Source organism: Bradyrhizobium cosmicum (assembly GCF_007290395.2).
GTDB lineage: Bacteria > Pseudomonadota > Alphaproteobacteria > Rhizobiales > Xanthobacteraceae > Bradyrhizobium > Bradyrhizobium cosmicum.
This window is the reverse complement of record NZ_CP041656.2, coordinates 4,620,442-4,676,048: the sequence shown is the minus strand read 5'-3', so window position 1 is coordinate 4,676,048 and position 55,607 is coordinate 4,620,442. Positions and strand designations below refer to the sequence as shown.

Sequence of the window (55,607 nt, the reverse complement as noted above, 5' to 3'; positions counted from 1 at the left end):
GCCCTGTCCGAGATCGATCGACGACAGCGCCACTGTGAACTTGCCGCTCGGATTGGAATGTACCAGCGCCTGGCTGGGGTCACCGCCGAGATTCATGCCGATGGGATAGTTGATCGACGCGATGCCGCGTCCGCGGTGCCGGGCCATCTAGCGCCTCCTGGTGCCAAAGACGGAGGAGAAACGGGTCGCGCCATGCGAGGGCGCGGCCGGCCGCGGCGAGGGCGGCGGAGCCGGTGGTGGCGGCTCGCGCGGCGGTTCGCGGGTGACGGCGGGCGGAAGCCGGTCGTAGCTGGTGCGCTGCTGCGCCGGAGTGGTGGACCTTGCGCGCGACGAATCCGTCGGCGTCGACGGAATGATGGCCCGGGTGCCGCCGCCATCCTTGCGTGAAGAGGCGCGTTTGAACTCCTCGCGGAGTGGCCACTTTGCCTTCTCCGCGGCCACCTGAACGCACTCGATCAGGGCCGTGTTCTTGGCCTCGCGTCGATGCGCCTTCATGTCGCCATCGCGATAGGCGTTGAGGATCCTGAACTCCATCGGATCCATGCCCACGAGATGCGCCAGCTTGTCCATCTGGCACTCGATCGCAAAATCCATCGCGGTGACGCCAAAACCGCGCATGGCGGTAGCCGGAGTGCGGTTGGTGAATACGCAATAGACGTCGCCATAGACGTTGGGGATGGTGTAGGGGCCCGGCAAATGCGCGGCGCATTTCACGGCAGCATAGCTGGACAGCCGCGTATAGGCGCCGCTGTCGAAATAGCAGCGGATCTTGCGCGCGACGACGCGGCCGTCGCGCATCACGCCGTCCTTGATGAAGATGCGCTCGGCGCCGCGCGGCGGCCCATACTGCATCTCCTCCTCGCGGCCGAACACGTAGCGCACGGGCCGCCCGGTCAGCATCGCGCCGAGGATCGCGAGCGGCTCGGTCAGCGTATCGACCTTGCCGCCAAAGCCGCCCCCGACCGTGCCGCCGATGAAGTGGAAGGTGTTGGACGGCATGTCCAGAATCTTGGCGCAGGTGTCGACCGAGAAGAACAGCGCCTGCGTCGAAGTGTAGACCACATAGCGGCCATTGGTGTCAGGGGCTGCGATCGCGCCGTTGGTTTCGGTCGGCGCATGCTCGATCGGCGACATTTGGTAGCGCTGTTCGAGCACATGGTCGGCAGTCGCGAGCGCCGCGTCGACATCGCCGAAGCGAAGCCTCTGGTGGTCGTAGGTCTCGTGATAAGTGAACGTGTTCTTGGGATACGTCTCGTTGACCACGGGCGCGCCCGGCTTGAGCGCATCCTCGACATCGAACACGGCTGGCAGCGGTTCATAATCGACCTTGACCTTCGCGATCGCCTCAAAGGCCTCGCGCTCGCTGTCGGCGACGATGGCGACGATGGGCTCGCCCTTGTAGCGGACTTTGTCGACCGCCAACGACGGCTCGTCGTCCTTGCCGAAATTGATCAAGCTCAGCAGCGTGTTGAGATTCACAGGCACGTCGGCGCCGCGGATGATCCGGCGTACGCCTGCCGATCGCTCCGCCTCTGTGGTGTCGATGCCGCGAATCCTGGCGTGCGCCTGCGTCGAGCGCACGACCTTCAGGTGCAGCATGCCCTGCAGCTTGTGGTCGTTGAAATAACTCGACGTGCCCGTGACATGCCCGAGCATGTCCTGGCGCTGGGTGCCCTTGCCGATTTCCTTTAAGTTGTCGTCGCGCTCGTCGGCGAAAATGTCCTTGCGCAATTCCAGCATGGTCGCTTTTCCTAGGCGCTGACTCGGCCGCCGGCGGCGGCGAGGATGGCATTGATGATCGGCTCGTAACCGGTGCAGCGGCAGATGTTGCCGGAGATCGCCTCGATCACCTCGTCGCGGCTCGGCGAAGGATTGCGGTCGAGCAGGGCTTTTGCGGCCATCAGCATGCCCGGCGTGCAGTAGCCGCACTGCGCGGCAAAATTGTCGGCAAAGGCGCGCTGGAGCGGATGCAGGTTCGGACCCAGCTTCATGCCGTCGAGCGTCTCGATGGAACGACCAGCTACACTTTCCGCCAGTGTCAGGCAGGAGAGGTGGAGTTCGCCGTCGATCAGCACACTGCAGGTGCCGCAGCCGCCCTGACCGCAGCCGAATTTCGGCGTCATGTCGCCGATCAGCTCGCGCAGCGCGACCAGCAGATTGGTGCCGCCATCCACGAAGATCGCGACGTCGCGGCCATTGTGACGAAATTGCAGGGGGATCTTGGACATGGGCCTCTATTCCTGGCCGGACAGCAGACGTCGCAGATGCACACCAACGATTTCGCGGCGATACCAGGCGCTGCCGAGCGCATTGTCGGATGGCGATGTTCCCTCAGTCGCGGCGGACGCAGCGGCTGCGATGGCCGCCGCATCCAGCGGCTGCCCCTCCAGTGCACGTTCCGCAGCGCGGGCACGGATTTGCGTCGGTGCCATCGATCCCAGCGCAATCCGGGCGCCGGCGATCCGGCCGCCGCTGATCGGCAGATGCGCAGCGAGCGTGATGACCGAGCCACCCTTTGGCTTGATGCGCGCGATCTTGCGATAACGGAAGGCCCCGGTGCTCGCCGGGCGGGTGCACGAGATCGACAGCACCAAGGTCCCTGACTGCCGGTCGCGCGCCTGCAGAAACTCCTCGATTCCGACGTCACGCGAGCCGAAGCCGCCTTGGACGGCGACGGTGGCATCGAGCGCGAGCAGCGCGACGGTGAAATCACCATAGGGGTTCGGAGCGAAGAGGTTTCCGCCGACCGTTCCCATGTTGCGTACGGCGGGCCCGCCGATCGAACGGGCAGGGGCGTGGAGGAAGCCGAGGTCGCGTTCGGCGAGAACGCGCGCGAAGGTGACACCGGCGCCGAGCGTGATACGCGGGCCGGATGCATCGAACCGGGTCAGCGCCTGGTCTTGGGCGCGCACAACGGTCGAGATCGACACGTCGCCCTCATTCAGCGCCCGCATCACCAGCGTGCCGCCACCGAGATAGCGGGCAGTGCGGTCGGAGGACAGGGCGCCGGCCGCCTCGCTGACGCTCGTAAAGGTCTTCACGGTCACGGCCATCTATGCGGCCTCCTTCAGATGTCGGCGGATCGCCTCGAACCCGGCCTGGTAAATGTCTTCGGCGACCATGTGGGTGATGCGGTCACGGTCTTCGGGCTTGGTCATGAAACGCGATTCCCAATGCCAGAAGGTGCGGTCGCCGTCGGTGACTGGCAGCAGGCGAACATGGGCGACGTAATTGAACATCGGGATCGGGGTATCGAGCAGGCAGTAGCTGAAGCTTTGTTCGAGGTCGGACAGCGCCAGCAATTGCTCGCGCAGCTCGGCGCCGTCCTTCAGCTTGAAGCGCCTGACGCAGCCGATCTTGTCCGAGGCATATGCGCGCTCGATCGAGGAGGTCGCGACGGCCGGGTGCCAACGGTCATGCCCGTTGAAATCGCGCAGCATCGCCCACGCCGCATCGGTCGGCGCGTCTAGGATCGTGCTTTTGACAATGTGCGGCACGGGTGTCAGCCTCCGAACACGCGCTTGAGGGCATCGAAGCCGCCCTGGAACACGCCGCCGCCGATGTTGCCGACGAGTTCGGTCTCCCGCTCCGGCGCGCAATCGAACTCGGCGGTCCATTCCACAAAGGTCTGGTCGCCATCGGTGACGGGCGTCAGCCGCAGTGTTGCGACGTAGTTCTCGACGCCCATCGGGGATTCCAGGATCGAATAGGTGCAAAACATGTCGTAATCGGAGAGGCCCAAAAGCTTCTCGCGGATGCGGTCGCCGTTGCGCAGGCGAAAGTCGCGCACACATCCGATTTTGTCCGAGGGCTCGCCGCCCTCGATGCGGCTTTCGGCGATCGCGGGATGCCAGTTCGGCAGGCCGTTGAAGTCACGCACGCGCGCCCAGACGCGATCGTTGCGCGCATTGACGACGGTGGAGACGTAGACGCGGGGCATGGGTCGGACCTCAGCTCTTCTTCCGCGAACTGCGGTCGGCCGGTGGTTCGCCGCCGCCCTCAGCCATAGGCGGGGAGGCGGCCGGCTTGTCGCCACCTCCACCGCCCTTGCGGGCGGACTCTTTGATTCCCTGCATGTCGCGGGCTTCGCGGATCAGGCCCGGCATTTTGGCGAGGCTGCCGCCCTCGACGCCTATGTCGGCCAGGAGTGAATCGATCAACGGCGCCTGCACGCGATAGCGCAGCGCCGAGTCGATCACCTCGTCGGTGGCGCTGCGGCCCCCATTGCCGCCATGGCCGTTGCCGTTGAGGCCGTCGACCTGGAGAATGCGGATGCCCTCGATCTTCTCCATCGGCTTGACGCTCTCGCGCACGATGCCCTCGATGCGGTCGAGCAATTTGCGGCGGAACAGCGAGTAGCGCGCCTGGTCGGTCAGCACGTTCTCGGCTTCGTTGAGCATCCGCTGCGCCTCCGCCTCGACGGCCGCGCGCACACGCTCGGCTTCTGCAGCGATCCGGGTCTCCTCGGCCTGCTTTTCGGCGATCATGACTTCGACCGTCTTCCGGCGCTTTGCGATCTCGCTTTCGCGCGCGGTGATGACGCGCTCGGTCGCTTCGGTGGCGCGCATCCGCGCTTCCTCCGCCATCGCCTTGGCGGCGGACTCCTCCAGCGACTTCTGATGAATCGCAATGGCCTTCTCCATCAGGACCGTCTCGACCTCCTTCTCGCGATTGACCTCAAGCTTACGCAGTTCGCGCTCGCGGCCGACACGGGCCTCGTCGAGGCCGCGGTCGGAGGCGATGCGGGCGCGTTCGACTTCCTCGTGGGAGGCGATTTCGGCCTCCTGGAGGGACTGGACGCGGGCGACCTCGAGCTGCTCGATCGCACGGCGGCGTTCCAGCCGGGCGGCTTCCAGCGCCTGCTCGCGGGAGACGTCCGTGGTCTCGACCTCCTTGCGGGCAACGATCTCGGCCTGCCGGACCTGGCGGTCGGCATCGATCCGCTCGGACTTCTTGGCGGACAGCGCGATGACGCGGTCTTCGTCCGCGATCTCGATCGCCTTTTTCTGCTCGATGTTGAGCACCTCGCGCTTCTTGGAGGAGTTGATCCGTTCGGCTTCCAGTGCGAGATCGACGGTGATGCGCTGGCGCTCGATGGCATCGCGCCGCTTCAGCTCGGCCGCCTCCAGGATGCCGGTCCGCTCGATTTCGAGCGAACGCGTGTCGCGCTCCGCCTGGATACGCTCGGCCGCGACCGCCTTCTCCTGGGCAATGCGGGCCGCCTCGATCGCCTCGCGGGAGGCGATGTCGGCTTCCTCGACCGCGCGGTTGCGAGCGATCTCGAGCGAGCGGACGCGCTCTTCCTGGGCGATACGCGAGGCTTCGGTGGTCTCGCGCGCGGCGATGCCGGCGACTTCGAGGGTCTGGTTGCGCTCGATCTCAAGCTGCCGCGTGTTCTGCTCGGCGGCGATGCGCTCGGCGGCGAGCGTCCGCTCGCGGGCGATGCGAGCGGCCTCGACGGCGCGCTGCGCCTCGATCTCGGCCTCCTGGATGGTGCGAACCTGCTGAATCTCCAGCGCGCGGGTACGCTCATCGGACGAGATGCGTTCGACATTGACGATCAACGTCTGGGCGATGCGGGCCTTCTCGGTCGCCTCGCGGGCGGCGATCTCCGCCTGGTCGACGGCACGGGTGCGCTCGATCTCGCGGCGACGCGTTTCCTCTTCATTGGCAATGCGAGCGTCGGTGACGACGCGGTCTTGCTGGATCCGGGCTTTCTCGACCGCCTCGCGGGCGGCGATCTCGGCCTCCTCGACGGTCCGTATCCGCTCGATCTCAAGCTGGCGGACCTCGCGCTCCGATGCGATGCGGGTCGTGTCGATCGAGCGCTGGTTAGCGATCCGGGTCTTCTCGATCTCCTCGCGCGCCAGCAGCTCCTTCTCTTCGATAGTGCGGGTACGCTCGATCTCCTTCTGCCGGGTCTCGCGCTCGGCGGCGATGCGGGCCTCGGCAATCGCCTGCTCATTGGCGATGCGGGAGCGTTCGATCGCCTCGCGCGCCGAAATCTGGGCCTGTTCAGCCTCGGTCTCGCGCAACGCGCGCTCGCGGGCGACCTCGGTGCGCTGGAGCGCGCGGCGCATCTCGATGTCGCGCTCCTGCTCCAGCCGCGCCGTCTCACTCTCGCGCTCGATTTCGAGCGCCTGACGCTCGGCTTCCAGATTGCGGGTGCGGATCTTGATCATCGAGTCCTGCTCGATGTCGTTGCGCAGCTTGCGCCGCGCTTCGATGTCTTCCATCAACCGGGTCAAGCCCTCGGCGTCGAACCGGTTCGAGGGATTGAAGAATTCGAGGTCGGTCTGGTCGAGATCGGTGATCGCGACGGATTCGAGCTCAAGACCGTTCTGGGCGAGGGCTTCGGCCGCATTGGTCTTGACGCGTGTGACATAGTCGCCGCGTCGTTCGTGCATCTCTTCGAGGGTCATTTCGGATGCGACCGAGCGGATCGCGGAAATGAACTTGCCGGCCAGCAGCGCGTGGAGCTGTTCCGGCTCCATGGTGCGGCGGCCGAGCGTTGCGGCGGCGATCGAGACCGCTTCGCGGGTGGCCTGGACCCGAACATAGAAGTCGGCTTCGATGTCGACGCGCATGCGGTCGCGGGTGATCACCGCATCCTGACGCGATCGCACGATGCCCATCGGCAGCACGTTCATGTTGACGGGTGTGTAATCGTGAATGAAGGGCAGCACGAACGCGCCGCCGTTGATCACTACGCGTTCGCCGAGGAAGCCGGTCCGGACGAAGGAAACTTCCTTGGAGGACCGGTGATAGAGCCAGTTGACTATGTAGACGCCAACCACGATCACGATAACAGCAACGATCAGCCAGAGGATGAGCTCGCCGACCAGGATCCCTGACATGTTTCCCTCCCTCAATCTTGCAGGCGTTATCGCGCGCTGATCGCCTTGAATTTGCGGACTTGTTCCGTCAAAGCCCGCTCCACTGGCAGCCGCTCCATCGAGGAGGCGCCGTAGAATCCGTGGCAGTAACGGGTGTTCTTCATGATGAAATCGGCATCTGCGGGATCCGCGATCGGGCCGCCGTGGGCGAGCACCAAAATGTCGGGATTGACGCTGAGTGCCGCCGAGGCCCAGGTGTCGATGCGCGAGGGGCAGTCCTTCAACTTGGGGGCGGTCTGGGCCCCGATCGTGCCGCCGGTGGTGAGCCCGAGATGGCAGACGATGATGTCAGCGCCGGCGATCGCCATCGCTGCCGCCTCCTTCTCGCTGAAGACGTAGGGCGTCGTCAGCAGCTCCTTCTCGCGTGCCTTCGCGATCATGTCGATCTCCAGCGCGTAGGACATGCCGGTTTCTTCGAGATTGGCGCGGAAGATGCCGTCGATCAGGCCGACGGTCGGGAAGTTCTGCACGCCGGCAAAGCCGATCGCCTTGAGCTGGTCAAGGAACACGTCCATGTCGCGGAACGGGTCGGTGCCGTTGACGCCGGCAAGCACCGGCGTCTTGCTGACGACCGGCAGCACCTCGCTCGCCATCTCAACCACGATGGCGTTGGCGTCGCCGTAAGGCATCAGTCCGGCGAGCGAGCCGCGGCCGGCCATGCGGTAGCGGCCGGAGTTGTAGATGACGATGAGATCGACGCCGCCGGCTTCCTCGCATTTGGCCGACAGGCCGGTTCCGGCGCCGCCGCCGACGATCGGCTCGCCGCGTTTCGCCATCTCGCGAAACCGCTTGAGGAGTGCTGCGCGTTCAAACCGGGCCATCGGTCACCTCGCTACTCTCCGGCGCGCCCCGCCGCGTCCGAACAAGGTTCGGAATGCGCTCACGATGGTCGAGGCGAACTCGGGATCGTTGATGTTCTGCTTGACGCGGATGAGTTGCCTGTTGCCGGTCGCGCGCACTGTGCGCTCCAGCGCGCGGAATAGCGCAGCGTCCGCCTCCGGGTCCCAGAACGGCTGGCCGCGGACATCGAGCGCGGAAACGCCACCCTCGGGGAGGAAGAAGCGCACAGGCCCGTCCATCTGGTTCAGCCGCTCGCCGATCCAGCGGCCCATGCGCTCGCTTTCTTCCACCGTCGTTCGCATCAACGTCACCTGCGGATTGTGGAGGTGGAATTTGCGATTGCGATAGCGCTCGGGGATAGTGTCGGGCGCGCCGAAATTGACCATGTCGAGCGCGCCGACCGAGCCGACATATGGCAGGCGGGTGCGGATAACAGCGCCGAAGCGATCCTCCGTCGCCGGAAACACGCCGCCCATCAGCAAGTCGCAGATCTCGGTGGTCGTGAGATCGATCACGCCGGCAAGCTGGCCGGAATCGACCAGCTTCTCCATCGATCGTCCGCCGACGCCGGTGGCGTGGAATACCAGGCACTCGAAATCCTCGTGCAGATCGGCCGCGATCTTCTGCACCGCGGGCGTGGTGACGCCGAACATGGTGATGCCAATCGGCGGCAGCCCGGTCCTCGCGGCGCGGTCCTTCGTGTCGCGCTGGTCGAGCCGCGCCTTGACCATGCCGGCGATGGCATTGGCGCCGTTCGACAGCACTGCGCGCGAGATCGAATTGAGGCCCTGCACGTCCGTCACCGAATACATCATCGTGATGTCGGCGGGGCCGACATAGGGTCCGACGTCACCCGAGGCGACCGATGAGACGATCAACTTCGGCACGCCGATGGGGAGGATGCGCATGCCGGGCGCGACCAGCGATGCGGCGCCGGAGCCGCCGGCCGAGATCACACCGGCGATATTGCCACGGCGCTTGATCCAATTGGCAAACGCATCCGCCATCGCGGTAACAGCAACACCGCGATCCGGACCGAACACGGCCGAGCCGCCGCGGCCGTGGTTCAGGGCGATCTCCTGCGCGGAGACGTCGCAGGTCGCGTGCTTGCCGCTGGTGGAGACGTCGACCAGTCGCGTACGCAGGCCGCTTTCGGCGATGATGTCACGGATGAACCGAAGCTCGGTCCCCTTGGTGTCGAGCGTGCCGACGACGAGGATCTCGGGTGCGCCAGCGGTTTGCGCCGTCACCGGCTCACGCTTGCGCCGTGCGCTCTCGTCGAGACGCGCAACTTGTATTGAGAGCGTTCGTGCAGCCGCTTCGATCCGTGCGATCGGGACCGGCTGCGACCAGCGCGTCGGCGGGGTGGGATTGGAGATGTAGATTCGTGTTGGGCCGCTCGCGCGCGCGGGCTGAGGGACCGGCTTTACCTCGCCGCCGGCGGCCGGCACATCGATGTCGGGCTCCAGTTCAGCATGAAGTCCGACGCCGAGCAGGCGCCGCTGCAACTCGCGGTCAGCGGACAACCGACTAGAGTCGATGACGCGATTGATCCGGCCATTGACCATGATCGCAACATTGCGCGAGATGGCGGTGGCAACGCCGATGTTCTGCTCGATCACGAGCACGGACATGTCGCCGTCCTCGCCCAACTGGAGCAGCATCTCCTCGACCTGGGTGACGATGACGGGCGCGAGCCCCTCGGTCGGCTCGTCCATGATCAAGAGGTGAGGGTTGGTCAGCAATGCGCGCGAGATCGCGAGCATCTGCTGCTCGCCGCCGGAGAGCTGGCCACCGCCATGGTCCTTGCGCTCGGCGAGCCGCGGAAAGGTGTCGTAGATACGCTCGACGGTCCATGGGCCGGATCGCATGCCGCCGGCCAGCCGCAGATGCTCGTCGACGCTGAGCGAGCGCCAGAGACGGCGACCCTGCGGCACGTAGCCGACGCCGAGACGTGCGATAGTCGCGGACGGCCAGCGCGTAATATCCTCACCGCGGACGCGGATCGACCCGCCGCGCACCGGCACGAGGCCCATGATGGCCTTGCACAGCGTGGTCTTGCCCATGCCGTTGCGGCCGACCACGGAGAACACGCCGGTATCGAGCGAGAGGTCGACGCCCTGGAGCGCATGCGAATGGCCGTAATAGACATCGAGGCCGCGGACTTCGAGTGCGGCGGGTGAGCGGCGGGCCTCACTCATGGCCGCCTCCCAGATAAAGCTCCTGGACTTCAGGGTCGGACTGGATCTCCTCCGGCACGCCTTCCTTGAAGATGCGGCCGTTATGCATCATCGTCACGCTCTCGACGACGCGGAGCGCCACGTCCATGTCGTGCTCGATGATGATGTAGCCGATATGCGCCGGCAGCGAGGTCAGGATCTCGACAAGCTCGGCCCGCTCGGTCGGCGACAGGCCGGCGGCCGGCTCGTCGAACAGCACGAAGCGGGGGGCGCCTGCAAGCGCCAGCGCGATCTCGAGCTGCCGCTGCTGGCCGTGCGCGAGTTCGGCAACGCGCTGATCCTTGACCCCCGCAAGATGCACGGCCTGCACCAGACTGTCGGCCGCGTGCATCAGCGCATCGTTCTGGCCGGGCCGCAGGAATGAGAAGCGTCCACGCGAAACGCCGCGGCAGGCGAGGTAGACGTTGTCCCGCACGGTGAGGCCGGGGAACAGCGCGGAAATCTGATAGGTCCGCCTGAGCCCGCGGCGGATGCGCTCATAGGGCGGGAAGTGCGTGACGTCCTCGCCAAAGAAACGGATTGTGCCTGATGTCGGCGGGAAGTCGCCGGTGATGCAGTTGAACAGCGTGGTCTTGCCGGCGCCGTTGGAGCCGAGCACGGCGCGCCGTTCGCCTGGGCGCACGGTGATGGTGACGTCGGTCAGCGCAGCCAACGCGCCGAACAGCCGCGTGACGCCGCGCAGCTCGAGGGCTGCACCGGCACCGACAGCGGAGAGGCGCTGGGCGACGCTATCCATGACCACGCCCTCCGCCCGGGCGATCCGACTGTGGACGGTAACTCCGGCGCCAGCGCTGCCACAAGCCGATCACGCCGTCCGACGACCAGAACACGATGGCGAGGAAGCCGAGTCCAATCAGCAGCCGGAACCGGTTGCCGTCGAGCCCGATCTTGATCAGGAAGTCGAGCGCGAAGGTACGCAAGAGTACGAAAACCAGCGCGCCGATATAGGGACCGATCGGCCGGGTGATGCCGCCGACGACGGCGATGATGAGAATGTCGATACAGGCGCCGACGCTGACCGAGCCCGGCGAAATCTGGCGATAGTTCCAGACCTGGAGCACGCCGGCGAGACCCGCGATGAAGGATGCCACCGCATAGGCCGCGACGCGGTGGGCATTGACGTTGAAGCCGAGCGCCGCCATGCGGCGCGGATTGTCGCGCACGCCCTGCAGCGCGAGGCCGAACGGCGCGCGGGAGATGTAGTCCACGGCGAAATAGCAGAGTGCGGCGACCGCGAGCACGACATAGTAGAAGGGAATGTCGGCGCGCCAGTTCACGCCCCAGAAATGCGGCGTTGCAACGTTGTTGATGCCGGTATGGCCGTTGAAGATCGCCCAGTTCTGGTTAGTGAAGTAGTAGAAGGCTGCTCCGATCGCGAGCGTGATCATAATGGTGTAGATGCCCTCGGTGCGCACGGCGAGCGCGCCGCCGAGCGTGCCGAAGATGGTCGCCAGCGTCAGCGCCATCGGAACCGCCAACCACCACGGCCAGCCCAGGCTGATATTGGCGTTTCCGCTGACGCCGAACACCGCGACCATGTAGGCTGAGAAGCCTGCGATGGTGAGCTGCATCAGGCTGACCATGCCGCCATAGCCGGCCAGGAACATCAGGCTGAGCGCGATGGTGCCGAGGATCAGCGTGGTTGCAAAGATCTCGATCAGGAAGAAGCCGTTGGCGACCAGCGGCATGGCAAGGAGAATGACCGCAATGATCCAGGCGGCTGGATTGTTGATGTCGGGCCAGCCGCGCGCGGCCTGCCGCTGCGCGGCTGAGGCCGGGCTGCGGATCTGAATGCGCGCATCGTGGGTGACGGACATGTTAGCGCCTCGCAAGCAGGCCCTGCGGCCGAAGCGCCAGCACCAGCACCATGATCAGGAAGGTCACGACGATGGCGTAGGTCGGGATGTAGACCGAGCCGAGCTGTTCGGCGAGCCCAATGATGAGCGCACCGAGCGCAGCGCCGGGAATCGAGCCCATGCCGCCGACGATCACGACCACGAGGGAGGCGAGCAGGAAGCGGATGTCCTCGCCGGGCGAGAGCGACTGGAAGGTACCGCCGACGACGCCTGCGATACCGGCGAGCCCGGCACCGAGCGCGAACACGAGTACGAAGACGATCTGGATACGCACGCCGGTCGCGGCAAGAATGTCGCGGTCGTCGACACCGGCGCGGATGATCATGCCAATCCGCGTGCGGTTGAGCGCGAGCCACATCGCGATGCCGATGATCACGGAGGCCAGGAAGATCACGAGCCGCACCAGCGGATAGCGTAAGTAGACCGGTTCGCCGGAGGATTTCACCGCGGTGATCAGCGGCAGATCGATCGGACCGATCAGCCAGGTCGGGGTCTGGATCTGGTAGAAGTCGCCGCCGCAAGCCCACAGCATGAGGTCGGCGAACACGATCGAAAGGCCGATGGTCACCATGGTCTGGCGCAGATCCTGGCCCTCCATGCGGCGGAAGACGAGCACCTGCAGCAGGACGCCGACCAGCGCCGTCAGAATGAAGGCGACGATGAAGGCGAGGATCCAGGAGCCGGTCGAGGCGCTGACGGCGTAGCCGACATAGCCACCGAACAAATAGAGCGAGCCGTGCGCGAGGTTGACGTTGCGCATCAGGCCGAAGATCAGCGTGAAGCCGCTGGCGACGAGGAAGTAGAGGCCGCCGAGCGTGATGCCGTTGAAGAGCGCGTTGAGGAAGACCCGCTTGCGGCCGACGGTGTCTTCGAGGCCGGGCGGCCAGACCGCGAAGATCAGCCACATCGTCGCTGCGATCGCGATGATGACGATCAGCGCCCAGGCCGGATGACGCTCGACAAAGCGGGTCATGGCGTTGCCTCGCTCCGTTTGCGACGGCCGCCATCACACTTCGGATGCAGGTCGGACAGCCCTGTGTAGGCTGCGTACCTTGCCATGGATTTGCGTCCTCCCCGGACATGCGATCCTCTTGCCGGGATCGTGTTCGCCACATTCTAAGGGAGGCGCAAGCGAAGCATTTGATCGTGAGTATCTTTTCGCGCGTCCGTCAGCCGCGCAAAACCTTGGCCGCGCGGCGATAATCGGTCGGCGCCATCCCGACATTGGCGGCGAAGAAGCGGGTAAACCCGCTCTGCGAGGAGAAGCCGAGATCGAAGCCGATATCGGCGATCGGCGCTTCGCTCGCCACCAACGCTTCCAATGCCTGCTCCATCATCAGGGTGTTGAGATAGAGGTGCGGCGTGACGCCGGTCTGAGTACGGAACAGCCGGTAGAAATGCGGTCGCGACAGGCCGGATTCGCGTGCGATAGTGTCGAGCTCGATCTCCGCGCCCGGGCTCTCCGACATCATCTTGATGCACTTGCGGACGCGAAAATCGGTAATGGAGCCATTCGTGCGCAGATCGGGCGCGGCCTCGGTCTGCTGCCAGCTTTCGTCGTAGCAAATATCGATGAGCCTTCGCAGCTCGCCATCGAGGCTGTTCAGCGAGGGTGCGCCGCACACAAGGGCGGCCGCGTGCCTGATGTGCTTGTCCAGCGCAGGCGATCGCACGAACTGGGTCCGGCCGAAGCGGAGGCGGTCGGCGCCGGGCGCATCGGGGGCAAACCATTCCGGATTGACATAGAGCACGAAGAAGACAGCACCGCCGTCGAGATCTGTGGGGAGGAAATTATGCGGTTCCCACGGGTTGACCGCGACGACGGAGCCTTCAGTGAGCTCGTAGCGTCCATCGTTGACATCGATGCACGCAGATCGCCCGCCGACATGGAAGATCAAATGACCTTCGCGATGCGCGTGGATATTGAAGGGGCGGTTCAACTGATAGACCGTCGCCCGGCCGAAGCGGCCGTGGAAGACGGCGAGCGCTCGGCTCATGCCTTCCCTCCCAGAAGCGTTTGTCTTTTTTGATAGCGTTCAACAACCGGGGAGAGAATGCAAGGGAGCACGATGTCCATGCTTTGCAAATCTCTCCCGGATCGTCACTTCGCGAACGTGACTACGTCAGTACTTCTTACATTCCGGGACTGTGCGGCTTGGCAAACCGATCTTGGCGAAAACCACGGGGTCATAGCCCAGCGTCTGGTTCACGTTCGGGATCACCTTCACGACCTTGCTGAACAGCGCGCCCTTGCCGTCGTCGACGACCTCGGTGACAAAGTTGGTGCCGATCGCCTGGCGGTTGGCGTCGAGCTTGATCTTGCCGTTTGGCGCATCCAGCTCGATCTTGGCCAGCGCGGTCTTGTATTTGGACTGGTTATCGCTGAGATCTCCATTGACCTGACGCAGCGCCAGGATCAGCGCCATGGTCGAGCCATAATAGTTGGTGGCGAGCAGCGACGGGCTGGGGAAGCGCTTGTTGGGCGGGAAGGCATCCTGATAGTTCTTCACGAATTTCTGCCAGCCTGGATCTTCCCAGGTGTCGGCTTGACCGCTCGCGGCCAGCGTGCCGACCAGCGCGTTCTTGGCATTACCTTTGGACGACAGGATGGTCTGATCGATCATGATCGAGCCGCCCATCAGATGTGCCTTGCCCCCGGCCTGCTGGTACTGGTTAAGGAAGTTGACGGCGTCGGCGCCGCCGAGGCCGAGATAGATCGCATCGACGTCATCCGGCAGCGCAGCGATGACTGAGGCAAAGTCCTTGGTGCCGAGCGGCACCCATTGCCGGTTGGTGACCTGTCCGCCCGCGCCACAGAACTCGAGCACCAGGCCGAACACCTGCGTATAGATGAAGGAATAGTCCTCGCCGACGGTCGCGATCTTGCGATACTTCTTCTCGTCGTAGGCATATTTGCCGAGGCCCACCTGCCACTGCGCACCGTCCATATTGTAACGGAAGAAGTTCGGGGCCGGATCGACATAGGTCGTTTCCTGGGCTCCGGAGGCGGCGTTGATGAAGGTCAACTCCGGATGGGTCTTGGCGAAGTTCTTGACTGCAATGCCTTCGTCACCGGACAGCGGCGACAGCAGGATCTGCACCTTGTCTTGCTCGATTAGCTTGCGTACGGCTCGCACGGCGGAGTCCGGCGTTGCGTCAGTCGATGCGATAACAAATTCGAGCTCTTTATCGCCGACCTTCTTACCCAGCACGTTGAGCGCCGTCTGGAAGCCGCGGATGCCGTCCTCACCGAGAACAGTATACGTGCCTTCGAGCGTTGCGGTGACGCCGACCTTGATCTTCTCCTGCGCAAAGGCGGTGCCCGACAACAACAGGCTGCTCAACGCGATCAGTCCTAGACTGCCTTTCAACATCGCTCTCCTCCCTGGGGCGTTCTTGTCGCTGTTTTTCGCCGCACTCTCGCGCGTCCGCCGCGCAGTGCGGCGTTTCGGCAAGGAGAGCGGTCGCTTCGACGGTTTCTTGGGAGGGAGGCTAACCGAACTCGGATGCAGCACACGCGTCGAAGCCATGCGCGGCTTAACGGGCAGTCTCATTTTGAATATTGCGGCGCAAATTGTTTCGCAATGCAATAGACGATCGTGGCGCGCGGCCGTAGCATGGAAGTCGAGGCGATGGTTTCCAACCGTGACAAGGGCTTCGTTGAGCACAGCTAAAATGCCCAGATCGAGGTCAGTACCTTAAACTTCGGCCCGGCACAGCTTCCTGCACAGCAAGGTCGTTAGCGTCTCGCGCGATGCCGTCGTCAAGGACAAGCCGCCAGAGCAAAATGGTGCTGCGAAGCAGGGCGGCCGCGCTGTTCGAAATCGTGTGTGCCCGCATGCTCTATGCGGCGTGCGAGGCACACAGATGCAGGTCGAGAACAAGATAGTCTACTTCACGCCTGGCGGGGCGGTGACAGTGGAGATCAAGATAGATCAGCGTCGGATGATCGAGTTTGTGATGTCGCCGCGGTTGGATATCGGGCAGGAGATTGATGCTGTCGTGCCGTGAGGGGCTGTCAGTGCTCCCAATCGGCGTGATCCAAGGCATGTGAGGTGTCCACCCCAGGCATTCCCGGGTGAAGTTGTCGACCTTGGCCAGGATATATGGAAAGTGACGGCCGACTTGCCGCCGTAAGGGTCTCGAAAATGTGGCGCGTGCAGCCTCGCTTCCGTGCGCCGGACGTGCGCACTGATAATCCGAAGAACAGATTTTCGCTTCCAATTCATGCACATATGGTCTTAGAAGAGCCAGGCAGCAGAGGCTTGATCAAATCCAATTTCCCAGTCGGTCCAATACTTTGGTAAGCTGATTGAGGTCGGAATATCTCAGGTAAATGAACGGCTTAGATCGAAAATTTTCTACGGCCCCCATGATGGACTGGAGCAGCTAGCCGTAAAGCTGCTGCTTCATCAGATAGTTGACTCGCCGCGCAAAGCTCGCGGCACACTTTTGGCACCCGACACTAGGCGGCGTGGACGAATTTGAGCAAGTATCTGGCGGTGGCGCATCGAGCGGCGCAAAACGCTTTGCTCAACGCGAGGCGGCGTGGATAAATTGGCGGCGCAAAGGGATTATCGCGGACGGCGAGCGACCTCGATTGCTGCTTCGACCAAGTTCGCGGCGACCTCTTTGCCAAATGTGTTGATAGTGATCGGACCTTCGTCCGGTACACTGACATCAAAGAGCACATCCCCTTCGTCGCAGAGCACCTCCAGACGAATGCCGTCGAAGGACACATCCGATGCCCATTGGTATTCCGCGGTGCGATCCTCGAGTGTCAGCGTTCCCATATGGAGAGACTATCGTAGACCAGTTCCATTCGCTACCGATCCCGCGACGGCAGACACAGGTGATAATGCGATGCGCAGGACGTGATTGACGTGGCGCGAGAGGTTCATCTAGCAAACTCGCAACCAAGCGATCGAAGTCGTTTGCATAGATCATGCGAACGAGGGCCGCCAACGGACGAGCGCGTGCTCGCATCGCGTTAGAAGATTCAGCTTCCGCAGGCTTCGCGTCCCGGACCTAGCGGCAATTAGATTTATCGCGGCACACCAAGTCGCATTCCAAGAGTTGCGATGGTAAAACCCGTTGCACACTTTTGGCACACCGAAAACGGTCTGGAATCTGAACCAGCAACTATCTCTTTGAATCTGTAGCGGAAAAATTCAGCCGGTTTTCGTTGCATTGGACCGATAAGGCGGCTAAGTCTCTGATATGGAATACAAATTTTCCGTCGCCCCGATGATGGATTGGACTGACCGGCATTGCCGGGTGTTCCACCGTCACCTCAGCCGGCGGGCGCTGCTCTATACGGAGATGCTGACCACTGGCGCCATCATTCATGGTGACCGGGCGCGGCTGCTTGGGTTCGACGCGGTGGAGCATCCGGTGGCACTGCAGCTTGGCGGATCGGATCCGCAAGAGCTCGCGACGGCTGCGCGGATCGGCGCGGAGTTCGGCTATGACGAGATCAACCTCAATGTCGGCTGTCCGTCCGATCGCGTGAAAGACGGCCGCTTCGGCGCCTGCCTGATGGCGGAGCCGGAGTTGGTAGCGAGGTGCGTCGAAGCGATGAAGCGTGCAGTTGCCGTTCCCGTCACCGTCAAATGCCGCATCGGCATCGACGACCAGGATCCGGAAGTCGCGCTGGATACGCTCGCGCGCGCGGTGGTCGCATCCGGCTGCGACACGCTGATCGTGCATGCCCGGAAAGCCTGGCTCAACGGTCTGTCGCCGAAGGAGAACCGGGACATCCCCCCGCTCGACTACGATCGCGTCTATCGGCTCAAGCGCGCGATGCCGAACGTACCTGTCATCATCAATGGCGGCATCCGGGGCATCGACGAGGCCAAAGCGCATCTCGGACACGTCGACGGCGTGATGCTCGGCCGCGCCGCTTATCAGGAGCCGTGGCGGCTGCTCGCCGTCGATTCTGACATCTTTGGCGAGGCTGCGCCGCATGCAACCATGCAGGACGCGCTCGAAGCGATGATGCCCTATATCGAGCAGCAGCTTGCGCGCGGCACGCGGCTGCATGCGATCACGCGGCATTTTGTCGGCGCATTCCATGCCGTGCCCGGCGCACGCGCGTTCCGTCGCCATCTTGCCGAGCAGGGGGTGAAGCCGGGCGCCGGCCTCGAGGTGCTGCGCGATGCAATCGCTCGTGTCGGTGCGCGCGTGCCGGCGGAGGCGGCGGCCTAATCCACTGCCATGCGTGAGCGGCGATGGTTGCTCTGGAGTTCCGGATAGCCGGTGAGCATCAGCTTGTCGGCGCGCACACCCCAGCTCTCCAGGCGATCGAGGAAGCTCATGCCGAGCAGATTGGTCTTCATCTGTCCGCGTTGCACGACGAGCGCCGGCACCGACTTCTCGACGAGGTGGCCGACGGAAAGACGGTCGAGCGTGAGGCGAGCCGCCTTGGTGTGACCGCCCGCGGTTTCGAGATCGACGTCGTATTCGAGCATCTCGAGCGGCAGTCCGATCGCCTTCGCTGTCTCCCAGGTCAGCACGACGGAGGTGGCGCCGGTGTCGATCACCATGGGTGCGGCGACGCCGTTGATCTTGGCGCGCAGCGCGAATTCGCCGCCTTGGCCGCGCGGGATCTGCACCGCCGGAGCGGGCGACGCGGTCTGTCCGCGAAAGATGTGCGAGACCCTGTTGCTCGCGCGCACGATCTGATCGGGATCGCCGTAGGCGACGACCGCACCTGCGGTGCCGGCGAGCATGATGAGAACGAGCAGGAAGCGGATCATCGCGCGCCTCCGAAGGCGCGCAGGCCGGTCAGGCGCGTTTCGGTGATCCCGCGATCGGCACGAGTCCGGCGTCCGCCATGCGTGTCGGCAACAGCGCCATGACGGACAGGCGTTCCTGACTCTCTATGGCATGCCAGCGCGCGATCTCCGGCAAGGTCCGGCCGCAGCCGAAGCACAGCTTGGTCTTGGGATCGATCATGCAGACTGCGACGCACGGCGTTTCTTTGCTCATTTGGATATTGTGCGGGATTGTCGGGCAATTCTGCAAGCATCTCGTTAAGAGCCCGTGCCTGCGCTCATGATCGGCCTGTTGCGCGGCCGGCGCTTCTCCTCGGGAACAAGGGAGCTCTCCGGCTGCAGCGGCGGTGCATCCTCCGACAGTGGCGCCAGCGCGCTCATCACGCGTTCCGGCGGGAAGGTGACGATCACCTCGGTGCCGATTCGCAGCTTCGATTTCAGCGTGAACGTGCCGCCGTGCAGGTCGATCAGGTTCTTGGCGATCGGCAGGCCGAGGCCTGCGCCCTGTTCGGCCGATTTGATCGAGTTCGAGCCCTGGCCGAACGAGGCGAGCACGATCGGAATTTCCTCCTCGGGGATACCCGAGCCGGTGTCTTTCACCGAGAGATATTGTCCGCCCGAGGCAGTCCAGCCGGCCTTGAGCCAGATCTCGCCGCCTTGCGGAGTGAACTTGATCGAGTTGGAGAGCAGATTTAGCACGACCTGGCGGATCGCGCGCTCGTCGGCCCAAAGACGCGGCATGGCCTGCTCGAACACCTCGTGGATGGTGATGCCGCGGCTGGAGGCGCGCAGCTTCATCAGATGATGGCAATCGGCGACGATGCCGACCAGCGAGACCGCTTCCTCGTTCAATTCGTAGCGGCCGGCCTCGATCCGCGACAGATCGAGGATTTCGTTGATGAGGTTGAGCAGATGCACGCCGGAATTATGGATATCGGCGGAATATTCCTTGTAGACCGGCACCGCGTGCGCGCCAAAAATTTCGCTTTTCATCACCTCCGAGAAGCCGAGGATCGCGTTCAGCGGCGTGCGCAGCTCGTGGCTCATCTGCGCGAGGAAGCGCGACTTGGCGACGTTGGCGGCTTCGGCGCGGTGCCGCGCTTCGTCCGAGATCGCCTTGGCCTGTTCAAGCTCGCCGATCAGCGCATCTTTCTCGGCGCGTGCCTCCAGCGTGGCAAAGGTCGAGGAATGCAGGCGGTGCGCCAGCAGCACGAAATAGCCTTCGGCCGCAAGCGCCAGCGCCGCAAGAATGTAGTTGTCCAGCGAGCCGGTCATCGCAAAGTTCAGCGCCATCGCAACCGCAACCGGCGCGGTGGCGGCAAGGGCTGCGATCGGCAGATTGGCGGCGAGCATGCTCGATACCGCGATCACCAGCAGCATCAGGAACATCATCAGCGTTTCCGTGACCAGGTCGAGCACGGGATGGATCAGGATCGCCATCCAGCACAGGCCATAGAGCAGGTCGAGCACGACGAAACGCGTCTGCCACGCCCGCGTCGCGGTCGGTGAGGCGGGCTCTGCCAGGAAGCGGTGGCAACTGCGAATCATCGCGGCGTGAATGCAGAGCATGCCCGCCGTCCAGGCCGCGGCCGGGATCGGCTGCATCCACAGTCCGAACAGCACGCCGGTGGCGACCACCAGCAGCATCACGACATAGGAGGCCGACAGCCGCGTCTGGGCGTATTGGCGCAGCATCTCAGCGTCGAAGGCCGGCCGGGTTCCACTGGTCGACGTTAACTTGTCGCGCGCTTCGCGCACCCGCTGCGCCGCAGCCCGTCGGCTGCTCGCCGACGGAGCGCTGATTGGCTCGGCCGGAAGCTGCACGACTTCAGGCTTTTCAGCGGGGTTACTCATCAAGCAACACGATTCCTGCCCGCGTCGGACGCGGGCCTTCTGCATTGTCTATCTCTGGCAAGAAATCCTTAAGAGGTGACTTAAGGAGCTAAAGAATTACGTTAACGCGGCGTTAATTCTTGGCGCGCTGATGCCGCTCAGTGCAGCCACGCATGCTGCGCGACGTAGACGACCGCCCCCGCCAGATAGCCCGCGAGAGCGGGGACAGCGATGCGGCGGCCGTACCAGAGGAACTCGATCCGTTCGAGCCCCATGGCGGCGACGCCGGCGGCAGAGCCGATGATCAGGATCGACCCGCCGGTACCGGCGCAATAGGCGATGAATTCCCAGAGGAAGCTGTCGGTCGGGTAATGGGCGAGGTCGTACATGCCCATGGTCGCGGCGACCAACGGCACGTTGTCGATGACGGCGCTGAGCAGGCCAAGGACGACGACGATGATATCCTGGCGGCCGATCGAGGCATCCAGCCATTTGGCCAGCATCGACAGCAGACCGGCATGTTCGAGGCTGGCGACCGCGAGCAGAATACCGACGAAGAACACGATCGAGCCCATGTCGATCCGGGTCAGGGCATGAGCGAGCGACAGCGGTCGACGCACATGCTCGTCCTTTTCGCGATGCGCGATCTCGCCGGCCAGCCAGACGATCCCTAGTCCGAGCAGGACGCCCATGAACGGCGGCAGATGGGTGACCGTCTTGAAAGCGGGCACCGCGATCAGCACGCCAAGCCCGAGATAGAACATCAGGTTGCGCTCGAACCGCTCGACGGCGAGCAGTCCGTCGTCCTTCGGCGGTGCCGCGATGGTCTTGCCCTTGAGCGCAAAGCTGATGAAGGCAAGCGGCACCAGCAGATTGACCAGCGAGGGCAGGAACACCGCGCCCATGATCTTGAGCGGCGAGATCTGTCCGCCGATCCACAGCATGGTGGTGGTGACATCGCCGATCACGGTCCACGCGCCGCCGGCATTGGCGGCGATGACGATGAGGGAGGCGAACAGCAGGCGGTCCTCGCGCCTTGCGATCAACCGCTGGATCAGCGAGATCATCACGATCGTGGTGGTGAGATTGTCGAGGATCGCGCTGAGGAAGAACGTCACGAAGCCGACCAGCCACATCAGCTTGACCTGGCTGGTCGTGCCGATGCGGGAGGTGATGACCTCAAAACCGTCGTGGGCATCGATCACCTCGACGATGGTCATCGCACCGATCAGGAAAAACACGATCTGCGCGGTCGAGGCGACGGATTCGTCGAGTTGACGGCCGACCAGCGTATGGTCGCCCGTCGCCATGGCGTAGATGGTCCACAGCAGGCCCGCGCCGAGCAGCGCGGACGCGCTCTTGTTGACCCCGATCGGATGCTCGAGGGCAATCGCCGCATAGGCCAGAACGAAGATTGCGGCGAGTGCGATCAGCAAGGCTGGATCAATCCGTCAGGTGTCAGCGATTGAGGCGCGCGAGCAGGCTCGACGTATCCCAGCGCTTTCCGCCCATCTTCTCGACCTCGGAGTAGAACTGGTCGACGAGTGCGGTGACCGGCAGATTGGCGCCGTTGCGGCGGGCTTCGGCGAGCGCGATCGAGAGGTCCTTGCGCATCCATTCGACAGCGAAGCCGAAATCGTACTTGTCCTCGTTCATGGTCTTGTAGCGGTTCTCCATCTGCCAGGACTGCGCCGCGCCCTTGGAGATGGTTTCGATCACGGCCGCGACGTCGAGGCCGCTCTTCTTGGCGAAATGGACACCCTCGGAGAGGCCCTGCACGAGGCCTGCGATGCAGATCTGGTTGACCATCTTGGTCAGCTGACCGGAGCCGGCGGGTCCGAGCAGTTTGCACATCCGCGCATAGGCACCCGTGATGATCGGCTCGGCGCCGGCGTAAACGTCCTGCGCGCCGCCGCACATCACCGTCAGCACGCCGTTCTCGGCGCCGGCCTGGCCGCCGGAGACCGGGGCATCGATGAACTTGAAGCCGGCCTTGGTTGCGGCCGCGTCCAGTTCGCGCGCGACTTCGGCGGAGGCGGTGGTGTGGTCGACGAACGTCGCGCCCTTCTTCATGCCGGCGAACGCGCCGTCGGCGCCGATCGTGACCGAGCGCAGGTCGTTGTCGTTGCCGACGCAGCACATCACGAAATCCTGGCCTTCGGCGGCGGCCTTCGGGGTCGCCGCGGTCTTGCCGCCGAACTTGTCCGCCCATTCCTTCGCCTTGGCCGCGGTGCGGTTGTAGACGGTGACCTCATGGCCCCCTTTTTTCACGAGGTGTCCGGCCATGGGGAAGCCCATCACGCCGAGACCGAGGAAAGCGACTTTAGCCATGTGTGGTACCTTGTCCGTAGCTTGAGTTTTACGGTTGCAGCCGGGCGAGGGGCGCCAGCCGGCGTTCTCGAGGTTCCGCCGAAAGACGGATCGGGCGCACCATAAACCCTTGAGGCCGGAGGGCAACGGCTTCGTTTGGCGGCCTCCTGTGCTAGGATGCGGAGCCAAGGACTTCAAGAAAAGGGAGCGAAAGCATGGGCGGCACAAGTGTCGGCATCCTCGATCATTTCAACATCCGCACCCGGCATCTGGCCGAGACGGTGCGCTTCTACGAGGACGTGCTGGGCCTCGAAAAAGGCGCCCGGCCCGATTTCGCCTTCCCGGGCGCGTGGATGTACAGCGAGGGCAAGCCGGTGGTGCACCTCGTCGATATTTCTCCGACCTCGGAGCCGCAAAAGCCGGATTCCGGCGTGGTCCACCACGTCGCCTTCGTCAGCCGCGGATTCGACGGCATGAAGCAGCGGCTGACCTCCAAGGGCATGAAATTCGACGCCCGCCAAGTGCCCGGCGGGGAGCTCTGGCAGATCTTCGTCTACGACCCCAACGGGGTCATGATCGAGCTGAATTACGAGGCGGCCCTGGAGCAGGGCGCGGCACCCGTCGAGATGGCTGGTGATATCGGCAGGCAGTAGCCTTTTGGCCGTTTCCGCTCTAATGGGGCATCCTCAAGCTTTGAGCATGATCTGATCGGAAAACCGCCCACACTTTTCCGGATCATGCTCCACTCCAGGAGATGCGCTTTGAGCGTGACGCAGCAACAGGTTCTCGACAGCCTCGCCCGGATCAAGTCGCCCCGCGGGGTCGCGCTCACCAATGCCAATGTGCTGAGCGCGATCAGCGCCGCCGACGGCAAGGTGTTCTTCTCGATCAACGTCGATGCCGCCGAGGCGCGGGCCTGGGAATCCGTCCGGGCCGAAGCGGAGGCTGCCGTGCGCGCCATTCCCGGCGTCACCACGGTGATGGTGGCGCTGACCGCCGAGCGCAAGGCCGGCGCCGCGCCGCCTCCGCCGCCAACGCCGAGCCGCGGCACGCCCGGCGTGCAGCCGGTCCATGCCCACAAGCCGCCTCCGCAGGGCGGAGCCCAATCGCCGATGGCACGGCAGTCCGAGATTCCGGGCGTCGCCGCCGTGATCGCGGTCGCCTCCGGCAAGGGCGGCGTCGGCAAGTCGACCACGGCGCTCAATCTGGCGCTCGGCCTGCGCGATCTCGGCCTCAAGGTCGGGTTGCTCGATGCCGACATCTACGGCCCCTCGGTGCCGCGGCTGACCGGGCTGCACGAGAAGCCGGAGCTGAACGGCGAGCGCAAGATGATTCCGCTCCGGCGTTTCGGCCTCGCCATCATGTCGATCGGTTTCCTCGTCGAGGAAGAGACCGCGATGATCTGGCGCGGTCCGATGGTGATGTCCGCGGTGACGCAGATGCTGCGTGACGTCGCCTGGGGCACGCTCGACGTGCTTGTCGTCGACATGCCGCCGGGCACCGGCGATGCCCAGCTCACGCTGGCGCAGAACGTACCGCTGAAAGGTGCCGTGATCGTCTCGACCCCGCAGGACCTGTCCCTGATCGACGCGCGGCGAGGGCTTGCGATGTTCAGGAAGGTCAACGTGCCCGTGCTCGGCATCGTCGAGAACATGAGCTATTTCCAGTGCCCGCATTGCGGTACCAAATCCGACATCTTCGGCCACGGCGGGGCGCGCCACGAAGCCGAGAAGCTGGGCGTGCCGTTTCTGGGCGAAATCCCGCTGCACATGGCGATTCGCGCCAGCTCGGACGCCGGCAGCCCCGTGGTCGACAGCGAACCGGACGGGCCTCATGCGGCGATCTACCGCGCCATTGCGGGCCAAGTCCGAGACCAGCTCAAGGGCGTTGTCGCCACAGTCTGAGCCGGTCTTTTCCGGGGACATGCGACTTTCGTAGAGCCCCGTCATGCCAATGTCGCGTTCCGAAACCGGGCGGTCCGTGTTAAAGGCCCTCGGCAGTCAAGCCCCTTCGGTTCGACGCGGCCCAAAACGCGTCGCCGGAATGAGCGGCAGCAAAGAGGAAGTTAGGGGAAACGCCCCAGCAAGGAGAGCCTGAAGATGAAGCGTCGTGATTTTCTGAAAGTGTCGGCAGCTGGTGCTGCGGCAACCGCCGCGGTGGCCTCGCCGGCGATCGCGCAATCCTCGCCCGAGGTGAAGTGGCGCCTGACTTCGAGCTTCCCGAAGTCGCTCGACACCATCTATGGCGGCGGCGAGCAGGTGGCGAAGTACGTCGCCGAGATGACCGACAACAAGTTCCAGATCCAGGTGTTCGCCGCGGGCGAGATCGTCCCCGCCCTCCAGGCGCTCGACGCGACCTCGAACGGCACGGTCGAGATGTGCCACACCGTCTCGTACTATTATGTCGGCAAGGACCCGACTTTCGCGATCTACGCCTCGGTGCCGTTCGGCCTCAACGCACGCCAGCAGAACTCCTGGTGGTACCAGGGCGGCGGCATGGAGCTCGGCAACGAGTTCTTCAAGAAGTCGAACGTGATCGGCTTCCCCTGCGGCAATACCGGCACGCAGATGGGCGGCTGGTTCCGCAAGGAGATCAAGACGGTTGCGGATCTGTCCGGCCTCAAGATGCGCATCGGCGGCATCGCCGGCCAGGTGCTCCAGAAGGTCGGCGTGGTGCCGCAGCAGCTCGGCGGCGGCGACATCTATCCGGCGCTGGAGAAGGGCACCATCGACGCTGCCGAATGGGTCGGCCCCTACGACGACGAGAAGCTCGGCTTCGCCAAGGTCGCCAAGTACTACTACTATCCCGGCTTCTGGGAGGGTGGCCCGACCGTGCATTCCTTCGTCCACCTGGACAAGTGGAATTCGCTGCCGAAGAACTATCAGGCGATCCTCACCAACGCGATGGCCAACGCCAACAGCTGGATGGCCGCGCGCTATGACATGCAGAACCCGGCCGCGCTGAAGCGTCTGGTCGCCGGCGGCACCCAGCTTCGTCCCTTCACCAACGAAGTGCTGGAAGCCTGCCTCAAGGCGACCAACGAGCTGTGGGGCGAGATCTCGGCCAAGAACCCCGACTTCAAGAAGTCGATCGACGCGATGCAGGCCTACCGCTCCGACGAATATCTGTGGTGGCAGGTCGCCGAATACACCTACGACAGCTTCATGATCCGCTCGCGCACCCGCGGCTGATCTCACGAGCAAGTCGCAAGACACGGAGCCCGGCCTCGCTCGCGAGGCCGGGCTTTTAGTTTGCGGCGCATGTGCGGACTCAAAGTCCGCAAAACAACCCCATGCACAGTAGACGCGGGGTGCGGGAAAATGGCCCGATGGCGGCCGACAACAGTTTGACTGACCGGGTAAATTTGCAGGAAGGCGCGTCCGCTTCGACACCGCTCGCAATGACACGCGGACGGAGGTGCGCTCGGCCGCGCAACGAACCCGTTTGACACGTCGGGCAAAATAGTGGCATAAAGCGATTATCGAATAATCCGAAATTCGGTCTCGGCGCCGATCCGTTGGGAGCTGACGATGCGCTTCGATCCGGATGATATTCAACGCTCACTGCGCAAGGCCTGGTCGCTGTCGACGGCCAGCCAATGGACGGCGGGCAACCCCGCAGCCGGACAATGCAACGTCACGGCGCTGCTGATCCACGAACTCTTCGGCGGTGACTTACTGAAGACGCCCCTGCCGGCCGGCGATCATTTCTACAATCGGATCGGAGGCCAAAGGTACGACTTCACGGCGAGCCAGTTCGAGCGGCCGATCGCCTACATGGATTTGCCGACAGATCGGGCCGACGCAGAGCAGGGAGCAACAAGCGACCAGCTGGCTGAACTCAGGGCCGCGTTTCAGCGGCGGGCACCAGCTCGGTGAGACTGTAGGCGCTCAGCCTGGCCGAGTGCTCGGTCTGACTTGCGTAATGGCGACGCCGGAGATCGCGAGCAGGCCGCCGACGATCAACCTCGGGGTCATGCGCTCGCCAAGGAACAGCACGCTCGACGTCAGGGCGAACACCGGCAGCAGCAGACCGAAGGGAGCGACGCGGCTCATGGAGCAGCGGGCGATCAGCCAGAACCAGAGGCCAAAGCCGATGATTCCGCCGATGAAGATCGTGTAGGCGAGGGCGAGCCAACCATTTTCATCCGCGGTGGCAAGGCTCGCCAACTGTCCGTGTTCGAGCAGCAGCGATATCACCATGACCTGCGGCACCGTGAACAACGACGACCACCCCATCAACATCAGCGGATCGAAAGGGCCGTAACGTTTGGTCAGGACGTTGGACACCGCGAAAGCGAAGGCTGCTCCGATCACGAGCAGCAGCGGCAGCGGGTTGGCCGACGGGCCGGGCTGCGCTGCCAGCACGACCACACCGACGAATGCGAGCACCACGCCAGCGGACGTGATGAGGGACGGTCTCTCCGCGAGCAGCGGCCAGGCCAGCAGGACGGTGAAGGGTGTGGCGAGCTGATATGCGACCGCCGACATGCTGCCCGAGCCGAGGCCGAGGCCGACATAGAACAGCCCGAAGTTCAGTCCGCCGAGGAAAAACGAAATGGCCGCGATGGGGCCAAGCTGTCGGCGCGTGGGCCGCTTGACGAACGGAACGAGCAGCAGAGCGATGGCGAGGAAGCGCAGCGCGAGGAAGAACAGCGGCGGAAACTCCGTCACGCCCACCTTGATCGCCACGAACTGGTAGCCCCAGAGCAGGGGAACGGCGACGGCGCAGACGATCTGGAGAGCCGACATGACATTCGTCCTTTCGAGACCGTTCAGTCCAGATATTGGTGCGCGGATGGCGGAAGGCGCGGCATGATCGTTCATATGATCGGGTGGCTCACTTGATGAAACGATCGAGAAGAGCGTCAGCGGTGGCCTTCGACGTGGTCCGTGCCGGGGCCGTCTTTCCGACCACGCGCAGCCCCTCAACGAAACAGACCAGAATTCGGGCGGCACTCGAGGGCTCGACACCATCGGCCAGCAGGCCCGCCGCCTTCGCGCGGGACAATGCAGCCGCCAGCCTGGTCTCCATCGCTTTGAAGAAGCCCGCGATGCGACGGCCAACTTCAGCGTCCTGGCCTGCCAGTTCCATGGCTGTCGCCACGAGCAGGCATCCGCGCCGGCCATTGGCACCGCTGGTGCGGTCGACGTAGCCGGCAAGGAACGCCCGCAGGCCTTCGACCGGCTCCCTGTCGGGGGCAAGTTCGATGTCGATCCGGGTCAGGGCATCGGCGATGTAGCGATCCAGCGCACGCAGGAACAGCGAATGCTTGTCGCCGAAGGCGGCGTAGAGACTGCCGCGCGATAGCCTGGTCGCACGAAGCAGATCGGGGAGCGCTGTGGCGTGATAGCCGCGCGACCAGAACACCTCCATCGCGCGTTCTACCGCGATGTCCACGTCGAAACTTCGGGGACGGCCACGGGCCGACTGCACTGGGGTCTGCTGGCTCATTGTTGATATATAGACCAATCGGTCGTAAAAGAGCAAGCAGACGATCTGCATTGGTGCTCTGAACCTCGTCCGGGCTCAGGACGTCAAACTCGGGACACTTCAGGGTATTTGCCTTGTCCACCGATTTGACCAGCCTTTTTCATGTGCCAACGTTGATCCTCGTATGGATCGCCACACTCGCCATCGCGGGCGGGCCGCTGCTTTGGAGGTTCCTGAACTACAGGCCGGTGACTCGCTGCGGGATCCTGCGAGGCGTGGCGAACCTTGTCGCAACCGGGAGCTGGCTGACGCTTGGCATAGCCGCGGTCAATGCCCATGAGCGCGGCTTGATCTCGGTGCTCACGAGCATCTTCGCCATGGCGTTCCTGCTTGCCGGAGCGGCCGGCAGCTCGTTGCTGATCGCGCGCTTGTGTTCCGCTGAGTAGTCCTAGCGCGGGACACGCGCAGATCAGTTGTCTCCGCACGCGAACGATCTCCATGAGAGGCAGGGCACCCGCGTCGCATTGGCCGCGGCGGCAACCAAGTCGATGCGCGAAGCTTACACCGAGCTGACGAAGCCCGGAACGGCGGCCAGGACTGCCTTTTTGCTGGCCGAAACCGCGAAGATGGTGGAATAGAGCAACGATGCGGCGCGAGCCGTGGTTGCACCGGAACATCCGGCGGGAATGCAATGCGCCTTCTGATCGTCGAGGATAATGCCGAACTGTCGCGGCTCGTTGCCGCCGGGCTGGCGGCAGCGGGCTACGAGAGCGATATCGTCGGCAGTGCCGCCGAGGCGCGCGAGGCGGTCAGCAGCGTCAACTATGCCGCAATGATCCTCGATCTCGGCCTGCCCGACGGCGACGGCCTGTCGGTGCTGCGCGAATTGCGCCGGCAGATGGAGCCGCTGCCGGTGCTGGTGCTGACCGCGCGCGGCGGCTTGCAGGATCGCGTCACCGGCCTGCGCAGCGGCGCCGACGATTATCTCGCCAAGCCGTTCGCGATGGAGGAGCTGGTGGCGCGGCTGGAGGCGATCCTGCGCCGTCCCGGCCAGTTGCTCGGCCGTTCGCTGCGCCTCGCCAACCTCGTCTACGACACCGAGAGCCGCCAGATCTTCGTCGACGACCAGCCGCGGATCATCTCGGCGCGCGAGACCTCGGTGCTGGAGATCCTGCTGCGGCGGCAGGGGCGGGTGGTGCCGAAGAAGAACGTCGAGGACCACATCTTCGGGCTCGAAGGCGAGGTGGCCTCCAACGCGGTAGAGGTCTACGTTTCGCGGCTGCGCAAGCAGCTCACCGAGCACGGCGCCAAGGTCGTGATCCACACCATCCGCGGCGTAGGCTATCTCATGGCCGAGGAGAAGTAGCGTGGCTGCCGGCGGGATCTTTGCCAGGTCGCCGACATTCAAATCGCTGATCTGGCGGATCGTGTTCATGCACATCGTCGCGGTCGCGGTCGTCGCGATCTTCCTGCCGCTGGTGCTGTTCTGGCTGCTCAATTCCGAAGTCGACCAGCTGCACCGCGAAGGGATGCGCGCGCAGGCCGAAGTGCTGGCCGAGCGCATCGTCGCCGCACCGGACGGCCTGCTGACGTTCAACCTGCCGGACAGCCTAAGGGGACTCTATTCCGAGGCCTATGGCCGCTATCTCTACGACATCCGCGATGCCGACGGTCGCTTGCTGTTCTCCTCCCGCCGCAAGACGGGGGCAGCGGCGGCACAGGCGCCGCCGCTGCCCGAGTCGATTTCCGGCGCCGGCGTCACGCGCATCATTGACGGCAAGATCCTGCGCATCCGTGTCGCCGAAGATCTTTCGCATCGTGACGTCATCATCGACGATATCATCTCGAATTTCTTCCGGCGGGTGGGCTGGATCACCATTCCGATCCTGCTGATCCTGCTTGCCGCCGACATCATCATCTTCCGTCGTGCCCTCGCGCCATTGTGGAAGGCGTCGCAGGAGGCCAGCAATATCGGGCCGGCACGCACCGACATCCGTCTGCCGACGCAGCAGATCCCGCGCGAGATCCTGCCGCTGGTCACCGCGGTCAACCAGGCACTCGACCGGCTCGAAGACGGCTTCCGGGTGCAGCGCCAGTTCACGGCCGACGCCGCGCATCAATTGCGCACGCCGCTCGCGATCCTGCGGACGCGGATCGAGACACTTGGCGATGGCGCGGCACGCGAGGTGCTGCATGCCGACATCGAGGGCATGAGCCGCATCGTCGCGCAGCTGCTGGAGATCGCCGAGCTCGACACCCTGGTGCTCGATCCCGGCGAGACCGCGGATTTGCGCGCCGTCTGCGCCGAGGTGGTCGCCGGGATCGCGCCGTTCGCGATCGCCCAGCACAAGGATATTGCGCTGAAGGGCACGGACGCGCCGGTGCTGATCCACGGCAATTCCGAGATGCTCCAGCGCGCGATCGTCAACCTCGCGGAGAACGCCATCAAGTTCACGGCAAAGGACACTTCCGTCGATATCGAGGTGAATGACGACGGTTCGGTGCGGGTGCGCGATTGCGGTCCGGGCATCGCGGAGGCCGAGCGCGACCTGATCTTCCAGCGCTTCTGGCGCGCGGACCGTCAGCGCAGCGACGGCGCGGGCCTGGGGCTCTCGATCGTGCGCGGTGTCGCGGACGATCACGCCGCCACGGTCGCGGTGGAGAATTTGCCGGGCGGCGGCGCGGAGTTCACGCTGCGGTTTCGGCTGGCGGAGAAGGCGCTCTCTTCATCCTCGCCTGGAGGGCAGGGCGATCGCATTTGACATCTCGGGAGGGCCCGAGCAAGCGCCTCGTCCTTCGAGACGACCGCTGCGCGGTCTCCACAGGATGAGGCTGAGCAGCAGCTTTGCCTGTCGAAATGCCGCCACGCGCTCCGTCCTCATCCTGAGGGCCCGCCGCAGGCGGGCGTCTCGAAGGATGGCCGCAACCGAGTGCTCGTCACGTTTTTCGTCGTCTGCGATCGCCCTGTCCTCCAGGGGGGTAAGAGGGCAGTGGCGTCAGTCGTAGCTACTTCTGCGGTGGTCCCAGATCGAGCGGCGGCAGGTCGATCTGCGGCACCTCGATCTTGACCTTGTCGAGATCGACGTTGAGCGGCTTGTCGAGCAGGCCCGTCACCGTGACCGGGAAGATGATCACGAGCAGCACCATGATCATCTGCAAGCCGATCCAGGGGACCGCGCCCCAATAGATGTCGGAGCTCTTCACTTCCTTCGGCGCGACGCCGCGCAGGTAGAACAGCGCGAAGCCGAACGGCGGATGCAGGAACGAGGTCTGCATGTTCACGCACAGCATCACGCCGAACCAGATCAGCGCAGCGTCCGGTCCCACCACCGGCGCGAGAACCTTCTGCGCGATCGGCGCGATCATCGGCAGGATGATGAAGGCGATCTCGAAGAAGTCGAGGAAGAACGCCAGGAAGAAGATGAAGAGGTTGATGAAGATCAGGAAGCCCCAGACGCCGCCGGGCAGCGAGGTCAGGAGATGCTCGAGCCAGACGCCGCCGGAGACGCCCAGGAACACCACCGAGAAGCAGGTCGAGCCGATCAGGATGAAGGTGACCATGCAGGTGAGGCGCATGGTGGATTCGTAGCCCTGCTTGATGAGGTCGCGCAGGTCGGGGATGCGGGCAGCCTGGATGCAGATCCAGGCCACGGCGATATAGCACACTGCGAACGAAAGCCTGAACACCAGGTTCTCGGTGAACAGCATCGCGACGATGGTGCCGATGCCGGCGGCGATCACGCCGATGATCAGGATCCTGCGGTCGTTCGTGGTGAAGTCCTTGTGATGGATCGCCGCGAGCACGATCGCGCCGACCGCGCCCATGGCGCCGGCTTCCGTCGGGGTCGCAAGGCCCATCATCATGGTGCCGAGCACGACGAAGATCAGCACGGCGGAGGGGATGATGCCCATCAGGCACTTCTTCCACAGCGCCCAGCCGTTCAGCGTGCGCGCTTCCAGCGGCACCGGCGGCACGTGGTCCGGCTTGATCAGGCCGAGGACGAAGGTGTAGCCGGCGAACAACATGATCTGGAACACCGAGGGACCCCAGGCGCCGAGATACATGTCGCCGACCGACTTGCCGAGCTGGTCGGCGAGGACGATCAGCACCAGCGAGGGCGGCACCAGCTGCGTGATCGTGCCGGAGGCAGCGAGCACGCCGGTGATGTAGCGCATGTTGTAGCCGTAGCGGATCATGATCGGCATCGAGATCAGCGCCATGGCGATGACCTGCGCCGCCACCGTGCCGGTGATGGCGCCGAGGATGAAGCCGACGATGATCACGGAATAGCCGAGGCCGCCGCGGATCGGGCCGAACAGCTGGCCCATCGAATCCAGCATGTCCTCAGCGAGTCCGCATCTCTCCAATATCGCGCCCATGAAGGTGAAGAACGGAATCGCGAGCAGCAGCTCGTTGGAGAGCACGCTGCCGAACACGCGTCCGGGGATCGCCTGGAGGAAGTTGAGGTCGAAGAATCCGAGATGGATGGCGAGGAAGCCGAAGGAGAGGCCGACCGCCGCGAGCGTGAACGCGACGGGGAAGCCGATCAGCATCGCCAGAACCAGACCGCCGAACATCAACGGCGGCATCATCTCCAGCGTAATCATTGGGTCGGCCTCTCGTACTTGGCGTCGATCGTGACATAGCCCTTGAGAGCCGCGATACGCTTGATGACTTCGGAAACACCCTGGAGCGCCAGCAGGACGAAGCCGGCGGGGATCACGAACTTGATCGGCCAGCGGATCAGGCCGCCGGCATTGCCGGACATCTCGCCGACGCTATAGGCCTGCATGAAGAACGGCCATGACAGATAGGCGAGCAGCAGGCAGGAGGGGATCAGGAAGCAGAGCGTGCCGATCATGTCGAGCCAGAGCTGGCCGCGCTCGGAGAGCGTCAGATAGAAGATCTCGACCCGCACATGCTCGTTGCGCTTGAAGGTGTAGGACGCGCCGAACATCACCAGGATCGCGAACATGTACCATTGCAGCTCCAGCCAGCCGTTGGAGGAGTTGCTGAAGGCGTAGCGGATCATGGCGTTGGCCGCGCTGACCAGGCACGCCAGCAGCACCAGCAGGTTACAGACGTACCCGATCTTTTCGTTGAGGAGGTCGATGGCGTTGCTCACCGCCAGCAAGGGACGCATCTTACTTTCTCTCCGTCGCGGCCATGAGCGTGATCCGGACCCGGTGGGCCGCGCCAGCGCGAGTTGCGAAGCGGCTTTCCGAAGAGACCAGGCTCGAACAACAACCTGAAGCGCGATGAGATGATTGATCCCATCTCATCGCGCTTCAGACTTCACGGGAGGCTTCAGCACGCATCGCTCGGCCCGCGTGCAAAGTGCACGCGACCGTACGGATCGTTTTCCGAAAGCGATTGCGGCTTCAGTCCTCCCCTCGTGCCTTGCCGTCTTGACCGCGACCGCCAGAGGGGCGGGCCGGCTTATTGCTGCCGGGCAAGCAAAGGCGGGTGCACCAAACCAGCGGGTTTGCGTGCCGTCAATCGGAAAATGGACAAATTGACGCGCGCTCAAAAGCTTAGGTTAGCGACGCTGGCGCGAATCCCTCAACCGCCGGTCACGCTCATATGCCGGGAGACGCTGGGGCGGTCATGGCGGCGGTCGATGATGAAATCGTGGCCCTTGGGCTTGAGCCCGATGGCGCGGTCGATCGCATCCGCAAGCAGTGCATCCTCGCTCGATGCACGCAGAGGTTTGCGCAAATCGGAGGCATCCTCGTGGCCGAGGCAGGTGTGCAGCGTGCCGGTGCAGGTGATGCGTACCCGGTTGCACGATTCGCAGAAATTATGGGTCATCGGCGTGATGAAGCCGAGCTTGCCGCCGGTCTCGGCGACGCTGACATAGCGTGCAGGCCCGCCGGTGCTCTCGGCCAGATCGGTCAACGTGAACTGCTGGGCCAGGCGCGCGCGCACCAGCGACAGCGGCAGATACTGGTCGATGCGGCCCGAGCCGATCTCGCCCATCGGCATGACTTCGATCAGCGTCAGGCCCATGCCCTTGCCGTGGGCCCAGCGCATCAGCTCGGGAAGCTCGTCCTCGTTGAGGTTCTTCAGCGCCACCGCGTTGATCTTCACGCCAAGGCCCGCGGCGCGCGCGGCCTCGATGCCTTCCAGCACCTTGTCGATCTCGCCCCAGCGGGTGATCTCGCGAAACTTTTGGGGATCGAGCGTGTCGAGCGAGACGTTGATGCGGCGGACGCCGCAATCGGCAAGCTCGCTGGCGTGCTTGGCGAGTTGGGTGCCGTTGGTCGTCAGCGTCAGCTCGTGCAGGGCGCCGCTCGAAAGATGGCGCGACAGCGAGCGCACCAGCGTCATCACGTTGCGGCGGACCAGCGGCTCGCCGCCGGTGAGCCGCAGCTTCTTCACGCCCTTGGCGATGAAGGCCGTGCAGAGCCGGTCGAGCTCCTCCAGCGTCAGCAGGTCCGCCTTGGGCAGGAACGTCATGTCTTCCGACATGCAGTAGAAGCAGCGCAGGTCGCAGCGGTCCGTCACGGAGACCCGCAAGTAAGAGATGGTCCGCCCGAACGGATCGGTCATGGCGCTCGACAGCGCGGCGCGGGAGCTCGCGGAAGGTCCGTTCATACAAATGCCTTGTCACTTACGGCGACGGGCGCACCTTTTGCTTCAGAGGTGCTCTGGAAGCAATCTAAGCATCAGGTGCGACAAGGACAATCGTGCAGTGCACGGAGATCAGCGCTTGCCCGCGTTCGGATCGGGGAACGGCGAGCCCGCAGCAGGAGCCGCCTCGGCCGGGGCCGCAGCGGGCGCGGCTGCGGCTGGTTTCGGCTTCTTCGGCCGGTGCGGCTTGCGAACCGGTTTCAGCGGCGCGGCCGGCTGAAGCTCGGCGAACACCGGATTGGGGTCGGTGGTGACCGAGGCGGGCGTGGTGAAATCGCCGGGATTCCTGATGACGTTCACCGGCACGCTGGCCGGCTGGTACTTGGGCAGCGCGAAAGCGACCGTGAACGGGGCGTCGGGAGCGGGAACCGAGACGGAGCAGGGGGTCTTGCAGCCCGAACCCAGCGAGGTCGTGGCGTCGGCGCCCGGCGGATTGGATTCGAGCCGGACCTGAACGGTCGGCGGCGCCGATTTGAACATGTCCCAGGACATCGAAGGCGTCGAGGAGCAGCCCCCAAGACTTGTTGTCGCCAGGAGGCTTGCCCCCGCTAGCGCAATCGCGATGACACGATGCATGACCATCCACTTCTACTGCGACGAACCGCCACATCCCCGGCCGGACCATAGGAGTGTCGTTTCGGGCAGGCAACCGGCGCGCGGCGCATAGATAATAGATGATTAACGCAGGGTTCCGAAAAATAGCTGTGTGAAATCAGCGGTTTGGGCTAGCCTGTCATCAGGCTGAGGGCAGCCGCCGGCAGGTCGCGCATGTGATGGATCAGCCGGTCCGGCTTCAGCTCCGCGATCGGCACGTCCGTATAGCCGAAGCTGACCCCGATCACGGGCACCCCGGCCCGGCGGGCCACGCCCACGTCGGTTCCGGCATCGCCGACCATGATGCTGGCCTTCACATCGCCGCCGGCGCGCGCCACGGTCTCGCGGAAGATGGTGGGATCCGGCTTCTGGACCCCGAATGTGTCGGCGCCGCAGATCGCCGCGAAGCGACGGCTCATGTCGAGCTGGTCCAGCAGCCGCCTGGACAGCCATTCCAGCTTGTTGGTGCAGACCGCCAGCCGGTGGCCCTGGGCGGCAAAATGGTCGAGCGCGGCCTCCAGCCCCTCGAAGGGCCGGGATTCCACCGCGATGTTGTCGGCGTAATAGGCGATGAAATCCGCCGTCATCCGGTCCATGTCCGCGAGGCTCACGGTGCGGCCCTCCGCCTCCAGGCCCCGCTCGATCAGCTTGCGGGCACCGGCGCCGATCATGTTGCGGGCCGAGGCCATCGGGACAGGCGGCAGCCCTTCGCGGTCGAGCACGTAATTCAGCGCGGTGATCAGGTCGGGCGCCGTATCCACGAGCGTGCCGTCGAGATCGAAGACGAGGGTGTAGGAGGAGGTCATGGTGCAAGCGCTACCGGGCCGGCCGGACCCGCGCAAGGGGCGGCGCCATAAGATCAGCTTATGGGCCTGTTCCCGCGAGGAAAACGAGGCTACACAGGCCGCCGCAAGCGGCCAGACTCGGCGGCACACTCTATTCAATCGGGGGCGGGCGCATCGTGAACATGGACCAGTTGAAGCGGCAGGCTGCGGCGCGCGCCCTCGAGGAGGTGCGCGACGGCATGCAGCTCGGGCTCGGCACCGGCTCGACCGCCAAGCATTTCGTCGAGCTGCTCGGCGAGCGCGTCGCCGCCGGGCTCAAGGTGATCGGCGTGCCGACCTCCGAGGCGACGCGCCTCGATGCGATGCGCTGCGGCGTGCCGCTGACCACACTGGACGAGATCGACCATCTCGACATCACCATTGACGGCGCCGACGAGATCGATCCCGAGCTCAATCTGATCAAGGGCGGCGGCGGCGCACTGCTGCGCGAGAAGATCGTGGCGGCCGCTTCGGATCGCATGATCGTGATTGCCGACGACACCAAATGGGTGCCGACGCTCGGCCGCTTTCCGCTGCCGATCGAGGTCATCCCGTTCGGGCTTGGCGCGACGCGCCGCGCGATCGAGAAGGCATTTGCGGAATGCGGCGTTTCCGGGCAAATGGCGGTCCGCAAGGCCAAAGGCGGCGACAAGGACGGCCACGTTTTCGTCACCGACGGCGGCCACTGGATCCTCGATGCCCAGCTCGGACGTATCGTGGATCCACCACGCCTCGCCGAGGCGTTGAGCGCGATCCCCGGCGTGGTCGAGCATGGGTTGTTCATCGGCTTGGCCAGCTCGGCTGTTTTGGCGGGTGGCGAGGGAATCCGCGTAATTGAACGGCGAAAGCCGAAAGGAGACTAGGAATGACGAGCGTATTGAAGTTTTTGCCGGCCGCGACCCTCGCTGTGGGACTGGCGCTCTCGGCCGCTCCGGCCCTCGGGCAGCAGGCGGCCCAGCCCAAGGCGGCTGCCGCGCCGGCCCAGCCGAAGGCCACGCCCGCGGCGGTCGCCGCGGCCAAGGAGATTTTGCAGATCAAGAACGCCACTGCGATGTATGCCGGCGCCGTGCCGGGCCTGGTTCAGAAGACCAAGATCGCGCTGCTCCAGCAGAACCTGAACTACCAAAAAGACCTCAACGAGGTGGCCCCGATCGTCGAACAGCAGCTGATGGGCCGCCAGAACGAGATCGGCGACGGCATGGCGCAGATCTATGCCAGCGAGTTCACCGAGCAGGAGCTGAAGGATCTCGTCACCTTCTACAAGTCGCCGCTGGGCAAGAAGCTGATCGACGCCGAGCCGCGCGCCATTGGCCTCAGCATGGCCTTCATGAACTCCTGGGCCCAGAACTTCTCCGAGACCGTGATGGGCGCCTTCCGTGCCGAGATGCGCAAGCGTGGCAAGGAAATCTGACAATACCTATCTAGTCAGGAGTTGATGGCAGAGGTCGGAGTGGACAATGGCTGAATTCGACGTCGACCTCTTTGTCATCGGTGGCGGCTCGGGCGGCGTGCGTGCCGCCCGCATCGCGGCCGGCCACGGCGCCCGCGTGATGATCGCGGAAGAGTACCGCATGGGCGGGACCTGCGTGATCCGCGGCTGCGTGCCGAAGAAGCTGTTCGTGATCGGCTCGCATTTCCGACACGAGCTCGAGGACGCCGCCGGCTTCGGCTGGACCGTTCCGCCCGCCAGTTTCGACTGGCCGACGCTGATCGCCAACAAGGACAAGGAGATCGCGCGGCTGGAGGCGGCTTACACGACCAATGTGGAGAAGTCCGGCGCGCAGATCGTCAAGAGCCGCGCGGTGATCGAGGACAAGCACACCGTCCGCCTGCTCGAGAACGACCGGAAGATCACGGCCCGATACATCCTGATCGCCACCGGCGGGGCGCCCAACCACGGCGCCTCCATTCCCGGTATCGAGCACGTGATCTCCTCCAACGAGGCGTTTCACCTTGAAAGGCTGCCGAGGCGGATCGTGATCCAGGGCGGCGGCTACATCGCGCTGGAATTCGCCGGCATCTTCGCCGGCTTCGGCTCCGACGTCACCGTGATCTATCGCGGCGACAACATCCTGCGCGGCTTCGACGAGGACGTCCGCACTCACGTCCGCAGCGAGATGGAGAAGCAGGGCATCACCATCCTGACCGGCTGCACGGTCGCGAAGGTCGATCGCCATGGCGACGAGTTCACCACGCATCTGTCGAACGGCTCGAGTCTCGCGTCGGACCAGGTGATGTTCGCGATCGGCCGTCATCCGGCGGTGGCCAATCTCGGCCTGGAAAAGGCCGGCGTGGCCATCAACCCCGCGAATGGCGGCATCGCGGTTGATCATTTCTCCAGGAGCTCGGTCGACAGCATCTATGCGATCGGCGACGTCACCCACCGCTTCAATCTGACGCCGGTCGCGATCCGCGAGGGCCATGCCTTCGCCGACACCGTGTTCGGCAAGCGCGAGGTGCAGGTCGATCATTCCAGCATTCCGACCGCCGTGTTCTCGCAGCCGGAGGTCGGCACGGTCGGCCTGACGGAGACCGAAGCGCGCGCGCAGTTCAGCCACGTCGACATCTACAAGACGAATTTCCGCCCGATCAAGGCGACGATGTCGGGCCGCGACACCCGCGTGTTGATGAAGCTCGTCGTCGACGGCTCGACCGACCGCGTGCTCGGCTGTCACATCGTCGGCGATTGTGCCGCCGAGGTCACGCAGGTGGTCGCGATCGCGATCAAGATGAAGGCGACCAAGGCCGATTTCGACTCCACCATCGCGCTGCATCCGACCGCGGCCGAAGAGCTCGTCACCATGCGCACGCCGACCGCCCGCCACGTGCAGCAGGCGGCGGAGTAGGGTTGCGCTCAGCGGACGGTCTCTGTGCGGGCGGCAGATTCGGCACCGGGGGCCAAAGATGCCTTGTGCATCGAGACGAAGGTTCGTCCCATCGTGACGTTCTTCTGGGCGCGGATTTGCGAATTGTCGTAGGTCCAGCATTCCCCGGAATCGTCGAGAAAGACGACCCAGAGCAGATTGAATTCCGCTCCATAGTCGATGAGGACGTGGGCGTAGCCGTCGCCCTTGGGCGTCACGACGGGAATGGGCGGGTTGAGTTGCAAAATGGACAAGTATGCTCCGGGGTCTGAATTCCCGGACCAACGTGGGTTGGCGTGCTGCGTTCCTGCAGAACGCAACTCCGTTCCGACGCTGCGCGGCAGCCCGCCGCTACCCCGCTATTTTTTTGGAACGTGCGCTCGAACCGTCACTTGGACTTGACGGAGTGCGAAGCGATGCCGCGATACTACTTTGATCTGCTGGACGGCGACATTCTTGCTGTCGACGAAGAAGGAGTCGAGCTTCCGAATTTGCCGGCCGCGCAAGCGGAAGCGGCGAGATCACTAGCCGATATGGCGCGCGATGCTGTCCATGATTCCATGGCCGCCGTCGACAGACGCGACCTCGCGATTGAAGTGAGGGATGCCGACGGTCCCGTGATGCAGGTCAAGTTCACGTTCGAGGTCGAGAGATCAAGGCACTAAGATCGCTTCACGCGATCTCTGGGACCTTGCCCTTGCCCAGGCACGACTTGCATTTGACCGGATAGATTTTGCGACCTGGCCGAGCCGGCTCGGGCTTCGGAAAGCCGGTTCCTTCGCACAACTGGCAGGTGCGTTCCTTGATCTTTGGGGACATGCTGAATCCTTCCGCTATGGCGAGGCGGCCCCCATTGGGGGCCGCCTTGTTCAGTTGACGCTCGGTCGTTGACTAACCTCCGGCCGGCTCATCCTGGACAAAGCTCTGTTCGATCGGGGCCGGCATCTTCGCAACCGACATCAGCGATCGCGCGACCTGATTGAGCAACTGGTCCGCGTTCTCCTCCTCCGCCAAATTCTTCGAAAGGAGCGCGACGACGGCACTGTGACGCAGCTGCTGGGCCAGGTTGCGGGCAGTCGTGTAGCCGGAAATTTCGTAATGCTCGACACGCTGAGCCGCACCGATCAAGGCGAGATCCGCGGCGGCATTATCCTTCCTGGCACCCTCTTTGATCACTTCTTCGCCTTCTTCGACAAGCCCCAGCATACCCTTGCAGGCCTTGGCGCGCGGCTTCTTGCCGAGTAGTTCGAAGCACTCATCGAGACGCTCGATCTGGGCTTCGGTTTCGGCCAGGTGAACGGTGAAGAGCTCGCAGAGCTGATCGTAGCGTGCGGCTTCGATCATCTGAGGCAAGGCCTTTGTCAGTTGCTTCTCCGCATGCAGGAGGTCCCGCAGTTGGTCGATGAGCAAGTCGTCTAGGCCAACAAGAGGTTCTGACGGCGAGCTCTCGGCAACGATGGAGGCTGCTACGCCGGGATCACTGCTCTGGAGCGCAGGTGACTCCGTGAAAATCCAGTCGTCGCCCTCGTTCCATGGGCCTCTCGTGTCGATTTCGCCGTTGTCTCCCGATCCGGTCGAATCGTTGAAGAACTGGTCCACCAGTCCCGGCGTTGGAGCGATACGACCGATGCTAAACGTGGGCTTGTTCATGCTTTCCAACGCGCGCGAAAACGCCTTCATATGGGTGATCTCACGCGTCATCAGGAACTGCAGCGCGTCCTTGGTGCCTGCATCATCACAGAAATTGATCAAGCGCTCATACACGATCTTGGCACGCGCTTCCGCGGCAATGTTGCTGCGGAGATCGACGTCGAGTTCACCGGTGATCTTCAGGTAGTCCGCCGTCCAGGCACTGCCCTGCGAGTTGAACAGATTGACGCCGCCGCCCCCGGCGATCGCGATCAACGGATCGGCTTCCGCCGCTTCGCGATCGAACTTCATGGGCTTCAAGTGCAGCCGCGCGAGCGACCCGACCACTTCGAGATGGCTCAGTTCCTCGGTTCCGATGTCCATCAGGAGATCCTTGCGATCCGGATCTTCGCAATTCAGACCTTGGATGGAATACTGCATGGCGGCCGCCAGCTCACCGTTGGCCCCACCGAATTGCTCCAGGAGCATATTGCCGAACCGCGGATCCGGCTCGTCGACCCGAACAGTGAACATGAGCTTCTTGACGTGATGATACATGATAGACCTTTGTTTGCTGGAGATGCCGGGCCAACCGAGAGCTGTATCGGACGTTCCTAATTCGGATCGTGCACGATCATATCCCCTCGGGATGATCAGGATCTCAATGCAGCGTTTCCGCCGCGGCCTCGTCGACCGCAGCCATGAGGTCGGCCGTATCCGACTGCTGGATCATGTGACCCGCATTCGGGACACGGCGCATCTTGCTGTGCTTGATTTCGTCATGCAGCCGACCGGATTGCTCGTCGATGTCGATGAGGCGATCGTCCTCGCCGGCGAGGATGGTGACGGGCATGGCAAGCTCGCCATAGGTCTTCGCAGACAGCATTGCCGAAGGCACCATCAACGCGGCCTCGGCCGCTCCGGCACGAAGCTGCGATGGGCGAACCGCCAGCGATTTGGGGAAGCCGTCGAATTTCTGCGGGACCGACTTCGGCCCGAACAGCTGCCGCAGCATCGCCGGCCACATCAGGCGGCTGAGGATTGGCGAAATCGTGTGACTGAGTATGTCGCCGAACCCCGGGATCGCCGGCCCGGCCATCGCCATCATCGCGTCGGTGCGGGCTGTCGGGAAATAGTAGCCGGATGCAAGTATCAAAGCTTCGACGAATGACGGGTGTCTGCTTGCGAGTGCGACCGCGACCGATGCTCCCCAGGAATGTCCGAGCACGATTGCCTTTTCGACGCCCAGATGCGCAAGCGCCTCCTTGAACAGGTCGGCTTGCGCCGCAGGCGTCCACACCACGTTGCGAGGCCTCAGGCTGTGGCCGAAGCCGGGGCGGTCGAATACGATAACGCGATATTCCTTGGCTGCGAGATCGATCAGACCGCTGGACTCGAAATCCTGGATCATGCTGCCATTGCCGTGGAGCAGCACAAGAGGACGACCGGATCCCCGCTCGACATAGTGCAGGCGCACGCCGTCGATGTCGATGAACCGTCCTTGAGGCGGGTTATCGCGTTGCGCCTTGTCCGCAAGGCGCCGATTGACGACGGCAGCGGCGGCCATCAAGCCGGCCGTGGCGGCGAGGGCGGATACGATGGGATAGTTCCCGAGAGTACGAAGAGTCATGGTCGCCAACGACGGCGAGCGTTTTTTCAGGATGCGCATGTGCACTTTCGCTGGCTGGAGCCAGCTGTTGGAGAGCGGGTGGCGGCGCCGGGCTAACGCCCCGGTCGCATCACGACCTTGATGACGCCGGCTTCTTTGTCGCGGAACTTCTGGTACATCTCGGGCGCGTCTTCGAGACTGGCCGGATGCGTCACCACGAAGCTGGGATCGATTTCGCCCGCAACGATCTTGGCGAGCAATGGCTTGGTATAAGCCTGGACGTGGGTCTGACCGGTCTTGATGGTCAGTCCCTTGTTCATGGCGGCACCCAGCGGGATCTTGTCGCCCATCCCGACATAGACGCCTGGAATCGAGATGGTGCCCGCCTTGCGGCAGGCCATGATCGCCTGGCGGAGAACGTGAACACGATCCGTTGCCAGGAAGGTCGCGGCCTTGACCTTGTCGATCACCGCGTCCGCCGAGCCATGACCCGAAGCTTCGCAACCGACCGCATCAATGCAGCTGTCCGGACCGCGCTTGTTGGTTCGCCGCATCAGTTCTTCATGGACGTCGGACTTCGAGAAATCGATCGTCTCGGCGCCGCCGGCTTCCGCCATGTCGAGGCGCTCGGCCACTTCGTCGATCGCGATGACGCGTCCGGCTCCCAGCATCAGGGCGGAGCGAATTGCGAACTGGCCGACGGGGCCGCATCCCCAGATCGCGACCGTATCTCCCGGCTCGATCTGCGCGTTGACGGCAGCCATGTAGCCGGTCGGGAAGATGTCGGACAGAAACAGCGCCTGCTCGTCCGTAATGCTGTCGGGAATCTTGATCGGGCCGACGTCGGCCATTGGCACACGCAAATATTCCGCCTGCCCGCCCGAATACCCACCCAGCATATGACTGAAGCCAAAAAGCCCGGCGGGCGATTGACCCATGGCCTTGGCCGCGATCTCCGCATTCGGGTTGGTGCGGTCGCAGCAGGAGAACAATCCCTGCTGGCAGAACCAGCAATTGCCGCAGCTGATCGTGAAGGGAACAACGACACGATCGCCGATCTTCAGATTGGTGACCTCAGATCCCAACTCGATCACCTCGCCCATGTTTTCATGTCCGAGGATATCGCCGCTCTCCATGGTCGGCTGGTAGCCGTCGAAGAGATGCAGATCTGAGCCGCAGATGGCGCAGGCGGTGATTTTGATGATCGCGTCGCGCGGATGCTGGATTTTGGGATCCGGAACCGTGTCGACCCGAACGTCGCCTTTGCCGTGCCAACAGAGTGCACGCATGGTCATATCTCCATTTTTGGGGACGGCATGCGCATTCACAGGTCATGTCGTGCTGAGGCAACAGGAGGAATGGAGAGAGGTTCCTAAATCGAATGAGCGCGACGCTCAGGTCAGGCCGGGTCAATACGGCTGTCAGAAAGGGCTTCTCGACTTCGCACTGGCGGAGGCCATTTGGCGTACCATATCAAGAGTATCGCTGGCAGAGACTGACAGGCGCCGGTGACAGAGAGACGCTGCCGCGCTCCCGCCACAGACTGGAGGCGCGCTTTGAACGTCATCTCCTATCCTCTCCATCTTTGCCGCAAGTTCGAACGCCGCTGGATTGCGAGAGCCGTGCAGGCCGAGAGCCTGCATTCCCCGTCACAGCGGCCGGAAGGCTGCACCGCTTGCGGGAAACTCGTGGCGGCTCCGGCGCACGCGACCTATTTACCGACCGGGACATTGATCAATCAGTGGCGGTGCCCTGTCTGCAAGAACTCCTGGCAGACATCCGCCGAGCCAGCGAACAGCACCGACAGCCAATTGAGCCGGTCGGACCACCTTCGGAACAACGCCGGCCACTGCCTCTCGCTGGAACACGCCACCGCCGACGACGCAACGCGCAAGCAGTTGAGGCGCATGGGTGATGCGTGGCTCTCTCTTGCTGAGACGCAGGATTGGCTCGACGGCGCAACGCCAGCCTTGCAACATCAGTCGCCGAACGCGTTGGATTGACGTCGTCGATATCGCGGTATGTCGGGAGGTTTCGCCACGACGGAGAAGCGCAACCGCGTGCGCCAGGCGGGTTCACTTGCCAAACTTCTCGCAACAAAGTGCATCGACTGCTTGAATGGGCCTCGCGCCTGGAGCCTGGTGCGGAATGAGAGGCCTCCTGAAGTAAGCGCACCGCAACAGGATGGCAGCCTATCAACGCCTGCCTGACCTCCAGCACGCCGGGTTCCGAGCTCTTCTCTTTAAAGGTTTGCGCCTGCCGACGAGGTCCGTCCGCTGGACCGCTCCCAAGCGTATAGGAACGAACCTCCGCGGATCCGATTTGGACGTTAACGCGAATTGGACAAGCAGGAGCCGAACATGCGTAAGATTCTCATCATGTTGGCGTTGACCGCCGGGACGATCACCGTCGCAGGCGCAGTACCCGCCGATGCTCAGGAATATCGCTGGTGTCTTCAGGGGCGGCAGACGGGCTATCCGGGCGACTGCAATTATCAAACGCGGGCGCAATGCATGGCGTCGGCTTCCGGCCGCAATGCAGGATGCGGCATCAACCCTCGTGCGGCGTTCGCTCAACGGCGCCCGCGCTATTAGAGCAAGCGTACGGTCAAGCTGATCCTCGGACTATGAGAGCAATGCCATGGACAAAGACAAAAGCGGACACGTCGTCGAGACCGCTGTCGAAGCACGTCAAGGCGAGCTGGGGCCCAGCGTCCTGATGCTGCTTGGTGTGAGCGTTGCACTCGCGGTTCTCATCCTGGCCGTTACGTGGATGATTTTCTTTAAAACTTAAATGCGCGGGCGATGTCTCCGCGCGCGACTTAGGAACGAAAGCTCCGTTGAGGGCTTGGCTCATTCCTTAGTCACTGGAGACAATCATGAAGCGCCCAACACTTTTCGTTTGCCTATCTTTATTCGCTGCGGCCACGGCTTTCGTAGCTGCCCCCACTTCAGCGCAGAATCAGCCAGCGCAGTCCGGGCCGAACAACAATGCGGTCAACAGTGCAGGTCAGAACAACTCCGACGCGCCTGTCGCGGGTCGCAACAGTTTCACTGAAGGTCAGGCCAAATCCAAGATCGAGGACGCCGGCTACGCCAACGTCACCGCACTGAAGAAGGACGACAAGGGTGTCTGGCGCGGCCAGGCCAGCAAGGGCGGATCAGCCACTGCGGTCAGCGTCGACTTCCAGGGCAACGTCAATTCGGCCAAGTAAGCAAGGAATCAAAATGACCGTTACAATCTCTCGTCTTTACGACAACTACACCAACGCGCAGCAGGCGGTTCAGCGGCTCGAAGCTGCCGGCGTGCCGCATGCGGACATCAGCATCGTCGCCAACAATTCGGACAGCTGGTTCAACACCGACAAGAAGGTGGATCGTGATCGCGACGGTGTCGACGATCGCGCCGAAGGTGCGGGCACGGGTGCCGGCATCGGTGCGGGCGTAGGCGGCACCGCCGGCCTATTGGCCGGACTCGGCCTTCTCGCGATCCCCGGCCTCGGTCCTGTCGTCGCAGCCGGTTGGCTCGCTGCGACTGCCGTCGGCGCGGCTGCAGGCGCTGCAACCGGCGGCGTCGTTGGGGCGCTGACTGAAGCCGGCATTTCCAAGGAGGATGCTGACTCGTACGCCGAGGGCGTTCGTCGCGGAGGCACGCTGGTGTCCGCGCGGGTTGCGGATACCGATCGCGCGCGTCTCGACGCGATCCTGAACGAGTCGTCGGTCGATTTGCGGGACCGCAGCGCCGCCTGGCAGAAGGCCGGGTGGAAGTCGTTCGATCCCGCCAGCAAGCCTTACGGTGCCGACGAGGTTCGCAAGGAGCGGCAGCTTTACGGCGGATCGCTCCGCTAAACGAGAGTTCGACGGCCCGCTTCGGCGGGCCGTTCTTTTTGGGCTAGGCGTACAGATAGCCGACCGGCTTGCCCTCGGTGCGCAGGGGACGAACGTCCCTCTGTGTAATGATCTGGCCGGCGAGGCCGTCGATCTCGTCACGCTGCGTCGGGGTCCAGCTGCGCAGCTCGTTCATCCCCTTGAGCAGGCCCAGCCGAAGTACCTGGGTGTTTTCGCCGAGGCCAATCAGGCTGACCGACTCCTTGCCCGCGGTCACGACATCGCCGGCAGAGAGTTCAAAGCTCTCGCCGGACTTCTTCCTGAACTCGGCCGTGCCGCGAATGACGCGATAGATGACGACCTCGCCCTTGGTAAAGAAACCAGTGTCTGCAGCGATCGACGTGCTCTTCGGCAGCAGCGACTGGCCGCGCGGGTCGGTCGCGATGATGTGGCCGGTGACAAGATGGCCGCTCGGAATCTCGATGCCGATATCGCGCACATAAACCGGCATGGCCGATTTGACCGAGTTGTCGGTGAGCGGCTTGAACAGCGCATCCAGCGCCAGCGGGTCCTGCAGCCAGAAGCCTGCATCGGCCGGGCGATCATGCAGCGGATGATTCCAGGCCACGCGCGGCGTCTCGGCCTCATTGATCTGGTCCGGACCGACGATGGTCGGATTCGGAAAGGTGGTGGGGTCGGTGATGAAGGCTTCGAGGAATTTGCCGGAATAGCCCATCGAGATCGGGTCCGGCACCACGGTCTGCGCCGTCTTCAGGTTCTCCTCCGTCGACAGTCCCGACCAGGTGTAGAACAGCTGGCGGTGCACGATCGCGCTTTGCAGCATCACGGCGCCGGGGCCGACATTGTAGAAGCGCCCGTCGTAGTCGAAGGTGAACGCGCCCGAGGTGACCAGCACGAGTTGAAAGCCGCCCGGCGGCAGATGCAGATGGAAATCGGTGGGGCCGGTGTCGGGCCGGTAGATCGGCAGGTTGGTCGCGACCTCGTGCAGCAGGAAGGTTTCGTTGTTGGCGTGAAAGCCTTCATTGGCGCGGTTGTAGAGTGCCTGGGGCCTGTAGGTCGCCTCATACTTGGCATTCTTGTCGCGGTCGATCGCCACGAAATCCTGATCGTTGAGGCGAAGCGGCGCGCCGCTCGGGCGGGTGAGGCCGGTGAATTTGATATCGGCGGCAGCATGCACGTTCATGGCATTCTCCGATCTGGCCGGTCCTCCGCGCGCGATCTGGCGGGCAGCGGAGACTGAAGGTCTAACGCTGCGTTGCGAATTCTGGGCCAGTTCGGTTCCAGCGATGGGACGGCTCGCGCGCCATGGCGGAGCAAGCAAAATCCGGTGGTTGCACCGCTAGTTAGGTCGACCGATTCGCCGGACGACTGACCCGCTTTGCAGGCGGTACGATCCCCCGGACGTGCCGTCGGTTGTCTAATTTGGCGGCAGGCGTGATGGGGAATGTGCAGCCGAGAACCGTTGGGGCTTACCCGTTGGGCTGTCCGTCCACTTCGCCATGTCCATTGCCTGGGCGTCGATGCTTTCGCACCAGAGGCAGGTGAACTCCGTCGAGCCCTTCCTGGTCAGCATGGGGACCAGGCTGTGGCCACAGCCAGCGCAACAGGTGATGTCGGTCATGCTTTTCTCCACGCCACGGCAACTCCGCAGCGCCCTTATCGGTGTCGAAGCTTGTGCGGACGCTATGTCGGCGCCTGAGCACTGCGTCCGATCGGAGCACTGGTCCCTGACATCGTAGCTGTAGCAATCCATCGTGACACCGATGCGATGTCGTCGCCGTTTTCGCGATAGGCGCGAAGCTGGAACTCGGCCGAGCTGCCGCGTTCCACGATGGTCCGGCAGTGCTCGACCTCCGCGGCGCAGTTCAGCGCGGCCGCGTCCTCGGCGGTGTCGTCGATGATGCGCGTGAGCAGCTCGGAGATCGTGACCGGACCATCCTTGGAAGCAAAGATGCAGTCGGTGCCGTAACGCTGGGCGCGCCATTTGTTCTCGACCGCGATCGCGCGCTCGACCACGGTGACCTCCTTCGACAGATGAGGCCGCAGATAGAGGTGCCGTGTCAGGCAGCGATAGAGCGAGGCGATCGCGACGGCGTCGTCGACGAAGGTGCAGGTGTCCGGCGCGCGAAGCTCGAGCGTCGGATGCTTCATGGACGGGCGCATCGCCCACCAGATGTGGCTCTCGTCGGGGATCACGCCCGAGCGCTGCAACGCGCCGATATAGGCGTCGTAGTCCTGCCGGTTCTCGAACAGTTCGGGCATGCCGGTGCGCGGCAGCTCGCTATAGGCCGCCAGCCGGTAGCCCTTCAGTCCCGTCTTGTGGGAATTCCAGAACGGGGAGGAGGCAGCCAGCGCGATGAACAGCGGCAGAAGCGGCAGCATCGCCCGCATCACCGCCATCCGCTTCTCGGGATCCGGCAGCTGGACGTGCACATGCATGCCGCACATCATGTTGCGGTGGCCGATGCTGCGCAGATCCTCGATCATTTCCTCATAGCGCGGCTTCGGGCTCGGCTGCGACATGCGCCAGACCGCGGTCGGATGGGTGCCGCAGGCCATGATGACGAAGCCGTATTGCGCGGCGACGTTGGCGACCTCGCGGCGCAGGAACCTGAGCTCTTCCCTGGCATCATTGACGTCGACGTGAACGTTGGTGGCGACCTCGAGCTGGGATTGCAGCATCTCGCGCATGGCCTGGCCGCCGGTGGACCAGTTCGCCGATTCGAACAGCGCGTTGGGCGTTTCGATCGCGACCTCGAAGCTGCGGCGATCGGCGAGGAAATATTCCTCCTCGATGCCGAACGAATATTCGGCGGCTTTGCCGCCGCCGCCGGCCGAGCGAATGACGAGGTGCTGCTTGTCATCGGAGGAATCGAGACGCAGCAGTTTCAAAACGTCCGAAGCAAATGTCATTGTCCACCCGGCGATGGTATTACCTGCGGGCGATAATCCTCCTGACGGGGGCGGGTTCCGCGCCGGGCTCACTGGAAATTGCAAGGTCGAACGGAACAATCTTCGCGCTTTCGGACGCGCGCGCGATCAGGGCGTGATTGGGCGGCACTTCGGTCCAGTCCGTTTCCTTGTCGAACGGCTCGGATACGACGACGACCTGGCCGCCGGATTCGCGAAAATACAGCGTGTTCGCGGCATCGTTGACTGCAACGCGGAAGGCGTAGAGGTCGCGACCGTTCGCGACCGCGCTGGTGAAGCGCAGCCGCTCGCGGTGTTCGCCTTCGTTGACGAGACCGGCAAGCGATCGCAGCACGCGGTGCGTCGCGCCGACCGGATCGCTGTCGAGACCGGCACCCATCATGGCGAGGAACACGGCTTCGGAGTCCGTCGAGCCCAGCCGCGACGGATAGTAGGCGTCGGGGATCAGCGCCTCGACCTTCCGCCGCAGGCGATTCCAGCTGCCGATGAAGCCGTTGTGCATGAACATCCACTGGCCGCAGGCGAAGGGATGACAGTTCTGCCGCGTTACCGCCGTGCCGGTGGCGGCGCGCACATGGGCGAAGAACAGGTGCGAACGGAGATGGCGGCAGAGGTAGCGGAGGTTTTCATCCGACCAGGCGGGGCGCGTCTCGCGATAAAGCCCAGGCTCCGGGTGCTCGCCGTACCAGCCGAGACCGAAGCCATCGCCATTCGAGCCCGCTGTCGATTGCAGCGAGCGGATGCTTTGCGCAATCAGCGAATGCTCGGGCTCGGTGACGTAAGGCTCGAACGAGGTCGTCTCGCCCCGGTATGCGATCCAGCGGCACATGGCGTTCCTGTCAAGACGGGTCGTGAGGTGCACCAACGATCCTTACCGCGCCGTAGTTCCCGCCGCATGGGCTAGATGCGTATGCGCGCGGAGCGGGGTTGCCTTACGCCCGGCGCCGTGTAGAACGGGTCCGGGTGCTCGCTGCATGTGGCAGCGACAGGTCAAGCGATGGTCGGGCCGCCACGCAGGATGCGCGTGCCCATGAACGATCAGCTGCCCGGCGGGGACCTGCCCAAAACACCTCTTTTCGTTGAGCGGGCGCTTTCCACACTCCAGCAATTCCTGCATGTCGAGGCCATCAGCGGCATCGTGCTGCTCGTGGCCGCAGCGGCCGCGCTGCTCTGGGCCAACTCACCCTTCGCCCATTCGTATCATGATCTCTGGCACCTGGAGATTCCGCTCCGCCTTGGCGGGTTCGCCTTCGTGAGGCCGCTGCATTTCTGGATCAACGACGCCTTGATGACGATCTTCTTCCTGGTCGTCGGCATGGAAATCCGTCGCGAAATCCACGAGGGCGCACTGAGCCGGTTTGATCAGGCCATTCTGCCGGTGCTCGCGGCTGTCGGCGGTGTCGTCGTTCCCGCGCTGATCTACCTGAGCTTAAACGCCGCTCCCGGGCGCAGCCAAGGCTGGGCGATCCCGACGGCAACCGACATCGCTTTCGCCGTCGGCGTGCTCGCGCTGCTCGGAAAATCGATCCCGTCCAATGTCCGGGTCTTTTTGCTGGCGCTCGCCATCATCGACGACATCATCGCGGTTCTCATCATTGCGGCGTTCTACACCAGCGGACTCGATCTCAACGGCTTCGCCGTCGCAGCGCTCGGCGTCCTGATCGTGCTTGGCTTTCAGTGGATCGGATTTGGTTCGGCGTCCACCTATGTGGTGCCTGGGTTCATCGTCTGGGCGGGCTTCCTCATGGCCGGAGTTCATCCGACGCTGGCCGGTGTCGTGCTTGGCCTGATCACGCCGGTGCGATCGGCCAGCCCGGAGGTCGTGCCGCCCGTCATGCGTGTCGAGGCCGCGCTGCATCCCTGGGTCGCTTACGGAGTCATGCCGCTGTTCGCGCTGGCGAATGCCGGTGTCGGCTTCGCGAGCACGGAGCTCTCCGGCGGCGCACAGTTCGTGACGCTCGGTGTTGCCCTGGCCCTGTGTGCTGGCAAGCCCGTCGGCGTGATCGGTGCAACGTGGCTTGCGGTGCGCACCGGCTGGTGCCGCCTCGCTCCCGGCGTGTCATGGGGCGGCGTTTGCCTGATCGGGCTCCTGGCCGGCATCGGCTTCACCATGTCGATCTTCATCGCGATGCTCGCCTTCACCGACGACAAACTGCTGGATGCCGCGAAGCTCGGCGTGCTGCTCGGCTCGCTGATTTCCGTGACGCTCGGCCTCGGATGGGGCGCGGAATACGCCCAGCGCCGGCGCAACGAGGCCGAGGGCTAATCCCGTTCGCCGAGAGTTTCGACGTAAGCCTTGCCGTAGGGATAAAAGTGCTCCTTGCGGCCCTGGTCCCATAACGTCCTGAGACCGGGGGCCGTGATGTCCCAGTCCGGGCGGCATTTCATGGTGACCGCTCGCAGGTCCTGGCGAAGCTCTTCGACGGTCGGACGCCCGAAGAACCAGTAGCCGTTGTAGACCTTGTGAATGACGAGGCGGGGCTCCAGCACGACGACATGCGGGATCATCGGATTGTGGACGGGATCGGTGTATTCGGCGATGTCGAGATCCTTCTGAATGATCCGCCGGGAATCGGACAGGAAGGGCCAGTGCGCCCCGACGCCGCTGCGATACTCGTTCGTCTGGGTGATATTATCGGTCGTGATCGTCACCATCCGGCAATAGCCGACTTCCATCTCGCGATGGAGCTGCAGCAGTCCTTCGGCCTGCCGTCGGTCCTTTGGACAAAAGCCGCCACGGCCGAGAACGACCACCATGGGGTCGCCTCCTTGCAACTCCGAGAGCTTGCGGTGTTTGCCGGTATGGTCGCTGAGCTCGTAATCCGGGAAAGCCACTCCCGGCACCATATCCGTACGCATCAAGCCCTCCCATATCGGTATTGAATATGCCGATGCTTTCACAGATCGACGACGACGTCGCCTTGGGGGCGCGCACAACAGATCAGGACATTTCCGTCCGCCGCCGGGTCGAGGGGATCCGGCGCATAGCTGACTTTGCCGGCCACGAGCCCGCTCTCACAATTGTGGCACACGCCCGTCCGGCACGACCAGCGCACCGGCACGTCACACGCTTCGGCGAGTTCGAGCAGGCTGGCATAGGCCGGCCCCCAGCAGACATTGAGACCGCTGCGGACGAAACTGACCATCGGACCCGGGCCGGGGGCTCCAGCCGGCAGATGCGCGGCAATCCTGGGCGTAGCTGCAATGCCCGGCGTCAGTGAAGGCTTGGTGCCGAACAGCTCGGTGTAGATGTGATCCGGCGCGACGCCCAAAGCGCCGAGACCCGCCGCAAGATCGGTCATGAATGCAGCCGGTCCGCAGATATAGAAGTCGGCGTCGCGCGGCACGTCGAGGCTTTGGAGCAAGCGAGCATCCAGACGTCCGACAGTGTCGAAATCCGTCCCGGCGCGATCGGCGGGATCTGGCGCGCTGTAGCAGATGTGGCTGCGATGGTGAGCGAGCCCAGCCAGCAGCCTGCGCACCTCCGCGGCGAACGCGTGTTCGTGGCCGTTGCGGGTGCCATGCAGCCACCAGACCTCTCGTGTCGCGCCTTCCGCGGCAAGCGCCTGGAGCATGGCGAGCACCGGCGTCGCGCCGATGCCGGCACTCAGCAAGACGATCGGCCGCGCGTCCTGGCGCAGCGTGAAACTCCCACGTGGCGCGCCGACCTCGACGACGTCGCCAATCCGGAGCTCGTCCGCGATATATCGACTGGCTGCCCCGTGTGCCTCCCGCTTGATGCTGACGCGATAGGACGCGGCATCGGAGCGGCTCGACAGCGAATAGCTGCGTGTCATCGCGGGGGCCACCGACGGTCCGAGCCGTACGACGATGAACTGGCCGGGCAGGGCGGCGGCGACGGGATGTTGGTCCGTGGGATCGAGGATCAGCGACGTCACAGTGCCGCTTTCGGAAATCTTGCGCGAGACGCGGAACGGGCGGAATCCATGCCAGGCCGGAGGTGGGCTTGCAGTCGGGCCCAGACCGGCATTTCCCGCGGCCGTGTTGTCGTCGTGCTGTTGCGCGAGCAGCGCCTCGAACGAATGCCGCCAGCCGCGGCTCAGCGCCGGGATGCGCAGCGCGCGCGCGAGTCGCTCGCGCGGGTGGGGCGGCAGGTAGAGCAGGGCGTTGATCTCGGACACGCTCATGCGCTCGGGGCCATCTGCGACCCGTGTGATCTCGTCACCGGCTTCCACGTCGCCTTCCTCGATCACGCGGAAATAGAAGCCGGGCCGGCCGTGCCTGACGAGCAGCGCGGCCATGTCGGGCTCCTCCATGCGAATGCCGAGCCGGTAGCAGGTGACGCGCGGCTGGGTCACCTCGAAAAGGGCAGAGCCGATCCTGTAGCGGTCTCCGATGCAGACGTCGGTGTCGGCGAGGCCATCGACAGTGAAATTCTCGCCGAACTGTCCAGGAACCAGGTTCGATCGCCCCAGATGCTTTTGCCAGAACAGATAGGACTCGCGCTGATAGACGTAGACGGCGCGCTGCTCGCCGCCATGACCTGCCGTATCGCCTTGGCCGTCACCATCGATGTTGAGCCGGCGCACCCTGCGCGGGCCTTCGACGGGCGTTTTCCAGACGCCCGTATGGACGGTCTTGCCTTGCCACGCGACGTCGCGCGGCAGGCCGACATTCACTGAAAGCAGCCGGGCCATCGGTTCACGCTCCTGTGTGCGCGCCCCGATACAACGAGGCGCCCGAGCCAATCTGCATCCAAACCGGATTGCTGGCTCGTTAGCCGTTGTTAGACGTTGCGAGCGGCGCTGCGACCGGACACGCCACCATGGCTCAACCAGGCGCAACAATATGGAACCCGATGCGGCGGCTGGTCGCAGTGCCGCCGCCTTGATTCCCGCGGACCCATCTTTATGTGTGGAACGAACACGAATCCGGGCCCCTCTGGCGAGGCCGCTGACGATGTCAGCGAACCTCGCGATGTCGGATGACCTGTCCCGCGCGAATGCGATGGATCGGCCGATCGTCGGGCCTTCTCTGTTCCCTCCGACCCAATCGTCCCCATCACAGCTCCGCGCGTCATATCGCAACCTGAGGAGCCCTGATGTCTGACGCCGCCACTTCCAATCCGATCGAGCCCGAGATCACAGAACCCACCCGCCTCAATGAGCAGGCTGCGGTCGCCCTGGTGATTGCCGGCGCGCTCGTCGCGGTCGCCGACCGGCGCGTCTCGCCGGTCGAGCGCGACGAGGTGATCCGTTTCATCCGTGATCGCGGATTGGCGCCGCACATGAGCGACGATCGCCTGTTTGCGATATTCGACGAACTGGCGGAACGACTCGAGGAGCCGGACTTTGCCAATGTGGTGATCGACACGCTGCGGCCCGTCTCGAATCTCCCGCTCTCGTCGCATCTGATGGAGCTGTCGGAGCGCGTTGCGGCTGCGGACGAGGACGTGCATCCCCACGAAGTGCAGGCGATCAAGCTGTTACGCCTGCTGACGCTGGTGTTGCCGCGCGCCAAGCAGGTCACGCCGAGCGCGGTGCGTGCCGAATAACGCACCGCATAATGGAGCGAACATGAGCGCAGCATCGGACGAACGTACGACGGCAACCAAGGACACCAGCCAGATGGCCGGTGGTGACCCGCGCCTCGACAAGCTGGTCGACCGCATGCCGGCGCGCGTGGGCGACACCGTCTCCTACCTGCTCAAGCCGTCCAGCCGCTGGGTGAGGATCCCCTCGGGTGCGCTGCTCGTCGTCGGCGGCGTGCTGTCGTTCCTGCCCCTGCTCGGCGTCTGGATGCTGCCGCTGGGACTTGCACTGCTCGCCGAGGACGTGCCGGCATTGCGCACTTCCCGTTCGAAGGTCTTCGACTGGATCGAGCGGAAGAAGCCGCATTGGCTCGATCCGTCCACACCGGAAAAATGATCAAACATGTTTGAATTCGTTACTGCCGACGCGCTGTCTGCGCTGCTCCAGGTCATCCTGATCGATCTCGTGCTGGCCGGCGACAACGCCGTCGTCATCGGCCTTGCCGCCGCGGGCCTGCCGGCCGAGCAACGCCGCCGCGCCATCGTCGTCGGCATCATTGCCGCCACCGGCTTGCGCATCGTCTTTGCCGGCGTTGCAACCCAGCTTCTGCAGGTGATCGGCCTCCTGCTTGCCGGCGGCGTTCTGCTGCTGTGGGTCTGCTGGAAGATGTGGCGCGAGCTGCGCGAGCAGGCCGCGCAGTCCAGCGAGCTCGCCTTCAGCCATGGCGGCGGCGCGAGCAGCGCGCCGGCGCCACGCAAGACCTTCGGGCAGGCGGCGGCTCAGATTGTCGCAGCCGACATCTCGATGTCGCTCGACAACGTGCTTGCGGTCGCCGGCGCCGCGCGCGAGCATCCCTATATTCTGGCCTTCGGCCTGCTGTTGTCGGTCGGGCTGATGGGCGTGGCCGCCGACCTGCTCGGCCGCGTGCTCCAGAAGCAGCGCTGGATCGCCTATGTCGGTCTTGCCATCATCGTTTACGTCGCCTTCGAAATGATCTA

Annotated in this window: 58 protein-coding genes (2 of these 58 only partly in view); 22 read left to right on the top strand and 36 right to left on the bottom strand. The window is 64.0% G+C overall.

The window, feature by feature from the left end:
* The 14 genes from FNV92_RS22595 to FNV92_RS22530 all read right to left on the bottom strand — a co-directional run.
* Positions 1–147: the beginning of a xanthine dehydrogenase family protein molybdopterin-binding subunit gene (locus tag FNV92_RS22595; RefSeq protein WP_143844495.1), read on the bottom strand. 876 nt of this gene lie to the left of the window's left edge; the window shows 147 of its 1,023 coding nt (coding positions 1–147); it begins with the start codon at positions 145–147; its stop codon lies off the left edge, out of view.
* Positions 148–1,740, bottom strand: a complete 1,593-nt coding sequence (locus FNV92_RS22590; RefSeq protein ID WP_143844496.1) for a xanthine dehydrogenase family protein molybdopterin-binding subunit — start codon at positions 1,738–1,740, stop codon at positions 148–150.
* 11 nt (positions 1,741–1,751) lie between these two features.
* The gene (locus tag FNV92_RS22585) at positions 1,752–2,228 is read right to left on the bottom strand and encodes a (2Fe-2S)-binding protein (protein WP_143844497.1); all 477 of its coding nucleotides are present in this window, start codon (positions 2,226–2,228) and stop codon (positions 1,752–1,754) included.
* A gap of 6 nt (positions 2,229–2,234) precedes the next feature.
* A complete protein-coding gene (locus FNV92_RS22580) occupies positions 2,235–3,053 on the bottom strand; it encodes an FAD binding domain-containing protein (RefSeq protein ID WP_143844498.1) in 819 nt (272 codons plus the stop codon).
* Complete coding sequence (locus FNV92_RS22575; RefSeq protein WP_143844499.1) at positions 3,054–3,497, bottom strand: SRPBCC family protein; 444 nt, start codon at positions 3,495–3,497, stop codon at positions 3,054–3,056.
* Positions 3,498–3,502: 5 nt separating this feature from the next.
* Positions 3,503–3,940, bottom strand: coding sequence for an SRPBCC family protein (locus FNV92_RS22570; RefSeq protein ID WP_015686997.1), 438 nt, complete (start codon positions 3,938–3,940; stop codon positions 3,503–3,505).
* 10 nt (positions 3,941–3,950) lie between these two features.
* A complete protein-coding gene (locus FNV92_RS22565) occupies positions 3,951–6,857 on the bottom strand; it encodes a flotillin family protein (RefSeq protein WP_143844500.1) in 2,907 nt (968 codons plus the stop codon).
* Between the two features lie 26 nt (positions 6,858–6,883).
* Positions 6,884–7,717: a phosphoenolpyruvate hydrolase family protein gene (locus FNV92_RS22560; protein ID WP_015686995.1), complete on the bottom strand. Its 834-nt coding sequence runs from the start codon at positions 7,715–7,717 to the stop codon at positions 6,884–6,886.
* A 3-nt stretch (positions 7,718–7,720) separates the two neighbouring features.
* A complete protein-coding gene (locus tag FNV92_RS22555) occupies positions 7,721–9,937 on the bottom strand; it encodes an ABC transporter permease (RefSeq protein WP_143844501.1) in 2,217 nt (738 codons plus the stop codon).
* Complete coding sequence (locus FNV92_RS22550; RefSeq protein WP_015686993.1) at positions 9,930–10,712, bottom strand: ABC transporter ATP-binding protein; 783 nt, start codon at positions 10,710–10,712, stop codon at positions 9,930–9,932. Before FNV92_RS22550 ends, FNV92_RS22555 begins: the two co-directional genes overlap by 8 nt.
* Entirely contained in the window at positions 10,705–11,793 is a 1,089-nt protein-coding gene (locus FNV92_RS22545) for a branched-chain amino acid ABC transporter permease (RefSeq protein ID WP_015686992.1), read from the bottom strand. The genes FNV92_RS22550 and FNV92_RS22545 overlap by 8 nt, the downstream gene beginning before the upstream one ends.
* 1 nt (position 11,794) lies before the next feature.
* Complete coding sequence (locus FNV92_RS22540) at positions 11,795–12,805, bottom strand: branched-chain amino acid ABC transporter permease (protein ID WP_143844502.1); 1,011 nt, start codon at positions 12,803–12,805, stop codon at positions 11,795–11,797.
* A 196-nt stretch (positions 12,806–13,001) separates the two neighbouring features.
* Positions 13,002–13,829, bottom strand: a complete 828-nt coding sequence (locus tag FNV92_RS22535; RefSeq protein ID WP_015686990.1) for a helix-turn-helix domain-containing protein — start codon at positions 13,827–13,829, stop codon at positions 13,002–13,004.
* Between the two features lie 126 nt (positions 13,830–13,955).
* Positions 13,956–15,206, bottom strand: coding sequence for an ABC transporter substrate-binding protein (locus tag FNV92_RS22530; RefSeq protein WP_143846238.1), 1,251 nt, complete (start codon positions 15,204–15,206; stop codon positions 13,956–13,958).
* 493 nt (positions 15,207–15,699) lie between these two features.
* Here FNV92_RS22530 and FNV92_RS22525 point away from each other — a divergent pair, with 493 nt between their 5' ends.
* Complete coding sequence (locus FNV92_RS22525; protein WP_015686988.1) at positions 15,700–15,843, top strand: hypothetical protein; 144 nt, start codon at positions 15,700–15,702, stop codon at positions 15,841–15,843.
* 563 nt (positions 15,844–16,406) lie between these two features.
* Here FNV92_RS22525 and FNV92_RS22520 read toward each other — a convergent pair.
* On the bottom strand, positions 16,407–16,625 hold the full coding sequence (locus FNV92_RS22520; protein ID WP_143844503.1) for a hypothetical protein: 219 nt from the start codon (positions 16,623–16,625) through the stop codon (positions 16,407–16,409).
* 454 nt (positions 16,626–17,079) lie between these two features.
* On the opposite strand from FNV92_RS22520, the gene dusA reads away from it, so the two are divergent.
* The gene (gene dusA, locus FNV92_RS22515; protein ID WP_244623828.1) at positions 17,080–18,039 is read left to right on the top strand and encodes a tRNA dihydrouridine(20/20a) synthase DusA; all 960 of its coding nucleotides are present in this window, start codon (positions 17,080–17,082) and stop codon (positions 18,037–18,039) included.
* Here dusA and FNV92_RS22510 read toward each other — a convergent pair.
* The 5 genes from FNV92_RS22510 to FNV92_RS22490 all read right to left on the bottom strand — a co-directional run bounded on the left by FNV92_RS22510 (position 18,036) and on the right by FNV92_RS22490 (position 22,772).
* Positions 18,036–18,590, bottom strand: a complete 555-nt coding sequence (locus FNV92_RS22510; protein ID WP_015686986.1) for a TIGR02281 family clan AA aspartic protease — start codon at positions 18,588–18,590, stop codon at positions 18,036–18,038. The genes dusA and FNV92_RS22510 overlap by 4 nt on opposite strands.
* Positions 18,591–18,618: 28 nt before the next feature.
* Positions 18,619–18,822, bottom strand: a complete 204-nt coding sequence (locus FNV92_RS22505) for a DUF1289 domain-containing protein (RefSeq protein ID WP_143844505.1) — start codon at positions 18,820–18,822, stop codon at positions 18,619–18,621.
* Between the two features lie 44 nt (positions 18,823–18,866).
* Complete coding sequence (locus FNV92_RS22500; protein WP_168213604.1) at positions 18,867–20,462, bottom strand: sensor histidine kinase; 1,596 nt, start codon at positions 20,460–20,462, stop codon at positions 18,867–18,869.
* 137 nt (positions 20,463–20,599) lie between these two features.
* On the bottom strand, positions 20,600–21,877 hold the full coding sequence (gene nhaD, locus FNV92_RS22495) for a sodium:proton antiporter NhaD (RefSeq protein WP_143844507.1): 1,278 nt from the start codon (positions 21,875–21,877) through the stop codon (positions 20,600–20,602).
* Between the two features lie 22 nt (positions 21,878–21,899).
* Entirely contained in the window at positions 21,900–22,772 is an 873-nt protein-coding gene (locus FNV92_RS22490; protein WP_015686982.1) for an NAD(P)-dependent oxidoreductase, read from the bottom strand.
* A 194-nt stretch (positions 22,773–22,966) separates the two neighbouring features.
* Here FNV92_RS22490 and FNV92_RS22485 point away from each other — a divergent pair, with 194 nt between their 5' ends.
* From FNV92_RS22485 to FNV92_RS22470, 4 genes are all read left to right on the top strand, one after another.
* The gene (locus tag FNV92_RS22485) at positions 22,967–23,404 is read left to right on the top strand and encodes a VOC family protein (protein WP_143844508.1); all 438 of its coding nucleotides are present in this window, start codon (positions 22,967–22,969) and stop codon (positions 23,402–23,404) included.
* Positions 23,405–23,512: 108 nt separating this feature from the next.
* Entirely contained in the window at positions 23,513–24,655 is a 1,143-nt protein-coding gene (locus FNV92_RS22480) for an Mrp/NBP35 family ATP-binding protein (RefSeq protein ID WP_168213605.1), read from the top strand.
* Between the two features lie 195 nt (positions 24,656–24,850).
* The gene (locus FNV92_RS22475; protein WP_015686979.1) at positions 24,851–25,942 is read left to right on the top strand and encodes a TRAP transporter substrate-binding protein; all 1,092 of its coding nucleotides are present in this window, start codon (positions 24,851–24,853) and stop codon (positions 25,940–25,942) included.
* Between the two features lie 339 nt (positions 25,943–26,281).
* Positions 26,282–26,629: a YunG family protein gene (locus FNV92_RS22470; protein ID WP_143844510.1), complete on the top strand. Its 348-nt coding sequence runs from the start codon at positions 26,282–26,284 to the stop codon at positions 26,627–26,629.
* Positions 26,630–26,641: 12 nt separating this feature from the next.
* Here the strand turns inward: FNV92_RS22470 and FNV92_RS22465 are convergent, their stop codons facing one another.
* Entirely contained in the window at positions 26,642–27,502 is an 861-nt protein-coding gene (locus FNV92_RS22465) for a DMT family transporter (protein ID WP_143844511.1), read from the bottom strand.
* 88 nt (positions 27,503–27,590) lie between these two features.
* Positions 27,591–28,205, bottom strand: coding sequence for a TetR/AcrR family transcriptional regulator (locus FNV92_RS22460; RefSeq protein WP_186355535.1), 615 nt, complete (start codon positions 28,203–28,205; stop codon positions 27,591–27,593).
* A gap of 113 nt (positions 28,206–28,318) precedes the next feature.
* On the opposite strand from FNV92_RS22460, the gene FNV92_RS22455 reads away from it, so the two are divergent.
* The 3 genes from FNV92_RS22455 to FNV92_RS22445 all read left to right on the top strand — a co-directional run bounded on the left by FNV92_RS22455 (position 28,319) and on the right by FNV92_RS22445 (position 30,946).
* Complete coding sequence (locus tag FNV92_RS22455; protein ID WP_143844512.1) at positions 28,319–28,630, top strand: hypothetical protein; 312 nt, start codon at positions 28,319–28,321, stop codon at positions 28,628–28,630.
* A 245-nt stretch (positions 28,631–28,875) separates the two neighbouring features.
* Complete coding sequence (locus FNV92_RS22450) at positions 28,876–29,550, top strand: response regulator (RefSeq protein WP_143844513.1); 675 nt, start codon at positions 28,876–28,878, stop codon at positions 29,548–29,550.
* Positions 29,551–29,617: 67 nt separating this feature from the next.
* Positions 29,618–30,946, top strand: coding sequence for a sensor histidine kinase (locus FNV92_RS22445; RefSeq protein WP_416377762.1), 1,329 nt, complete (start codon positions 29,618–29,620; stop codon positions 30,944–30,946).
* A 244-nt stretch (positions 30,947–31,190) separates the two neighbouring features.
* Here FNV92_RS22445 and FNV92_RS22440 read toward each other — a convergent pair whose 3' ends face one another.
* From FNV92_RS22440 to FNV92_RS22420, 5 genes are all read right to left on the bottom strand, one after another.
* Entirely contained in the window at positions 31,191–32,792 is a 1,602-nt protein-coding gene (locus FNV92_RS22440; protein ID WP_143844515.1) for a TRAP transporter large permease, read from the bottom strand.
* Positions 32,789–33,328, bottom strand: a complete 540-nt coding sequence (locus tag FNV92_RS22435; RefSeq protein WP_015686971.1) for a TRAP transporter small permease subunit — start codon at positions 33,326–33,328, stop codon at positions 32,789–32,791. Before FNV92_RS22435 ends, FNV92_RS22440 begins: the two co-directional genes overlap by 4 nt.
* Positions 33,329–33,747: 419 nt before the next feature.
* Positions 33,748–34,782: a GTP 3',8-cyclase MoaA gene (gene moaA, locus FNV92_RS22430; RefSeq protein WP_015686970.1), complete on the bottom strand. Its 1,035-nt coding sequence runs from the start codon at positions 34,780–34,782 to the stop codon at positions 33,748–33,750.
* A gap of 108 nt (positions 34,783–34,890) precedes the next feature.
* Positions 34,891–35,394: a hypothetical protein gene (locus tag FNV92_RS22425; protein ID WP_143844516.1), complete on the bottom strand. Its 504-nt coding sequence runs from the start codon at positions 35,392–35,394 to the stop codon at positions 34,891–34,893.
* A gap of 149 nt (positions 35,395–35,543) precedes the next feature.
* On the bottom strand, positions 35,544–36,218 hold the full coding sequence (locus tag FNV92_RS22420) for an HAD-IA family hydrolase (protein WP_143844517.1): 675 nt from the start codon (positions 36,216–36,218) through the stop codon (positions 35,544–35,546).
* 155 nt (positions 36,219–36,373) lie between these two features.
* On the opposite strand from FNV92_RS22420, the gene rpiA reads away from it, so the two are divergent.
* From rpiA to gor, 3 genes are read left to right on the top strand one after another with little or no spacing between them, the layout of a single operon-like run.
* Entirely contained in the window at positions 36,374–37,099 is a 726-nt protein-coding gene (rpiA, locus tag FNV92_RS22415) for a ribose-5-phosphate isomerase RpiA (RefSeq protein WP_143844518.1), read from the top strand.
* A gap of 2 nt (positions 37,100–37,101) precedes the next feature.
* A complete protein-coding gene (locus FNV92_RS22410; RefSeq protein WP_143844519.1) occupies positions 37,102–37,647 on the top strand; it encodes a DUF2059 domain-containing protein in 546 nt (181 codons plus the stop codon).
* Positions 37,648–37,693: 46 nt separating this feature from the next.
* Positions 37,694–39,082, top strand: coding sequence for a glutathione-disulfide reductase (gor, locus tag FNV92_RS22405; protein WP_143844520.1), 1,389 nt, complete (start codon positions 37,694–37,696; stop codon positions 39,080–39,082).
* An 8-nt stretch (positions 39,083–39,090) separates the two neighbouring features.
* Here the strand turns inward: gor and FNV92_RS22400 are convergent, their stop codons facing one another.
* Positions 39,091–39,354 (bottom strand): hypothetical protein, encoded by a 264-nt coding sequence (locus FNV92_RS22400; RefSeq protein ID WP_143844521.1) that lies wholly within the window; start codon positions 39,352–39,354, stop codon positions 39,091–39,093.
* Between the two features lie 162 nt (positions 39,355–39,516).
* On the opposite strand from FNV92_RS22400, the gene FNV92_RS22395 reads away from it, so the two are divergent.
* A complete protein-coding gene (locus tag FNV92_RS22395) occupies positions 39,517–39,765 on the top strand; it encodes a DUF6894 family protein (RefSeq protein ID WP_143844522.1) in 249 nt (82 codons plus the stop codon).
* 226 nt (positions 39,766–39,991) lie between these two features.
* Here the strand turns inward: FNV92_RS22395 and FNV92_RS22390 are convergent, their stop codons facing one another.
* From FNV92_RS22390 to FNV92_RS22380, 3 genes are all read right to left on the bottom strand, one after another.
* A complete protein-coding gene (locus FNV92_RS22390; protein WP_143844523.1) occupies positions 39,992–41,287 on the bottom strand; it encodes a DUF892 family protein in 1,296 nt (431 codons plus the stop codon).
* 103 nt (positions 41,288–41,390) lie between these two features.
* Positions 41,391–42,398, bottom strand: a complete 1,008-nt coding sequence (locus FNV92_RS22385; protein ID WP_143844524.1) for an alpha/beta fold hydrolase — start codon at positions 42,396–42,398, stop codon at positions 41,391–41,393.
* Between the two features lie 53 nt (positions 42,399–42,451).
* On the bottom strand, positions 42,452–43,627 hold the full coding sequence (locus FNV92_RS22380; RefSeq protein ID WP_143844525.1) for a zinc-dependent alcohol dehydrogenase: 1,176 nt from the start codon (positions 43,625–43,627) through the stop codon (positions 42,452–42,454).
* A 267-nt stretch (positions 43,628–43,894) separates the two neighbouring features.
* Here FNV92_RS22380 and FNV92_RS22375 point away from each other — a divergent pair, with 267 nt between their 5' ends.
* The 5 genes from FNV92_RS22375 to FNV92_RS22355 all read left to right on the top strand — a co-directional run bounded on the left by FNV92_RS22375 (position 43,895) and on the right by FNV92_RS22355 (position 46,186).
* Positions 43,895–44,341: a hypothetical protein gene (locus tag FNV92_RS22375; protein ID WP_143844526.1), complete on the top strand. Its 447-nt coding sequence runs from the start codon at positions 43,895–43,897 to the stop codon at positions 44,339–44,341.
* Between the two features lie 357 nt (positions 44,342–44,698).
* On the top strand, positions 44,699–44,932 hold the full coding sequence (locus FNV92_RS22370; protein WP_143844527.1) for a DUF3551 domain-containing protein: 234 nt from the start codon (positions 44,699–44,701) through the stop codon (positions 44,930–44,932).
* A gap of 46 nt (positions 44,933–44,978) precedes the next feature.
* Positions 44,979–45,131 carry a hypothetical protein gene (locus FNV92_RS22365; protein ID WP_143844528.1) on the top strand — a complete coding sequence of 51 codons (153 nt, stop codon included), beginning with the start codon at positions 44,979–44,981 and terminating at the stop codon, positions 45,129–45,131.
* An 85-nt stretch (positions 45,132–45,216) separates the two neighbouring features.
* On the top strand, positions 45,217–45,552 hold the full coding sequence (locus FNV92_RS22360) for a hypothetical protein (protein ID WP_143844529.1): 336 nt from the start codon (positions 45,217–45,219) through the stop codon (positions 45,550–45,552).
* 13 nt (positions 45,553–45,565) lie between these two features.
* On the top strand, positions 45,566–46,186 hold the full coding sequence (locus FNV92_RS22355) for a general stress protein (protein ID WP_015686955.1): 621 nt from the start codon (positions 45,566–45,568) through the stop codon (positions 46,184–46,186).
* Between the two features lie 43 nt (positions 46,187–46,229).
* On the opposite strand, the gene FNV92_RS22350 is transcribed toward FNV92_RS22355, so the two are convergent.
* The 3 genes from FNV92_RS22350 to FNV92_RS22340 form a co-directional block, all read right to left on the bottom strand.
* Entirely contained in the window at positions 46,230–47,369 is a 1,140-nt protein-coding gene (locus FNV92_RS22350) for a glucuronate isomerase (protein WP_143844530.1), read from the bottom strand.
* 500 nt (positions 47,370–47,869) lie between these two features.
* Positions 47,870–49,099, bottom strand: coding sequence for a carboxylate-amine ligase (locus FNV92_RS22345; RefSeq protein ID WP_143844532.1), 1,230 nt, complete (start codon positions 49,097–49,099; stop codon positions 47,870–47,872).
* 19 nt (positions 49,100–49,118) lie between these two features.
* Positions 49,119–49,946: a class II glutamine amidotransferase gene (locus FNV92_RS22340; protein ID WP_143846240.1), complete on the bottom strand. Its 828-nt coding sequence runs from the start codon at positions 49,944–49,946 to the stop codon at positions 49,119–49,121.
* A gap of 201 nt (positions 49,947–50,147) precedes the next feature.
* Between FNV92_RS22340 and nhaA the strand changes: the two genes are divergently transcribed.
* Positions 50,148–51,383, top strand: coding sequence for a Na+/H+ antiporter NhaA (gene nhaA, locus FNV92_RS22335; protein ID WP_143844533.1), 1,236 nt, complete (start codon positions 50,148–50,150; stop codon positions 51,381–51,383).
* Here nhaA and FNV92_RS22330 read toward each other — a convergent pair.
* Both FNV92_RS22330 and FNV92_RS22325 read right to left on the bottom strand, forming a co-directional pair.
* Positions 51,380–51,976, bottom strand: coding sequence for a redoxin domain-containing protein (locus FNV92_RS22330; protein ID WP_143844534.1), 597 nt, complete (start codon positions 51,974–51,976; stop codon positions 51,380–51,382). The genes nhaA and FNV92_RS22330 overlap by 4 nt on opposite strands.
* A gap of 38 nt (positions 51,977–52,014) precedes the next feature.
* A complete protein-coding gene (locus tag FNV92_RS22325) occupies positions 52,015–53,775 on the bottom strand; it encodes an MOSC and FAD-binding oxidoreductase domain-containing protein (protein ID WP_143844535.1) in 1,761 nt (586 codons plus the stop codon).
* A 404-nt stretch (positions 53,776–54,179) separates the two neighbouring features.
* Here FNV92_RS22325 and FNV92_RS22320 point away from each other — a divergent pair, with 404 nt between their 5' ends.
* The 3 genes in view from FNV92_RS22320 to FNV92_RS22310 are tightly spaced (at most 22 nt apart) and all read left to right on the top strand, a layout consistent with a single transcriptional unit that may run on beyond the window.
* A complete protein-coding gene (locus tag FNV92_RS22320) occupies positions 54,180–54,632 on the top strand; it encodes a TerB family tellurite resistance protein (RefSeq protein ID WP_143844536.1) in 453 nt (150 codons plus the stop codon).
* A 22-nt stretch (positions 54,633–54,654) separates the two neighbouring features.
* Complete coding sequence (locus tag FNV92_RS22315; RefSeq protein ID WP_015686946.1) at positions 54,655–55,005, top strand: Rossmann-fold NAD(P)-binding domain-containing protein; 351 nt, start codon at positions 54,655–54,657, stop codon at positions 55,003–55,005.
* 6 nt (positions 55,006–55,011) lie between these two features.
* Positions 55,012–55,607, top strand: the 5' portion of a protein-coding gene (locus FNV92_RS22310; protein WP_143844537.1) for a TerC family protein. The gene runs 43 nt beyond the window's last position; only the first 596 of its 639 coding nucleotides appear in the window; the start codon lies at positions 55,012–55,014; its stop codon lies beyond the right edge, outside the window.

Coding starts and splice junctions, on each gene's coding strand:
- FNV92_RS22360 (WP_143844529.1), top strand. CDS start 45,217: ATGAAGCGCCCAACACTTTTCGTTTGCCTATCTTTATTCGCTGCGGCC.
- FNV92_RS22355 (WP_015686955.1), top strand. CDS start 45,566: ATGACCGTTACAATCTCTCGTCTTTACGACAACTACACCAACGCGCAG.
- FNV92_RS22535 (WP_015686990.1), bottom strand. CDS start 13,829: ATGAGCCGAGCGCTCGCCGTCTTCCACGGCCGCTTCGGCCGGGCGACG.
- FNV92_RS22435 (WP_015686971.1), bottom strand. CDS start 33,328: ATGCGTCCCTTGCTGGCGGTGAGCAACGCCATCGACCTCCTCAACGAA.
- FNV92_RS22445 (WP_416377762.1), top strand. CDS start 29,618: ATGCACATCGTCGCGGTCGCGGTCGTCGCGATCTTCCTGCCGCTGGTG.
- FNV92_RS22470 (WP_143844510.1), top strand. CDS start 26,282: ATGCGCTTCGATCCGGATGATATTCAACGCTCACTGCGCAAGGCCTGG.
- FNV92_RS22410 (WP_143844519.1), top strand. CDS start 37,102: ATGACGAGCGTATTGAAGTTTTTGCCGGCCGCGACCCTCGCTGTGGGA.
- dusA (WP_244623828.1), top strand. CDS start 17,080: ATGATGGATTGGACTGACCGGCATTGCCGGGTGTTCCACCGTCACCTC.
- FNV92_RS22585 (WP_143844497.1), bottom strand. CDS start 2,228: ATGTCCAAGATCCCCCTGCAATTTCGTCACAATGGCCGCGACGTCGCG.
- FNV92_RS22390 (WP_143844523.1), bottom strand. CDS start 41,287: ATGTATCATCACGTCAAGAAGCTCATGTTCACTGTTCGGGTCGACGAG.
- FNV92_RS22420 (WP_143844517.1), bottom strand. CDS start 36,218: ATGACCTCCTCCTACACCCTCGTCTTCGATCTCGACGGCACGCTCGTG.
- FNV92_RS22560 (WP_015686995.1), bottom strand. CDS start 7,717: ATGGCCCGGTTTGAACGCGCAGCACTCCTCAAGCGGTTTCGCGAGATG.
- FNV92_RS22580 (WP_143844498.1), bottom strand. CDS start 3,053: ATGGCCGTGACCGTGAAGACCTTTACGAGCGTCAGCGAGGCGGCCGGC.
- FNV92_RS22440 (WP_143844515.1), bottom strand. CDS start 32,792: ATGATTACGCTGGAGATGATGCCGCCGTTGATGTTCGGCGGTCTGGTT.
- FNV92_RS22505 (WP_143844505.1), bottom strand. CDS start 18,822: ATGAGCAAAGAAACGCCGTGCGTCGCAGTCTGCATGATCGATCCCAAG.
- FNV92_RS22365 (WP_143844528.1), top strand. CDS start 44,979: ATGGACAAAGACAAAAGCGGACACGTCGTCGAGACCGCTGTCGAAGCA.
- FNV92_RS22555 (WP_143844501.1), bottom strand. CDS start 9,937: ATGAGTGAGGCCCGCCGCTCACCCGCCGCACTCGAAGTCCGCGGCCTC.
- FNV92_RS22350 (WP_143844530.1), bottom strand. CDS start 47,369: ATGAACGTGCATGCTGCCGCCGATATCAAATTCACCGGCCTCACCCGC.
- FNV92_RS22320 (WP_143844536.1), top strand. CDS start 54,180: ATGTCTGACGCCGCCACTTCCAATCCGATCGAGCCCGAGATCACAGAA.
- FNV92_RS22520 (WP_143844503.1), bottom strand. CDS start 16,625: ATGGGAACGCTGACACTCGAGGATCGCACCGCGGAATACCAATGGGCA.
- FNV92_RS22345 (WP_143844532.1), bottom strand. CDS start 49,099: ATGACATTTGCTTCGGACGTTTTGAAACTGCTGCGTCTCGATTCCTCC.
- FNV92_RS22530 (WP_143846238.1), bottom strand. CDS start 15,206: ATGTTGAAAGGCAGTCTAGGACTGATCGCGTTGAGCAGCCTGTTGTTG.
- FNV92_RS22330 (WP_143844534.1), bottom strand. CDS start 51,976: ATGCGTACGGATATGGTGCCGGGAGTGGCTTTCCCGGATTACGAGCTC.
- FNV92_RS22465 (WP_143844511.1), bottom strand. CDS start 27,502: ATGTCGGCTCTCCAGATCGTCTGCGCCGTCGCCGTTCCCCTGCTCTGG.
- FNV92_RS22325 (WP_143844535.1), bottom strand. CDS start 53,775: ATGGCCCGGCTGCTTTCAGTGAATGTCGGCCTGCCGCGCGACGTCGCG.
- FNV92_RS22450 (WP_143844513.1), top strand. CDS start 28,876: ATGCGCCTTCTGATCGTCGAGGATAATGCCGAACTGTCGCGGCTCGTT.
- FNV92_RS22425 (WP_143844516.1), bottom strand. CDS start 35,394: ATGCATCGTGTCATCGCGATTGCGCTAGCGGGGGCAAGCCTCCTGGCG.
- FNV92_RS22315 (WP_015686946.1), top strand. CDS start 54,655: ATGAGCGCAGCATCGGACGAACGTACGACGGCAACCAAGGACACCAGC.
- FNV92_RS22565 (WP_143844500.1), bottom strand. CDS start 6,857: ATGTCAGGGATCCTGGTCGGCGAGCTCATCCTCTGGCTGATCGTTGCT.
- FNV92_RS22570 (WP_015686997.1), bottom strand. CDS start 3,940: ATGCCCCGCGTCTACGTCTCCACCGTCGTCAATGCGCGCAACGATCGC.
- nhaA (WP_143844533.1), top strand. CDS start 50,148: ATGAACGATCAGCTGCCCGGCGGGGACCTGCCCAAAACACCTCTTTTC.
- FNV92_RS22485 (WP_143844508.1), top strand. CDS start 22,967: ATGGGCGGCACAAGTGTCGGCATCCTCGATCATTTCAACATCCGCACC.
- FNV92_RS22550 (WP_015686993.1), bottom strand. CDS start 10,712: ATGGATAGCGTCGCCCAGCGCCTCTCCGCTGTCGGTGCCGGTGCAGCC.
- FNV92_RS22460 (WP_186355535.1), bottom strand. CDS start 28,205: ATGAGCCAGCAGACCCCAGTGCAGTCGGCCCGTGGCCGTCCCCGAAGT.
- FNV92_RS22525 (WP_015686988.1), top strand. CDS start 15,700: ATGCAGGTCGAGAACAAGATAGTCTACTTCACGCCTGGCGGGGCGGTG.
- FNV92_RS22590 (WP_143844496.1), bottom strand. CDS start 1,740: ATGCTGGAATTGCGCAAGGACATTTTCGCCGACGAGCGCGACGACAAC.
- FNV92_RS22340 (WP_143846240.1), bottom strand. CDS start 49,946: ATGTGCCGCTGGATCGCATACCGGGGCGAGACGACCTCGTTCGAGCCT.
- FNV92_RS22395 (WP_143844522.1), top strand. CDS start 39,517: ATGCCGCGATACTACTTTGATCTGCTGGACGGCGACATTCTTGCTGTC.
- FNV92_RS22380 (WP_143844525.1), bottom strand. CDS start 43,627: ATGCGTGCACTCTGTTGGCACGGCAAAGGCGACGTTCGGGTCGACACG.
- FNV92_RS22475 (WP_015686979.1), top strand. CDS start 24,851: ATGAAGCGTCGTGATTTTCTGAAAGTGTCGGCAGCTGGTGCTGCGGCA.
- moaA (WP_015686970.1), bottom strand. CDS start 34,782: ATGAACGGACCTTCCGCGAGCTCCCGCGCCGCGCTGTCGAGCGCCATG.
- FNV92_RS22545 (WP_015686992.1), bottom strand. CDS start 11,793: ATGTCCGTCACCCACGATGCGCGCATTCAGATCCGCAGCCCGGCCTCA.
- FNV92_RS22370 (WP_143844527.1), top strand. CDS start 44,699: ATGCGTAAGATTCTCATCATGTTGGCGTTGACCGCCGGGACGATCACC.
- FNV92_RS22500 (WP_168213604.1), bottom strand. CDS start 20,462: ATGAGTAACCCCGCTGAAAAGCCTGAAGTCGTGCAGCTTCCGGCCGAG.
- gor (WP_143844520.1), top strand. CDS start 37,694: ATGGCTGAATTCGACGTCGACCTCTTTGTCATCGGTGGCGGCTCGGGC.
- FNV92_RS22510 (WP_015686986.1), bottom strand. CDS start 18,590: ATGATCCGCTTCCTGCTCGTTCTCATCATGCTCGCCGGCACCGCAGGT.
- FNV92_RS22385 (WP_143844524.1), bottom strand. CDS start 42,398: ATGCGCATCCTGAAAAAACGCTCGCCGTCGTTGGCGACCATGACTCTT.
- FNV92_RS22540 (WP_143844502.1), bottom strand. CDS start 12,805: ATGACCCGCTTTGTCGAGCGTCATCCGGCCTGGGCGCTGATCGTCATC.
- FNV92_RS22490 (WP_015686982.1), bottom strand. CDS start 22,772: ATGGCTAAAGTCGCTTTCCTCGGTCTCGGCGTGATGGGCTTCCCCATG.